Origin of the sequence: Paenibacillus favisporus (genome assembly GCF_040545415.1) — a bacterium.
Classification (GTDB): domain Bacteria; phylum Bacillota; class Bacilli; order Paenibacillales; family Paenibacillaceae; genus Paenibacillus_AQ; species Paenibacillus_AQ favisporus.
On the sequence record NZ_JBEPLV010000001.1, the window covers coordinates 1 to 57671 of the forward strand.

Genomic DNA, 57671 nt, shown 5'->3' on the forward strand with positions numbered 1-57671 from the left:
GTAAGACCCCTTGTAGACGACGAGGTAGATAGGTTGGAGGTGGAAGTGCAGCAATGCATGGAGCTGACCAATACTAATCGGTCGAGGGCTTATCCTATAAATATAAAATGCAGATTCGTTTCGTATCTAGTTTTCAAGTGATCAAACACTTGAACGTTTGGTGGCGATAGCGGAGGGGTTCCACGCGTACCCATCCCGAACACGACCGTTAAGCCCTCCAGCGCCGATGGTACTTGGACCGAAGGGTCCTGGGAGAGTAGGACGTTGCCAAGCGATACATATTCCCTGATAGCTCAGTTGGTAGAGCACTCGACTGTTAATCGAGTTGTCACAGGTTCGAGTCCTGTTCGGGGAGCCACTTGTGGAGAGGTGTCCGAGTTGGCCGAAGGAGCACGATTGGAAATCGTGTAGGCGCCAAAAGCGTCTCGAGGGTTCGAATCCCTCTCTCTCCGCCAGCTTGGATTTTTATAGCGCGGCCCGTTGGTCAAGGGGTTAAGACACCTCCCTTTCACGGAGGTAACATGGGTTCGAATCCCATACGGGTCACTTTCTTTATTAGCATCAGGGATGTGAATCCAAAAAAGGGTTCGTCGGAGCATTACTTCGTTTATATTATGGAGGCTTAGCTCAGCTGGGAGAGCATCTGCCTTACAAGCAGAGGGTCGGGGGTTCGATCCCCTCAGCCTCCACCATGTATGCTTTAAAGAAAATAAATACTTTTAATGACGCGGGGTGGAGCAGTCCGGTAGCTCGTCGGGCTCATAACCCGAAGGTCGTAGGTTCAAATCCTGCCCCCGCAATTATCTCCTTAAGATGGAGATTCCAAAGGCCGTGGAACCGTGGTGTAGAGGCCTAACATGCCTGCCTGTCACGCAGGAGATCGCGGGTTCGAATCCCGTCGGTTCCGCCATTTTAAATTGCTTCAAGGGATCAGAATCCGAATTAACGGGTTCGTCGAAGCATTCGCTTCATTAGCACTGCATCGCAGTCTCGAACGAAGAGAGAGTATCCCGTCGGTTCCGCCATTTTAAATTGCTTCAAGGGATCAGAATCCGAATTAACGGGTTCGTCGAAGCATTCGCTTCGTTAGCACTGCATCGCAGTCTCGAACGAAGAGAGAGTATCCCGTTAGAATCGCCATGATCTTTACTTCAGGGATGAGAATCCTCTTGAATTAAGAGCCATTAGCTCAGTTGGTAGAGCACCTGACTTTTAATCAGGGTGTCGAAGGTTCGAGTCCTTCATGGCTCACCAGTTTTATTTTTGGTTTTGCGGACGTGGCTCAGCGGTAGAGCATCGCCTTGCCAAGGCGAGGGTCGCGGGTTCGATTCCCGTCGTCCGCTCCATTTTTTTTGCCTTTACCGGCGCCCTTAGCTCAGCTGGATAGAGCGTTTGACTACGAATCAAAAGGTCAGGAGTTCGAATCTCTTAGGGCGCGTACTTATGTTTTACCGAGCCGGTGTGGCGGAATTGGCAGACGCGCGCGACTCAAAATCGTGAGGGAAACCGTGGGGGTTCGAGTCCCTTCACCGGCATTTTAACATTTTCAGATGAATAACGGGACGTAGCTCAGCTTGGTAGAGCACCTGGTTTGGGACCAGGGGGTCGCATGTTCAAATCGTGTCGTCCCGATCAGATCAACCACCGAATGAATTTCGGTGGTTTTTTGCTGTATAATTTGGTATTTCCCCGGTCACAATAAAGGAAAAAGATAGAGAATAGAAGGGGATTACCGTGAATGCAGCGCGAATTAAAAAGAAAATACAAAAGCAATGGAGACGTTGGAGACGCAGAGCGTTGACGCTGGGGATCTCTTCGTTAATGCTTGCTTTGGTCTGGCTCGGATCGTATCTTCCGGATCAGGTACAGAGCCTGCTCAGTACGAAACCGCCGGTTGCCATTGAAACGCTTCAGCATTATGAGCAGACGGAAGGTTCCGACGACACTGTAGATAATTCGGAATTCTGGAAGACGTTGAATCAAACGAAGGGTACAAACGAAGTAACCGTTCGCCAAGTTTATATATGCGGTGAGGAGGAACAGGTGCTCGGACAACTGAGCAGCGATGACATCTACTCCCTGATGAATGAGCATCCAACCTGGAAAGGCGAGTTTACTGGGAAGGGACAAATCCGGTTTGAGGAAACCATTTCGGATCTATCCCCGACCTGTAAGGAACAGGCTTACATCAGCCTCGACAAAGATGGGAATCTGACCTTGTTCGAGGGACCGCCGACACACGAAAAGGTCATTAAAACCTTTTTCCAACTGGATATCAACTCGATGGAATCCTCCCTGCCAGACGGAGCCGTGCAACAGCTTTATGACGGCATCCGGGTGCAGGACATTGACGAATACAACAGCGTGCTGTCCACATTCAGCGATTATGCCCGAAAAGGATAAAGACCAGGATGTTCTGATGTTCGATGTCCTTTGCTTTAAACGTAATATCGATAAAAGGAATAGAACGCAAATGAAAAAAGCTTTCCTGCCAGCGATGAGGCGAACGGGAAAGCTTTTTTTTGCATTCATCCTATGGGGACTTAAACGGGCATCGTCCATTTCAATGGATCTGGAAGCCGCCCGGTCTGGATACCCGTTAGGGTGTCATACAGCTTTTGCGAGTATGGGCCGATTTGGCCATCGTTAATAAGGACTTGCCGGTCATTCCAATATAATTCGCCGACAGGGGAAATGACAGCCGCAGTCCCCGTGCCGAACACTTCCTCCAATTCGCCCTTGGCATTGGCCTCAAAAATCTCCTCAATCGATATTTTCCGCTCTTCCACCGGGATGTTCCAGCTGTCGAGCAGCTCCAGAACCGAAGCCCGGGTCACACCTTCCAGAATGCTGCCGTTAATGGCCGGGGTGATCACTTTACCGCCGATTTTGAAAAAGATGTTCATGCTGCCAACCTCTTCAATGTACTTCTTTTCCAGTGCATCGAGCCACAGCACCTGGGAGTAGCCGCCTTTCTTGGCATTGCTTTGGGCTTTGATGCTTGCCGCGTAGTTGCCGGCTGCCTTCGCATGCCCGATTCCGCCCTGCACGGCACGGGTATAGGAGCTTTCCACATTAATTTTTACCGGGGCAAGCCCGCCAGAATAGTAAGCGCCTACAGGCGACAGAATGACGATCAGCTGGTAGGTGTGGGATTCTCTCACGCCGAGGCAAGCTTCCGTAGCAATGATAAAAGGCCGGATGTACAGCGATGTTCCTGGAGCCGTCGGAACCCAAGCACGATCGATGTTAATGAGGGTGCGAATCGCTTCAATGACAAAGTCGCCCGACACTTCAGGAATGCCCAAGCGTTCGTTGGAGCGGTTCAGCCGCGTCATGTTTTTGTCAGGGCGGAACAGAAGAAGCTCGCCGGAAGCAGTTTGGTATGCCTTCAGACCTTCGAATACAGCCTGCCCATAATGGAATACCATCGAAGCCGGATCCGTCTGCAGCGGGGCGTAAGGAACGATCCGCGGATCATGCCATCCCTTCTCCAGCGTATAATCCATCAGAAACATGTGATCTGTAAAATACTTGCCGAAGCCAAGCTCCTCGCTGTCCGGACGTGTTCGCGGCTCGGTGGTTAACTGAATGCTGATCTCTTGTATCATTGCAACGCTCACCTCATCTATAACAATTTATTATTCTCACTATAGGGAATAAAAAATGATTGGTCAATTCAATGTTATCAATTAAAATAATAGTTATTAACTATGGTTAGGGTGAAGGGGGAGGCTTATGGATTTCCGCCTGCTGGAATACTTTCTTGCCGTATGCGAAGAGCTTCATTTTACGAAAGCAGCCGTTCAATTGGGCATCAGCCAACCGACGCTCAGCCAGCAAATCCGCCTGCTCGAGGAGAGGGTGGGCATGCCCCTTTTTCAAAGGATCGGAAAACGGAACTATTTGACGGAAGCGGGGCAAACGCTGAAGGAGCATGCGCTGAACATTTTTCATGAGCTGGAGCAGGCGCAGTCCGAAATCAATGAACTGAAAGGGATGCAGCGGGGGAGGCTGACGATCGGCTGCTCAGGCAACCATCTGCTGACGAGGACGCTGATTTCTTTTCACCAGAAGCAGCCTGGCATTTCGATTTCGGTCGTGGAGCTGGCGACGGAGGAAACGAGGGCCGGTCTGCTGGCTAACAAGCTGGATCTTGGAGTCGTTTTTCTCCCGCTGGAGGACGAGCAGCTGGTCAGCAAAGAGCTCTATACCGAAGAGCTGTGCCTGGCTGTCGCGAAGCAGCATCACCTTGCAGCCACAGAAGTTGTGAAACTGGACCAACTGACAGAGGTGCCGCTAATCCTTTTTCCTGAAAAGTTTCTGGTACGTCAAATGGTGGATAGCTACAGCGCTCAAGCCGGGGTGCAGCTTCAACCGGCGTTTGAGCTGTCGACGATGGACTCCATGCTGCAGATGGTCCGGCTCGGGGTCGGCGCGACCATACTACCCAGGTCCTATCTTGTACAAGGCTCCGATCCTTCGATCCGCACTGTACCGATCGTTGAGCCCGTCCCCCAGAAGAAGGTCGGCATCGTTTACCGGAAGCAGACGTTTCTGAGCACAGCGATGCTTGCTTTTATCAACGAGCTCATCCGGACGTTCACTCCTTCCGGGACGGAGTCTGTGTAGGCCTGTCCCGGATGCAGGCATACCTCTTTTAGTAGAATCATAGACTTGGTATGAAGTTTTACATTATAATGAAGAGAACGAATACATATGTTCGCTTTATACCAAGGGAGAGAAATGACTTGCGAATTTTAGGAATTGACCCGGGGATTGCGATCGTCGGATTCGGATTTATCGATAAAAACGGAAGTAAGGTCACTCCGGTTCAGTATGGATGCATTCAGACGGAAGCCCATACACCTGATGAAGAACGGCTGCTGCACGTCTATGAGGCGATGCTCCAGCTTATTGATAAATATCAGCCGGAAGCGGTAGCTTTCGAGAAATTGTTTTTTAATAGAAACGTCACGACGGCCATGTCCGTCAGTCAGGCGCGCGGCGTTCTGATTTTGGCGGCAACGCAGCGCGGACTGCCGATCGCCGAGTACACCCCAATGCAGGTGAAGCAGGCCATCGTCGGATACGGCAAAGCGGAGAAGAAGCAGGTGCAGGAAATGGTTCGCATGTTCCTGAAGCTGCAGGCGGTGCCCAAGCCGGATGATGTGGCCGACGCGCTGGCCGTGGCGATTTGCCACGCCCATTCGTACACGTTAAATTCCAGAATAAATGAGGTATTGAGAAAATGATCGATTTTTTGAGAGGACCCGTGATCCATCTGGAGAATGAGTACATTGTGCTTGACGTGCAGGGAGTAGGCTACCGGGTATTTTGCCCGAACCCTTTCGTGTTTGCCAAGACGGATGGTCCGGTCACCGTATATACCCACCACCACGTCAGGGAAGACGCCATTCTGCTGTTCGGCTTTCCAACGCGCGAGGAGCAGCAGCTGTTCCGCAAGCTGATCGATGTGTCGGGGATCGGCCCTAAGGTAGCCTTGGGCATTCTCGGCGGGGGCACGCCGGATCATGTCGTGACGGCCATTTATCAGGAGAACATTACGTTCCTGACCAAGCTGCCGGGGATCGGCAAGAAGACCGCACAGCGCATGATTCTGGACCTGAAGGACAAGCTCGACGGTTTTGGCACGGCGGCTATGGCGACAGGTCTGTTTGCGGTTCCTGAACCGGTGGAAGGCGACGGATCGGCTTGGTCCGAAGCGCGCGAAGGCCTTAAGGCGCTCGGTTATACCGACGTCGAGCTGGACCGGGTATGGCACAAGATCAAGGATGACACGGCGTTTGGGGATTCGGTGGACATTTTAATGAAACGGGCGCTCAAGCAGCTCTATGCGGGATAGTTATGGTAAGCGGGCGTTACAAGAGGAGCGATAGCAATGGATGACCGTATCATATCGGCAAACCTGATGATGGAGGACCAGGCGGTAGAGCTTAGCCTGCGTCCTCGTTATCTTGCGGAATATATCGGACAGAACCAGGTGAAGGAAAACCTGAAAATTTATATTGAGGCAGCCAAAATGCGCAATGAAGCGCTGGATCACGTGCTGCTGTACGGGCCTCCGGGCCTCGGAAAAACGACATTGGCCAATATCATTGCCAACGAGCTGGGCGTGAACCTGCGGACGACGTCGGGGCCGGCCATTGAGCGGCCGGGAGACCTGGCGGCACTGCTGACGAATCTCCAGGAAGGGGACGTGCTGTTCATTGACGAAATCCACCGGCTGCACCGGACGGTTGAAGAAGTGCTCTACCCGGCGATGGAAGATTTTGCACTGGACATCATGATCGGTAAAGGGCCCAGTGCACGGTCTGTGCGGTTGGACTTGCCCCCGTTCACCTTGATCGGAGCGACGACACGGGCCGGGCTGCTGTCCGCACCGCTGCGGGACCGCTTTGGCGTCGTCAGCCGCCTCGAGTTTTATACGGTGGACGAGCTCAGCTACATCGTCTCCAGAGGTGCCGACATTCTCGGCATCGAAATAATCGGGGATGCGGCCGACGAGATCGCCCTGCGGTCCAGGGGGACGCCGCGGATCGCGAACCGGCTGCTGCGCCGGGTCCGGGATTTTGCCCAGGTCCGGGGGGACGGCATGATTACGCCGGCCATCGCGGAGGAGTCGCTGAAGATGCTGCAGGTCGATCCGAAAGGACTGGATCAGATCGATTATAAAATGCTTCACGCCATGATCACGAGCTTCCGTGGCGGTCCGGTCGGCCTCGATACGATCGCGGCCACCATCGGCGAAGAGAGCCAGACGATCGAAGACGTATACGAGCCTTACCTGCTGCAGATCGGATTTCTCCAGCGGACGCCGCGGGGAAGAATGGTAACGGCTGCGGGCTATCAGCATTTAGGCTTGCCGATGCCGACTGACCAGTAAGGAAGTAATTGTTACGAGGCTGCCGGACGTGAAATGGTTCGAACACATTTTCAGACAGAAGCGGGAGGAGAATGACGAGTGGGAAATTGGTGGAGAACGAAAGCGGGCCAGTGGGGAAGCAAGGGGATTTTAGCTGCCGTGCTGGCAACGGGAGTCCTGCAGCTGCCGGCCGTGACTGCAGAAGCCGCGGGAACGAGCATGGATCAAATCCGCGTAGGCTTGTTCCTCGACTTGGGAAGTACCTATAAATCAACGACGCCTGTCGTCACACTGTCATCGGGACAGTCATGGTCTGCAGGAATATCGGCTGCTTCGGGGGCTCCGGCTCTTGTGTCCTTTGGGGCTAACGAGACGGCTAAATTCAGCGTGGATGGATTCCGCGTGAAAGTACTCGCTACTTCCGATGCCAAAACGGCGGCGGATGCCTATAAAAAATTGAACGCGTCGGCCGACAAGCCGGTCATCTTTACCGCATCGACGGGTGCCGGAACGGTGTATCAGGTGTATACCGGTATGTATGCAAGCCTGCAGGCGGCTAACGATGCCGCGGCGCGGACAGCGAAAACCGCAGCGGGACAGCTGAACGGACAGACTCCGGTCGTGACCGGCGGCAATCACTTGTCGGCAGGGACCTATGCAACGGAGGCTGAAGCGGCAGCTGCGGCCCAGCAAATCCAGGCAGCCGGCGCCGATGCGTTTGTGGCGGTTCAGCCGGGCGGAGACGGCGGTGGCCGTTATGCGGTATGGGTCGGCGAAGCGGCAGACGCATCCGGCCTGGCGGCGGTACGCAGTGCGGTAAGCGCAAAGCTTCCAGCGGCCACGCTGTCGGAGGTGGATGCATCGCAGCCGGCGCTGATCATCCGCAGTGATGCCGGGAGCAGCCCGGGAAGCACCGCCGCGGTGAAACATATCGTGGTCAGCGGGACCAATGCCAAAGGCTGGATTACCAGCAGCGGTGACCAACTTAAAGTGGCGGAAAGATCGGGGCGTACATACCGGGGCGGCATGGAGATCAGCATGGTGAACGGCCAGCTGGCGCTCGTGAACGAGCTGCCTTTTGAGCAATACCTCTATGCGGTCGTCGGCGGCGAAGTGCCGTCGTCCTGGCCGGAGGAGTCGCTCAAAGCCCAAGCCGTGGCTGCCCGCAGCTATGCTGCTTTCCAGATCAGCAGCAGCAATAATAAGTTCAAGGTGGCGGATGTCGTGGATACGACGCTCAGCCAAGTTTACAACGGAGTTGCCTCCGAAACGCCAAGCGTCATCGGTGCCGTAGACGCCACACAGGGCGAACTGCTGCTGCAAAACGGCAATGTTGTCGAGGCCGTATTCTCTTCCAATGCCGGGGGCGCATCGGCCGACCCGACCGAGGTATGGAACAGCGGTGGAGCTGCGTTCGGTACCGTCGATAGCAAGGAAGACGTAGCCGCGCAAAACGGGGCTAAAACCTGGTACCACGTTCTTCTCAGCAACGGGATTACCGGTTATGTCAGAGAGGACAATGTCAAGGAACTGGGCACGGCGACGGCTGCCGGACTTGCAAAAGTCACGGTGACGGCCAAGAACACCAACGTGCGTCCGCTTCCGCTCATTCAATCGAACGTCGAGCCTGCCGCGCAGATGAACCCCGGCGATACCGCCGTCGTTTTGGAGCAGGTGAAGGAATCGGGAACCTACGACTGGGTTCGGGGACCTTATACTTCGGCCGAGCTGGTCGCAACGCTGAAGGGCAAGACCTCAACGGCTGCACCTTCCACGATCAGCACGCTGGAGGTCACCAAGCGGGGACCGTCCGGACGGGCGATCCAAATTAAGGCCAACGGGCAGATTTTAGATGTGAAATATCCGGACATGTTCCGTTCAGCTTTGAACGGTCTGCCAAGCACATTGTTTGATATTGTACCTACAGGAAGCTATACTGTATTAAGCGCAAACGGGACAACGACGAAGGTTTCCGGCACGTCCGACACGTCGGTCATTTCCGCTTCAGGGACTTCTTCCATCGCTGGAAAAGGCACGATCGTCATGAACGGGGATTCGAAGGCGCGCCGGATCGAAGCAGGTGAAGCGTTTCTGTTTGTGGGCCGCGGCAACGGCCATGGCCTCGGACTCTCCCAGTGGGGAGCCAAAGGAATGGCGGACGCCGGGTATGGGTACCAGGACATTTTGAAACACTATTATCAGAATGTAACTATTGTTAAGGAATGACGAACAGATGAATGTAGACTTATACGATTTTGAGTTGCCAGAAGAATTAATCGCACAGACTCCTTTGCCGGAGCGGACGGCATCCCGCCTGTTAACATTGAACAAGCAGGACGGATCGATCGCCCACCGCACCTTCAAAGATATCGCAGACGAGCTTCAGCCCGGCGACACGCTGGTTCTCAACGATACCCGGGTCATTCCGGCGAGACTGTTCGGCGTGAAAGAAGGGACGGGGGCCAAAGCCGAAGTGCTTCTCTTGAAAAATTTGCAAGGGGACACCTGGGAAGCGCTCGTAAAGCCTGGGAAAAAGCTGAAAAAGGGCAGCGTGATCCGGTTCGGCGACGAGCTTCAGGCGGTCATAGAGGATGAGGGGGAAATGGGTGAGCGGAAGCTGACCTTTACCTATCAAGGGATTTTTCAGGAGATTCTCGACCGGCTGGGTCAAATGCCTCTCCCGCCTTATATCAAGGAGAAGCTGGACGACAAGGAGCGTTACCAGACGGTCTATTCCAAGCATGAGGGTTCCGCTGCGGCTCCGACGGCCGGCCTTCATTTTACCGAAGAGCTGCTGGATCAAATCCGTGCCAAAGGCGTGACGGTCGCTTTCATTACGCTTCATGTCGGTCTTGGCACGTTCCGGCCGATGTCGGTTGAACGCGTAGAGGATCATGTCATGCATGCGGAGTATTACTCGGTGAACCAGGAGACAGCGGATATCCTGAACGAGGCCAGAGCCCGTGGAGGAAGAATCGTTGCCGTAGGAACCACCTCCTGCCGGACGCTCGAGACGATCGGAACGCGCTTTGAAGGCGGCCTGCTTGAAGCCTGCAGCGGCTGGACCGATATTTTTATCTATCCGGGGTATACGTTCAAAGTCGTAAACGCCCTGATCACTAATTTCCACCTGCCGAAGTCGACGCTGGTCATGCTGGTCAGCGCGCTGGCGGGACGCGAGCATATTTTGAACGCATATGCGGAGGCTGTGAAGGAAAGATACCGCTTCTTCAGCTTCGGCGATGCGATGTTTATCTATTAAGACCGGTTGATCGGCATATAAGAGGATGGTATTTAATCATGGCAGCAGCAATTACTTATGAACATATTAAAACGTGCAAGCAATCGGGAGCCCGGCTGGGACGTGTGCATACACCCCACGGCGTGATCGAGACGCCGATCTTTATGCCGGTTGGAACGCTTGCCACGGTCAAGACAATGAGCCCGGAAGAACTGAAGGAAATGAATGCGCAGATCATTTTGAGCAATACGTACCATCTGTTCCTGCGCCCGGGCCATGACATCATCCGCGAAGCCGGGGGACTGCACCGCTTCATGAACTGGGACCGTCCGATTCTGACGGACAGCGGCGGATTTCAGGTGTTCAGCTTGAGCGAGATGCGTAAAATTACCGAAGAAGGCGTGCATTTCCGGTCCCACTTGAACGGAGACAAGCTGTTTCTGTCGCCGGAAGTGGCCATGGAAATCCAGAACGCGCTTGGCTCGGACATTATGATGGCTTTTGACGAGTGTCCGCCGTATCCGGCCGAGTACGACTACGTTAAGAAATCCCTGGAACGCACGACCCGCTGGGCCGAGCGCTGCCTGAACAGTCATGCCAGACCTCATGATCAGGGGCTCTTTGCCATCGTTCAAGGCGGCATGTATGAAGACTTGCGCAAACAGAGCGCACGTGATTTGACTTCCATGGATTTCCCGGGGTATGCTATTGGTGGACTCAGCGTAGGAGAGTCCAAGCAGCTGATGTACGAAGTGCTGGATTACACCGTTCCGCTGCTTCCGGACAACAAGCCCCGCTATTTGATGGGCGTAGGGTCGCCGGATGCACTGATCGAGGGCTCCATCCGGGGCGTGGACATGTTTGACTGCGTCCTGCCGACACGGATCGCCCGGAACGGAACGACCATGACCAGCCAGGGACGGCTAGTCGTTCGCAATGCGCAATACGCCAGAGATTTTGGCCCGCTTGACCCAGCATGTGACTGCTATACTTGCCGGAACTATTCAAGAGCCTATCTGCGGCATTTGATCAAAGCGGATGAAACCTTCGGACTCCGTTTGACCACTTACCACAACCTGCATTTCCTCATCAATCTGATGAAGCAGGTGCGCCAGGCCATTATGGAGGACAGGCTGCTTGATTTTCGCGATGAGTTTTTTGAACAATATGGGCTTTATGACAATGATAAAGGGTTTTAAGCTTCAACAGCAGTATTGTATTTGAAAGGGGGGAAAAGCATATGTTCAACCAATCACAAACTATTGAATTAGCAGCTGGTGCTAACGGCTCCGGAGGAGGCGGCCTTGTCGGCTTGATTTTGCCGCTCGTCCTGATGTTCGCGATTTTCTACTTCCTGTTGATCCGTCCGCAGCAGAAGAAACAGAAGACCCGTACTTCCATGCTGAGCGCATTGAAGAAGGGGGATAAGGTCGTAACGATCGGCGGCTTGCACGGAACGATTATGGAAATTACGGACGATATCGTGGTCCTGCGGGTGAACGACGTGACGAAGCTGACCTTCGATCGCGGTTCCATCAGCCACGCGATTAGCTCGAGCTCCGGCGAATCCGAGAAATCGTCCTAAGACGATCCGGGTACTATACGGGGAGAGCGTTCATAAGCCACATTTCCAGTAAGACCAGGCACATCACATAACGATGGCAGCAGAGGGAGCTCTGCTGCTGTCGCCGATGTTCATACTTACGGATGACAAAAAGGCTGCACAGCTTGTCTACGGACAAGGGTGCAGCCTTTTTGTATTAGAGATCGGATACGATAGGCTTTACTTTTTGCTGCTTCGGGTGCGCAAGCCTCCGTCCCCAGTAGATCCCAGTGGAAGCGGCAAGCAGACCGAGCAGGGTACCGGCGACCGAATCCGTCAGCCAATGGATGCCGAGGTAGAAGATGCTGAAAATGATGATGACGGCGCTGACCAGCGTCATGAGGGCCAGTCGGCGATTCCCTGAACGGATCCCGAGCACCAGCATGGTGATGGAAATCGAAGTGTGGAGGCTTGGAAAGCAGTTGTTAATACCGGATAGCGGCCGGTACGCCTGCTCGAATTTCGGAAAAACCTCCAGCATGTAGAACGACGCGCCGGATGGCGGAAAGGACCAAACCTCGTTCACGGGAAAGAAGAGGTAAAACGGGATGGCCACCGCATAATTGATGAAGACAGCTATGCAGGCAGCCATGAGAAAGGCTTTGTTCCCGTCGGCCGCAAAGATTCCAAGCATAGCGATCAGTAAGGATTGGAACACCACTACGTAAAAAAATACCGATACGGGCGTAATGTAAGGGCTGTGAAAAAACTGCTGCAGATGCTGTACGAAATGCCCCTCGATCCCGAATACCCACGGGGTGAAGTCTTGCTTTATATGCATGGCTGCTTCGATTTGCAGTTCGTACCTGTTGAACAGGAGGATTGCAGCCATCAAAGCGAATAGACCCAAAAATTTGCGATTGATCCCAAACTCCCGGATCAGCAGCCATCCGGCCCTCAGAGGGTTGCGCAGGGTGCCCAGCCAGATCAGCCCGATCGCCATAACAAGCGTTGCTGCCGAAATATAATTCATAGAGTCATACAACACGTCGGGGACGTCCTCCTCTTGCTTTAAGTGCACTTAGTGTAGCACATGCGAGGAGTTTAATGGTTACGATTTGTTTTTTAAATTCACCCCGAACATGCCCCCGATGGCTCCCGAAGCAATAACGGCTGCGATCAACAGCAAATCTCCAAGCCGAAGGCTGCTGTCAAGGGCCAAAAATCCGATCATGATGATCATGAGACCGTACAAAATGCCGGTTAATCCGCCGTGGTACCAACCCCGTCTGCCTGAACGCTTCCCGGATACAAGACCTCCAAATGCTGCGGCGACAGCATGAACCACGTAAATGTAGCGGGACAGGCTTTGTTCTTTCATGCCGCTTGACCACAACAGGAAAGAAAGAATAAGCGCCCCGACCATCATCCAGAAAAAGGAATAATACAGTCCCGACAAAGTGGGATTGGAGATCCGAAAAGAGAACAGGCGACGGATCAAATGCATAAGAGAACCCCCTTCATAGTTCCACAATTTAATGTAAATTTATGTGACGGCTTGCCCCAGTAGTACAAGTAATTTTCCAATAATTTATCGCACCGGCTTCTGAATGTCCGTGTTCCCGAAAGGTCAAAATATCCTTAATTGGCATGATGAATGGCACAGAAAGGAGCGGGTGGCCGTGATATCCGATATACTGATTCCTATTTTCCGAACCGTCCTGATGTACTTTGTCATCTACCTGACCCTCCGGATCATGGGCAAGCGGGAGATCGGGAAGCTGTCCATTTTTGACCTGGTCATCTCGATCATGATCGCTGAAATCGGCGTTTTTGTGCTGGAGGATACGGCGCGTCCGATCACGGACGGACTCTTTCCGATGGCTACGCTTGTCTTGATTCAGATCACGATTGCTTTCATCAGCTTGAAGAGCCGGAAAATCCGCCTGTTATTCGAAGGAAAACCGGCCATCCTCGTATCGGGAGGCAAGCTCAATCGTGAAGAAATGAGGAAGCATCGGTATAATCTGGACGATTTGCTTCTTCAATTGCGCGGGCGAAGTATCGAAAACGTGGCGGATGTGGAATTTGCAATTCTGGAAAACTCCGGGCAGTTGACGGTTATTCCTAAATCCAAACGGAATGAAAAAAAAGAAAAGTACGACATGCCCGTTCCCCAGGAGAAGTCAAATCGAAACGGCAAGCTACAAGGCCATGCCGGCAATGCGTTAGCTATTTCACGTTCAGAGGAGACCGCCGGCAAGCCGAAACAGATCTATAGAACCCCATATGCCGATCCGTCCCGGGTCCCGGCGAGAAACCGCAGCAAAAAAATTCTGGTTCCCAGCGGAAAATTTACCTATGGCATATTGCCGATCCCGCTCATCATGGACGGAAAAGTACAGGACGACAATTTGGAGCGGCTGAACAAAAACCGCTTCTGGCTGAAAAATCAGATCCGACAGCAGGGAATCAAAGAGTTTAAAGACGTGTTTCTCTGCTCCATCGACCATAAAGGCCGGCTTTATATCGACCGCAAATAAGACGGAACTTTCCGTGCTGCGGATCAGGCGGCAGGTGTCTTGGGGTTTCTTGGATTTCTAGGTTTGAACCATTTTTCAAGGTAGGGCATGCGGGACAGATCTCGCAGGGACACCAGCTTTAAAGCAAACACGGCGGCCACAAAAGCGATCATGCCAATAGACATGGCTGCCAAAAAGCGGATCCAAACGATTCCTCCCAGTGGCAGATGGAGATAGCCGTATTGGGTAATGCCCGTCATGATGATCATGGCTCCCGCCAGCTTCAGCAGATCGAACATCCGGAAACGGTAGGCGAGCAGCCGGCTGACGCTGAACCCGTGCAGGAACGTGACCACGATGCTGTTGATGATAATCGCGATAACGGCCCCGTAAATGCCGTACTCCGGCTGGGAGGACAGGTACCAGATCAGGAACAGCTTGAGGACGGCTCCGATCAAGGTGTTGAACAGGGCGCGGCTTGGCCGGTCTAGCGCCTGTAGGGTGGCCTGAAGCGGTGCCTGAACGTACAGAAACAGCGCAAATGGCGCCATCGTGCGCAGCATGTTGGAGATGTCCACATTGTTGTACAGCAGCAGGCACAGCGGCTCTGCAAGGACATACATAATGACGGCAAAGGGGGCGCCGGTGACGAGCGCGAGCCGGATCGTCTGGTTTAACCGTTTGTGGATCGTAAGCTTGTCTTTGCGGGCGGCGGCTTCGGACAGCGAAGGTACGAGCGAGACCGCGAGGGACGAGGTCAGTACGCCCGGAAGCAGCAGCAGCGGGATGACCATGCCTTGCAGCGCGCCATACTGGGCGGTTGCTACAGCAGTGACGACACCGGCGAGCGCTAGGCTCTGGGCTGTAATAATCGATTCAAGCAGGTAAGAAAAGGAGCCGACTAAACGCCCGGCGGTGACCGGTACGGTGATGCCAAGCAGGCGTGGAAACAATCCGCGGCTGACCTGGCTGCCGGAACTGTCTTCAAGGCCGGCTTTTTTGTGCTGCTTTGCTTTCTCTCTCCGGGCTTGCCTGGACGACAGCCAGTTCTCGTCCCGGTGGTACTGCCACAGCAGGGCGAGCAGCCCGAAAAATTCCCCGGCCATCACGCCAAGCATGGCTCCGGCAGCCGCATAAGCTATTCCTTTTGGCAACAGCAGGTAGGCGAACCACAGCGTGCACACGATCCGAAAAACAGTCTCGATAATCGAAGAGGTCGCGGACGGAATCATGTTCTGCCTTCCCTGGAAATAGCCGCGGTAGACGGACGAGATGGCCACGATAACGAGCATGGGCGTCATGCTGACAAAGGTGTAGTACACGCGGGAATCCGTAATAATTGTTGTCGTGATCCAAGGGGCCAGCCACAGGCATAAAGCCATAAACAGCACGCTGAGACCCACCGTCAACCCAAGGCTGACCCGCAGGACATACTTTGAATTTTGCGGTTTGCCTTCGGTTTCCGCTTCCGACACCAGCTTGGCGATCGCCAGCGGGACACCCCCTGTGATCAGCGTCATAATCACCAGGAAAAAAGGATAACCCAGCTGATAAATCCCCACCCCTTCGGCGCCGATGATCCGGGGCAGGGCGATGCGCGGTATAAACCCGAGAATGCGGTTCACGATGCCGGCGGCAAGCAAAATCATCGTGCCTTGGATAAAGGTTTGCTTTTTGATGCCTGGATTTTTAGGATGTTTGTTCAATTGTCCACTCCCTCTTCCCGTGTCGAAGCTGTGCTGCCACTTTTGGTAATGTCAGACCTTGTTTAATGGATATGCTGAACCTGTCCCAACTCATTCATCCTTTCCGGTAACATTTGGACAAAAGAAGGAATCGAAGGCGATGGGGTCGAATACAGAACAAATCAGTGCTACAATGGACTGTAGGACATCCAGAACAGATCGTGCGTGGAAAGAGGCAATCGAGAGGAGGCCGTAGAGTGAGCTCTGAGGAAATGAACGACAGGCAGCTGGAGGAAGCGATTGAATCGCTCTGCCGCAGCAAGGCGGAGGAATTCAGACTCGTCGGCTACGAGCATGTAACCAGCAAGGACATTTGGAACTGCGTCAGCGTCAAATACGAGAAGGAAGGGATTCCTCCGCTCTACATGCTGGTCAACGATATACTCTCTTTGAAAGTGATGACGTTTATGAATTTTATGACCATATCCGCATATAAAGGATCCACTTTCGATTGAAAGGGATCTTTTTTTCTGCTTGTGTCAAATGGGATGAGGGATACTGTAAAATCGGAAAACGACAAATATTGATAAATTGACTGCCTTTTGGCGCATGGCTATAATAGGAATATTGAGAACGAAAGGGGAACTAGGAACGGCATGAAAAGAATTGTCACTTTCATCATCGTCGTGCTCGTATCGATTGCGGTCATGGCTGGGACAAGCCCTGCGCTGCTCGACAACGTACGACTCGGTCTCGATCTTAAAGGGGGCTTTGAGATTCTGTATGAGGCCCAGCCGCTGGAGCAGGGGCAGAAGATTACGAGAGAGTCCCTCATACGGACGGCGGAAAGCTTGGAGAAACGCGCCAACGCACTCGGAACGAGCGAGCCTGAAGTGACCACCGAGGGCACAAACCGGATCCGTCTGAAAATCGCAGGCGTGACGAACGAAGCCGATGTCCGTAAGAAAATGAAGGAGCCGGCGTCGCTGACCTTCCGCAGTGCGGATGGATGTAAGACTCCTGAAGCGGGGAAAGACGGCACGGTAGATCCGAAGGATCTCTATTGTAAAATTGAACTCGTCGGAAGCGATTTCGTGGAAAACGGTGCACAGGTGGGTTATAGCAACCTGAACGAGCCGCAAATCGATATCAAAGTAAAGGATAAAAAGAAATTTGCCGATGTGACCAAGCGTTTGCTTGGCAAAGAGCTTGCCATTTTCCTGGATGATACCCTTTTATCCGCTCCAACCGTACGACAGGAGCTGACGGACGGTAAAGCATCGATTTCAGGCAATTATACGATTGACGAAGCTAACCAGATCCGCGATACGATCAACCTCGGGGCGCTGCCTTTGAAGCTGACGGAGAAGTATTCTCAGAGCGTGGGCGCAACGCTGGGCATGCAGTCTTTGCATAAAACGATCGAAGCGGGCATCATCGCTTCCGTCCTGATTCTGATCTTCATGATCGGCATGTACCGCCTGCCGGGTATCATCGCCAGCTTTGGACTGATTGCCCACACCTGGCTGCTCATTCTCGTCTTCGTCTGGGCCGACTTTACGCTGACCTTGCCGGGGATCGCGGCGTTTATTCTCGGTATCGGGATGGCGGTTGACGCCAACATCATTACGAATGAACGGATCAGGGAAGAAATGCGGAACGGCAAGAGCGTCATGTCTGCGGTCAAAGCAGGGAACAAGTCGTCCTTCCGTACGATTCTCGATTCCAACATTACGACCATTATCGTCGGAGCGGTTATGTTTGCCTTCGGTACAGGCGCCGTCAAAGGCTTTGCGCTGGTACTGATCGTGGAAATCGTACTCAGTATTCTCACGAATGTGTACTTCACCCATTACCTGCTCAGCCTTTTGGTTAAAGCCGGCGTGCTGAAGAAGCCGAAGCAGTTCGGGGTAAAGGAGAGTGATATTCGTGCACTTTAAAAAAGATTACGATTTTATGAAGATGAGCAAGTACGCGTTCATCTTCTCCATCGTCCTGACGATTGCGGGAATCATCACCCTTTCCGCTTTTGGATTAAACTACGGCGTTGATTTCCAAGCAGGCTCCAATGTGGACGTCAAGCTGTCGAAGAACGTGACGAAGGCTGAAATTGAGCCGCTGCTGGACAAGATCCACCTCAGCGACGGTGCAACGGTTTCTCCTGGGGACAAGCGGGTCAACATCCGTTTTACCAAAGAGCTTAACGAAGACCAGAGTGAACAGCTCAAGGCGGCGATCCAGGAGCTGGATAAAACAGCATCGTTCGAAATCAACACGGTCGATACGGAAATGGCCAAGGAGCTCGGGCGGAATGCCATTTACTCGGTTCTGATTTCCTGTATCGGGATTATCATCTATGTAAGTATCCGGTTTGAATGGCGGTTCGCCCTGGCGGCCATCGTGGCGCTGCTGCATGACGCCTTCATGGTCGTGGCCGTCTTCTCGATCTTCCGATTGGAAGTCAGCCTGACGTTTATCGTGGCGGTATTGACCATCATCGGTTACTCCATTAATGATACGATCGTTATTTTCGACCGGATCCGCGAAAATCTGCGGTTCGGCAAGCAGAAGACCAAAGACGATTTGAAAGCTATTATGAACAAGAGCGTGAGCCAGATGCTCATGCGCTCCTTGTATACGGCGCTGACGGTGTTTATTGCGGCCTTCTTCCTGTTCCTGTTTGGCGGGGAATCGATCAAGATGTTCTCGTTGGCGATGGTTATCGGGCTGTTGTTCGGGGCGTATTCTTCGATCTTTATCGCCAGTCCGCTGTGGCTCGTATTCAAAAGCAAACAAAAGACCAGTGCCAAGCCAGCCAAACCTTCCAAGGCGTAACCTTGTGAAGCGAATGTTATGAAGGAAAGCCGCGTCTGATTGGGCGCGGCTTTTCCGCTGGAACTTATCTGACTTTATCTAAACTTATTGTCGTGAATGTCATATCTTTTTCAAACAAGATCAGAATCGGTATTCAGATTGCCGGGGGGAGGCTTTCATGAGTATAGAGCGTTCAAATCCATCGGGTACCGTCGCCTGGACGGGAATTGCCGGTGAACTGTTACTTGCCTTGTTCAAAGGCGTGGTCGGATATTTTACAGGGAGCAAGGCACTGCTGGGAGATGCGCTGTATTCCGCATCGGACGCAGCCGGCGCACTGGCCCGGCGCATTCCATGGCGGACGTCGTCAAAGCTTCGGAGTGCGCAGCAGGCTGATCTGCGGGCTGGAAGAACAGAGCCGATTCTGGCGATTTTGTTTTCGGTTCTTGTGCTGATGGGCGGATTGCAAATTGCCGTAGCGGCGGTCCGGGACCTGGCTTCAGGCCGTGTGCAGACACCTGGGCAGTTTACGCTGATTGCGATACTCGTCTCGCTTGCGGTCAAAGAAGCGCTCTTTCAGTTCCAGTACCGCCAATCCAAGAAGCAGGGTGACGGCATGCATACGATGTACGCCGACAACCACCGCTTCAGCTTGTATTCGTCCATCACGGTATTGATCGGCGTCATTCTGACGATGACCGGCAGCGCCTTTCATTGGTCCATGCTGCAGTATATGGATTCCATCTCGGCTCTGATCGTCGCGGCGCTGCTGCTGCGCAGAGGCTACCGGCTCATCGTCAGCTCCGTGTACGGACAGCTGGTGCAGGAGACAGAGCAGGAGGACGCGATTAATTTTATCGATACGGTGCAGCGGGTTCACGGCGTCATTACGGTGGATGACCTGAAAGCATCGGAGCAGGGACATTACATTACGATCGATTTGAAGATCAGCGTCAATCCGCGGATTACCGTCCAGGAAGGCGCCGAGATCGCCGACCGGGTCAAGAAGCTTCTGATGCACCGTTTTTTGCATGTCAGCATCGTAAATATCCAGGTCGTCCCTTATGATCCCGGTTATCCGTACAAGTCGAACCATCATCTGACGGATAATGAGCAGCCGACACTGCTCCAATAGCTTGCTCATGACGTATACGAACAGAAGACGGGGCGGGGAAAGAAAGGTGAAGACGATTGTTTGATTCAAAATATGAATGGCGGACTTCCGAAACGGATCCGGAGAAGGCGGGACGGCTGGCACAGGAGCTGTCGGTTTCTCCTCTTGTAGGCTCGCTCCTGGCGGCCAGAGGAATTAACAGTGCAGAGGAAGCCGCCATGTTTTTAAACGGAAGCCTGGACGCATTGCATGATCCGTTCCTGCTGCTCGGCATGAAGGAGGCTATTCCACGGATTCAAAAAGCGGTCGAGACCGGTGAACATATATTAATCTACGGGGACTACGACGCTGACGGCGTGTCCAGTACTTCGCTCATGATTCATTTCATGCGCTATCTTGGAGCGTCCTACGACATCTATATTCCGCACCGCTCCAATGAGGGGTACGGACTGCACAACCATGCGCTGGATTGGGCGCATCAGCAGGGGGTCAGCCTGATCATCACAGTTGATACCGGCATCAGCGCCGTCGAGCAGATCGCGTATGCCAACTCGCTCGGGATGGATGTGATCGTCACCGACCACCACGAGCCTCCGGAAGTGCTGCCCGACGCCTATGCGCTGATCAATCCGAAGCAGCCGAACTGCCCGTACCCGTTTAAAGGCCTGGCCGGCGTCGGGGTGGCTTACAAGCTGACCCAGGCGATGCTCGGCCAGCCGCCGGTGGAATGGACGGAAATTGTGGCCATCGGTACCATTGCGGACTTAATGCCGCTGAGCGGCGAGAACCGCATCCTGGTCAGCCGCGGCTTAGAGCAGATGCGCAGCTCTGCGTTTCCGGGGATCCGCGCCCTCATGGAAGTTGGGGGCATTACGATGCGGAATGTTACATCGATCAATGTCGCCTTCGGCATGGCCCCGCGCATTAATGCCAGCGGCAGGCTGGATCATGCAGGATCGGCCGTAGCCTTGCTGACGACGGAAGACGAGGATGAAGCATTAAGATTGTCCCATGGGCTGGATGAACTCAATAAGGAGCGGCAGCAGGTGGTCGACGATATCGTCCAGGAGGCGACCAGCCAGCTGCTGGCCAAGACCGATGGAAGTCGGGTGCCCGACGTGATCGTGCTGGCAGGAGAAGGCTGGAATGTGGGCGTCGTTGGCATTGTCGCTTCCAAAATTTTGGAACGGTATTACCGCCCGGTCATCATATTGGGTATAGATCCGGATACCGGCATGTGCAAAGGGTCAGCCCGCTCTATTCCGGGGCTCGACATCTATGAGGCGCTGACCTCCTGCAAATCGCTGATGGACCATTACGGCGGCCATCCGTCCGCTGCGGGCATGAGCCTGCACAGGGATCAGCTGGACGCCTTCGAGCAGGCGCTGAACGAGTATGCCGCTGGGGTTCTGACCGAATCCGATTTTATTCCCGTCGCGGCATCAGACGGAGAATGGCGGCTGTCGGACGTTCCCTTGTCGGTCATCGATGAGATGGAAATGCTGTCGCCCTTCGGCATGGCCAATCCTGTGCCCAAGTTTATTTTTAGAGGCTGCAGGCTGCTCGAGACCCGGAAGATGGGGCGTGACAGCAAGCACCTCAAGCTGGTCGTTCAGCAGGACGGCGTCCGCCTGGAAGTGGTCGCGTTCGGCAAAGGCGAGCTGGCCGAAGTGTTGACGGAAGGCGCGGAGCTCGATCTGCTCGGCGAAATGAGCGTCAATGAATGGAACGGTTCGCGCAGACCGCAGCTGATGCTGCAGGATCTGAAGCTTACGCAACCGCAGGTGTTCGACCTGCGCGGATCCAAGGATCCTTGGCAGGAGATCGACCGGGTCAGCCAGCTGATCGGATCGCACTTCAGACTGGGGCCGACGCAGGTGGCGGCGGTGCTGGAACGGGAGATTCTGGATCCGGCAAAAATCCGTTTGAATGAATCCACCCTTTGGGTATATGATAAGAATGCTGGAATTTTGGCGTATCATCCGAACGAGGAGCGGTCCGGCCAGGACGATGTGACGACGCTGTTCATGCTGAACGCGCCGGAGACGCCGGAGCAGCTGGATGCGGTTCTGTTTTCATTTCCGAAACTGTCCAACGTATTTCTGCTTCATCAGGTACATAAGAGAGAGAGACTCGCTGTGCCGGACAGGGATCAGTTCAAGAAGCTCTATATATTGTTGTCAAGAATCGCAGCCGAGCCCGTCCAAGAAGAGACCGCCTTATCGAGGCTCAGTCAGCAGGCATCGTGCAGCATCCGCATGGTGACGAAGATGATGGATGTGTTCGAGGAGCTTTCTTTTATAGACAGGCAGGAAGGCCTTATCCGTTTTATTCCTAAACCGCCCAAGCGTGATTTGGCTTCATCCCGCCATTTCCTTGCGCTAGGGAACTTGGCGGAAATGGAACAGCATCTGCTGTATGCCAGCACGCCGCAGGTCACAAGCTGGTTCATTTCCCGCATGCAGGGAGCTTCGTGACCGGGGACGATCGGTCGAAATGAATGCTTACGAGGTTCCGTATCATTTCGTGACCTCAAGCAACGCTTACGGAGTCCGTTTTACTTCGTAAAACCAAGTAACGCTTACGAAGTTAGTTTTACTTCGTAAAACTCTAGAAGGAGAGATTATGTTGAATTACAAAGAATATATCCGGGTGATTCCGGACTTCCCGGTGGCTGGAATCAGTTTTAAAGATATTACGACCCTGCTTCAAAACGGGGAAATGTACAAAAAGGCCATCGATGACATCAAGGCCATGGTGTCTCATCTGCAGATCGATGTCATTGCCGGTCCGGAAGCCCGGGGCTTCGTCGTCGGGGCGCCGCTTGCATACGCGCTGGGCGTCGGATTCGCGCCGATCCGCAAGAGCGGCAAGCTGCCTTACGAAACGATTGAAGTCGGTTATGATCTCGAATATGGCAAGGATAAGCTGGCCATGCACACCGACGCGATCAAGAAAGGCCAAAACGTTCTGATCGCTGACGATCTGCTTGCCACGGGCGGAACCATCTCCACATCCGTAAATCTGGTTAACCAACTGGGCGGCAACGTGGTTGGGGCGGCGTTCATGATTGAGCTTGAAGCTTTGAAGGGACGCGACAAGCTGCCTGGCGTGGAAGTATTCTCCCTCATGTCCTACGAAGATTAAAAACTGGGAGTTCGTTTCCCGGGAAATAAACGAAGAGCTGTCTGAAGTCGATATGACTTTCAGGCGGCTCTTTTTTTGCTGTTGTGATTGGATTGCCGGCGCCCTTGTGCACTCAGTATATAGTTGCGTCTACTTACAATAGGAGCGGGGGCAGTATGCGCACATAAAGTAGCAACGTTGATTTCGTCTCATCAGGCTTGGCGCAGGTTCGCAGTGGAGCGGCAGAGTTTGCCGCTGCAATAATATTGAGCTTTTTTTGAAAAGTGGCTGCATTATGAACGGAACTTGATTAGGGAAAATAACTCCACTTTTTTTAATAAATATGAAAAATATCTTTTTTATTTTTAGGCGGTTTGCTATAATCTGCCTAAAGCAGGAAACACATGCTTGGAATCATCTTTTATGATCAAAGGGGAGGCCATTGCTAATGAGGAAACAGGGAAGAGGTAGAAGTAGAGGTTTTGTTCTGACTTTGCTGTCTGTCATGCTGTTGTCGGTCGTACTCAGCGCTTGTGGAGGAGGGAATAAGGCGGATGCTCCGCCATCGCAATCCTCCGAACCGCAGCCGTCCACCGAGACGAAGAGCAGCGATCCGGTCAAGCTGGAGTTTTGGACCATCGCGCTGCAGCCTACATTCACGGACTACTTCAATAAGCTCATTGCCGATTACCAGAGCAGTCATCCGGGCGTCACGATCGATTGGAAAGACTATCCTTATGACGCGGTGACTAACAAGCTGCTGACCAGCATCGCCAGCGGCAACAGCCCGGACGTCGTGAACCTGAACACCGAATTTGCCAGCCAAATGGGCTCCAAAGGAGCCGTGCTCGATTTGAACGGATTCCTGACGGATGAAGAGAAGGGAGCTTATTTCGACGGCATCTTCAACTCCACCGTTATCGACGGCAAGGCTTATGCCCTACCTTGGTATACAGGCACCGAGGTACTCTTTATGAACACGAAAATCGTGAAGGAAGCCGGCCTGGATCCGGCGAATCCGCCGAAAACGATGGAGGAGCTGGCCGATTGGGCGCGCCAAGTGAAGGCGAAAACCGGTAAGCTCGGATATTCGCAGCAGTTCGCCTCGAAGCTGCTTCCGGTCAACGGTATTCCGATTCTGAATGATGACAAAACGGCCGCAGCCTTTAACACCCCTGAGATGACCAGCATGATCGAAACGATTCAGAAAAACATCGCCGACGGCGTCATCATGAAAGAAGACGTTCCGTTCACGAAGCAGATCCAGTATTACTCTGGGGAGCAGGTGGCCTTCGAACTGGCCGGTCCGACTTTTATCAACTTCCTGAAGACTTCGGCTCCGGACGTGTATAAGAACACGATTGCCGTACCGCTGCCGACCGGAAAAGCCGATGTCCGCTTGTCCAACTCCATGAACCTGGTCGTTCCGGCCAAGTCGAAGCATCAGAAGGAAGCGGTCGAGTTTGCGGTCTTCGTAACGAATGCCGAAAATCAGACGTCGTTCTCCAAAGCGGCCAACACGCTGCCGTCCACCAAGGAATCGATCAAGGATCCGTTCTTTACGGAAACCGACAAGTCGCTGGAGGCGGAAGCCAAGATCGCTTCGGCCAACAGCTTGGATAAGGCGGTCGACTACATGGTCGGCGTGCCGAACGCAGGGGATATCAACTCCGCCATCGCCCGCGGTCTGCAGAAAATTTTCCTGAACGGGGCTGATGTCAAAGCGACGGTGGATGCAATGGAACAGGAAGTCAACGGGGTGCTTAAGAAGTAAGGGACCTTTTGACGGAAGGCGTGCGGGGGGACTGGGTTCCCCCCGTACATTCTAGTTAGGTGGTGATCACAGAGTGTACAAATGGATGCGGTCGGAGTCATTCACGGCATGGGCTTTTATGGCCCCGGGACTTCTGGTTGTCGCTGTATTCGTATTTTGGCCTATTATTTACGGTATCCCGCTGTCCTTCACGGACTACTCGGTTATTTCCGAAACGCATTATGTCGGTGTCGATAACTTTGTGAACGCGTTTAAAGACCACAATTTCATCATTTCGCTGTGGAATTCGCTGCTGTACGTGATCGTCGTTCCGATCATCCAGATTTTGTCCATCCTGATGGCGATTCTGGTTAACGGGAAAATTCCAGGCGTGAAGTTCTTCCGAACCGCTTATTATATTCCGGTCGTGACCTCCATGGTCGCCGTGGCGCTGATCTGGAGCTGGCTTCTGAGCAACAACGGGGTCGTCAATTTTCTTTTGATTAAAGTAGGAATCATCAGCGACCAGGTATCCTGGCTCGCCACCAGCAATACAGCACTGTTCGTGCTTATGTTCATTACGATGTGGAAGGGCCTGGGCTATTACATGATGCTGTACCTGGCCGGACTCCAGGGCATTCCTTCGGATCTGTACGAGGCGGCGAGGGTGGATGGAGCGAGCAGGCTGCGCCTGATCCTGAACATCACGATTCCGCTGCTGAGACCCCACATTTTATTCTGTACCCTGATCTCTTTGATGGGGGCGATCCGCGTCTTTGACGAGGTCTATATTTTGACCAAAGGCGGACCGGGTACATCAACGCTGACATCGAGCGTCTATATTTTCCAAAAAGGTCTGGAACAGTTCAACTTCGGGTACGCCTCGGCGCTGGGGCTCATCGTCAGCGTCATTATCGCCATATTCAGCGTGCTCGTGTTCCGATTTAACCGGAAAGGCGGTGTCAATCCATACTGATGATAGCGAATCGTGGGATGAAGCAAGTGAAGACAGGGGTTCGGCTGACGATCGTCTATATTTTGCTGGTCGCGCTGGCTCTGTTTATGATGGGACCGTTTCTCTGGCTGCTCAGCGTGTCTTTGATGCCGGGGAAAAACGTGTTCGCCAACCCGCCGGCCATCCTGCCGACGTTCATTGACTTCGATAATTACGTGAAGGTTTGGCAGTTCATGAACTTTCCTAAGTATATCTATAATACGGTCGTGATTACGGTGCTCGGGGTTGTGACGAACGTCGTTCTCTCCAGCCTGACCGCGTATCCGCTGGCGACCTTTCGCTTCAAAGGAAGAGATCTTGTGTTTACCTTACTGGTGGCCACGATGATTATCCCGTCTTCGACAGCGATGATCGTGCATTATCTGACGATTCAGTCTCTGCATTTAACCGGGTCCTTTCTGGGGGTCGTACTGCCTTCGGCCGTGTCGGTGTTCAACATCTTTTTGATGCGCCAGACGTTTCTCGGGATTCCTTCGGACGTGCGGGATTCGGGAAAAATGGACGGTGCCTCCGAGTTCCGGATCTGGTGGCAGCTGATTCTGCCCTTGGTGAAGCCGGCGATTGCGGTCATTTCACTGCTGGAAATGATGGCGTTCTGGAACAACTTCCTGTGGCCGATCGTCGTGCTGGACGATCCGCAGAAGTATCCGCTCGCCGCGGCGCTGACCTACCTGAACGGCCAGTTTTCCTACAATTTCGGATGGATCGCAGCGGGAACGATGATCTCGGTGCTGCCGATTATTATCGTGTTCCTGTTTACCCAGCGTTACTACATGGAAGGCATGGCAGGCGCGATCAAAGGGTAAGAGGAGGCTAATTTATGCTAGGAAAGGAAGCTTGCAGACATGGAGAAGAGTCACAAACTGGTGTTCGTCCCTCTAGACGAACGTCCCTGCAACTATGAATTCCCGTATATGCTGGCGCAGGGAACCGAGTTTGAGATGGTCCGGCCGCCGATGGACATGATGGGTCTCAAAAAGCGCCCGGGCGATACCGAAAGGTTGTGGGCCTGGCTGGAGAAGGAGGCCGCTGACGCCGACGGGGCCATTATCGCCATAGACACGCTGCTGTACGGCGGCATCATCCCGTCCCGCCTGCATTACCTGAAGCAGTTGGAGCTTGCGAACCGGGTGGACCGGCTGCGGCGGCTGAAGGCACGGAATCCGAACTTGCGGCTCTTTGCCTTTCAGCTGATCATGCGCTGTCCGCAGTATTCGATCGCCGATGAGGAGCCGGATTACTACGGCGACTGGGGCCGGGAAATCTTCCGCAAAGGCTTTATCAGCCACCGGCAGGAGCTGGGGCTGGCCACGGCGGAAGAGAGCATGGAACTGGCCGAGATCGATACCCGGCTGCCCGCTGATGTGCTGCAGGATTACCTGGACCGCAGGGCGGTGAACATCGAGGCGATCGGCCGCGTGCTGGATGTGATTGCAGACGGCGGCATTGATTTTATGATTTTCCCTCAAGACGATTCGGCGCCATACGGTTATACGGCCAAGGATCAGCAGAAGGTCAGAGCGCAAATCTCTGAGCTCGATGTGGAGCTGCGGGCATACATGTATCCCGGCGCCGATGAGGTCGGATGCACCCTGCTGGCTCGCATGGTCAACGAAATCAAGGGAAGCACGCCGCTCATTTATCCGCGCCTTGCGGCGGTTCAGGGCAGCTTTGTCACACCGCTGTACGAGGACCGGTACTTCTATGAGACGCTGAAGTATCAAATTATGGCGGCGGGCGGCTTAATCGGTTCCGGCTGCAATGAGTCGGATTTGGTGCTGCTCGTGAATACGCCAGGAGAAACGATGGTCGAAGCCGTGTCCCAGGAGCACCCGTTCTTCGGTTACGACATCAACCGGAACATTATCGAGCTGGTGGAGTACGGAGATTATGTGATGCGGGTTCACGGCAAGCCGGCGGCTGTCGCGGACGTCGGCTATGCGAACGGCGGCGATTTGAAACTGGTGAAGCTGCTGCGGCAAAAAGGGATGCTGTTTAATCTGGCGGGTTATGCCGGATGGAATACGAGCTCCAATTCGCTGGGAACGGTCATTTCACAATCCATGCTGTACCTGCATTATGGCAGGACGCAGGAGCATCTTGACTTTCTGGCGCTGCGGTATGCCGAGGATGTCTGCTATTGCGCAGGTGTCCGGATGGAGCTGAACGCCGGTCTGGTTGAGCAGCTGGGGCTTAGCGTGTTCGAACTGGACGGCCAGCGAGGTGAAGTGTCCAGGCTGGTCAAGGAACGCCTTGGAGAAATGCTGGATCAGCGCATTAACAGCGATCAAGGGGTGGTGGAGATCACGGATTGCTTCATGCCCTGGAACCGTACTTTCGAAGTGGGACTACAAGCGCGTTTTCATGTGAAACCGCCGATATATAGATAATAGTGGCTTTGATAAGTCACATAAAAAGATGAGAGAGGGTGGACATACTGGAGCCAATACTGCAATCTCTGCGATACTGCCTGATCGCATCCTGCCAGGCGCTGCCGGATGAGCCGCTGCACGGTGCGCACATTATGGCCCGCATGGCCAAGGCCGCCGAAGAAGGCGGAGCGTCGGCGATCCGGGCCAACGGGGCGGACGACGTCCGGGCGATCAAGGCCGCGGTTTCGATCCCGGTCATCGGGATCATCAAGCGGGAGTATGCGGGATCGGACGTTTATATTACGCCTACGCTCAAGGAGGTGGAGGAGCTGCTTGAGGCTGGTGCGGACATGATCGCTTTTGACGCCACGAGACGTAGTCGGCCCGGCGGAGCCCGGCTGGAGGATCTGATCCGGCGGATGAAGCAGGCGGGAGTAGCCAGCATGGCGGATGTTTCGACACTGGATGAGGCCGTTCATGCCGCTTCCCTCGGCGTCAGCTGCGTATCGACGACGCTGTCGGGATATACGGATTATTCGCCGCAGCTCGAAGGTCCCGACCTGGAGCTGGTTGAAGAAGCGGCGGCCCGGCTGAGCATTCCGCTCATTGCCGAAGGCCGGATTCACGAGCCTTACCAGGTCGAGGAGGCGCTCAAGCTCGGCGCGCACGCCGTCGTGGTGGGCGGGGCCATTTCCAGACCGCAGCAGATCACGCGGCGCTTCTCGAACGCGGCCCGGAAGGCAGCCCAGTCGCTGAGAGCATGAGAAGGACGGGCGTCCACTGAATATGACTGGTTAATAAGGAAAGGAGCGTGGATAACGTTGATTCAAGAGCTGGTGGCTGATGTCATTATCATCGGCGGAGGACTCGGCGGAACGTCAGCCGCCCTGGCGGCGGCCAAAGCCGGGATGAAGGTGGTTGTGACCGAGGAGACCGATTGGCTCGGAGGGCAGCTGACCTCGCAGGCGGTTCCTCCCGATGAGCACCGCTGGATCGAAAGCTTCGGCTGCACGGCATCCTACCGGGAGTTCAGAAACCGGGTCAGGGATTATTACAAACGCAACTACCCACTCAACGAGCAGGCGTTAAATGATCCGGAGCTCAATCCGGGGAACGCCTGGGTCAGCAGGGTGGCGCATGAGCCGAAGGTTGCCCTGCAGGTGCTGGAGGATATGCTGGCCCCATACGTGAACACCCGCCGGATCCAGGTGCTGCTTAATTCGCGCCCTGTTCACTGCGAGACGGCGGGCGATCAGGTGGCGTCGGTAACGGTGGAGAAGACAGCTTGTCAAACCAGGTATAAGCTGAGAGGCGCGTATTTTCTGGACGCTACTGAAACCGGAGAGCTTCTTCCCCTGGCCGGTGCGGAATATGTGAGCGGAGCTGAGGCGCGAAGCGAAACGAACGAGCCGCACGCGCTGGAGGTAGCCGATCCGCTCGATATGCAGTCCATCACCCATGTGGCTGCTGTGGAATACATCCCAGACGGAAACTTTACGATCCCAAAGCCGGACAGCTATGACTTTTGGCATGAATACAAGCCCTCATTTTCTACTTATCCGATCTTAAGCTGGTATGCGAACGAAGCCGAGGATACGTCCAAATTGCGGCGGTTTACGATGTTTCCGAACGACCAGGGGATTATGTCGCTGTGGGATTACCGGCGGATCGTGGACCCCTCCCTGTGGCGCGTGCCGTTGAGCGACGGCGAGGTGACGCTGCTTAACTGGCCTATGAATGATTATTATCTGGGGCCTGTGATCGGCGTATCGGAACAGGAGCGCAAGCGTCATCTGGAGGCGGCCCGCGGGCTTACGCTGTCGCTTGTGTACTGGATGCAGACCGAAGCTCCCCGGCTTGACGGGGGATACGGGTATCCAGGCATCCGGCTGCGCGGCGACGTACTCGGCACGGAAGACGGCTTGGCGAAGTCCCCTTATATCCGGGAGTCGCGGCGGATCCGCGCGCAATACACGATCACCGAGCATGATGTCAGCCAAGAGCTTCGCGGCGCGAAGGGAATCAAGCGGTATGAGGACAGCGTCGGCGTCGGAAGCTATTATTTGGACCTGCATCCGACGACGGTGAACCAGCGGGCTTTCTTTATTCCGAACTATCCTTATGAAATTCCGCTCGGATCGCTGATTCCGGTGCGGATGACCAACCTGCTTCCGGCATGCAAAAATATCGGCATGACGCAGATCGCCAATGGCTGCTACCGGCTGCATCCGACGGAATGGAACATCGGCGAATCCGCGGGACTGTTGGCCGCTTACTCGGTGATGCACGACATTCCTCCGCGTGAAGTAAGGGCCTCGGCTGTGCATTTATGCGATTACCAGGCGATGCTGGAGCGATATGGGGTTCAGCTTCACTGGCCGGAAGGGACATTGGAAACGTAGATGCCCTGTTTTACGCCATAAATATACGAAAAAGCCGGACGGCATCTTTCGGATGCTTGTCCGGCTTTCTTGCGTATACTTTTCATATTAGAGTTGGCGGTTATACTGTTGTTCTGATTCACTGAGAGACAGCCGATTCAATGTGACACCATCCGATTTACTGTCTTCCGATCTCTTGTCACTCAATCCGGAATTTTCTCTACCAGTTCCTGCTCCTTGCCGCCCGGTTCATTGGACAGCCCGGTGACCTCAATCAGCTTGAAGAACAGGCTGAGCACGATGCCCACGACCGTGGCGAGCGCCATGCCTTTAAATTGAACGGGGCCAAGGTTGAGCTGCACGCCGCTGATGCCGACGACCAGAACCAGCGTCGCCAGGATCATGTTGGTCGGCTTGGAGAAGTCAACCTTCTGCTCGACGAAGATCCGGAGACCGGAAGCGGCGATGACCCCGAACAGCAGCAGGGATACACCGCCCATGACCGGCGTCGGAATGTTCGCGATGACCGAGGAGACCGTGCCCGAGAAGGACAGCAGGATCGCGATGACGGCCGCGCCGCCGATGACGAAGACCGAATACACTTTGGTCAGCGCCATGACGCCGATATTTTCCCCGTACGTCGTGTTCGGCGTAGAGCCGACAAAGCCGGAAAGGATAGTCGAAATGCCGTTGCCCAGCAGCGAGCGGTTCAGTCCCGGATCCTTCGACAAGTCTTTGCCCACGATGTTGCTCGTTACTAGAAGGTGGCCGATGTGCTCGACGATGACGACCAGGGATACCGGGATGATGGTCATGATGGCGGCCCAGTCCCAGCTTGGCGTGGTGACCGTCGGCATCGTAAGGAAGTGGGCGCTGGCGATCGCGTCCTTATTAACCATGCCTGGCATAAAGAAGGACAGGACGTATCCGACGACGATACCGATCAGAATGTGGATGATCTTCGGAAATCCGCGGAACAGGACCGCGCCGATGACGGTTACGCCGAGTGTCGTCATGGATAAAATAATGCTGTTCATGTCGTAGGTCATCGCGCCGGAAGCCGCGTCTGCTTTCGGAAGCAGTCCGGCCATGCCAGCTGCGGTCGGCACCAGCTCCAGTCCGATCGTGGCGACGATTGCGCCCATGGCGGCCGGCGGGAACACGACGTCGATCCAGCTCGTACCCGCGAACTGGACGATCAGGCCCACGATGACGAAGATGATACCCGTTATGATGAAGGCGCCCAGGGCCAGCGGGTAATTTTCCTTCGGATTGTCGCCGAGCACGATCAGCACCGGAGAAATGAAAGCAAAGCTGGAGCCCAGATACGCCGGAATCTTGGCCCGGCAGATCAGGATGTACAGCAGGGTGCCGATCCCGTTCATCAGCAGGATCATGCCCGGATCGACGCCGAACAGGTTCGGCACGAGCACCGTGCTTCCGAACATGGCGAAGAGGTGCTGCAGGCTGAGCAGAAAGCCCGGTCCCAGTGGAAGCCTTTCATTGACTTGAATTTCGCGTTGCAATTCGTTCACTCCCATACTTGATTTCGTCCATATCAATAAATTCATTCAATCTAATTTATCTGGAATTATGACATTTTTCAATCTTTTTTTTCACTCCCGGGGCGCAATTTGGCCAAAAAACTTGTTTGTTGTTCCCAGGCTTCCTGTTCCTGGCAGGAAATGTTGACGTAACGCCGTTCAAGCGTCATAATTATATAAAATCATTACATGACAGAACCTGCAAAGATGGATTATGACGCGGGTTCTATTTTATATAGAAGGGAAACGGAAACGACTAGAATGGGCATAGAGCGATTACTTGAAAAGGCTGGAGCCTATATAAAAGAGCCGGATTTGGACCGCATCAGGGAAGCCTATGAATTTGCGGAACAGGCCCATCACGGTCAGGTGCGCAAATCAGGCGAGCCTTATATCCTGCATCCGCTTGCGGTTGCAGATATTGTCGTGAACTTGATGATGGATACGACCTCCATCGTCGCCGCGCTTCTTCATGACGTGGTCGAGGACACGACCGTATCGCTCGAGGATATCCGTACCCGATTTGGCGCTACCTGTGCCATGCTTGTCGATGGACTGACCAAGCTGGAGCGAATCCAGTTCCGTTCCAAGGAAGAACAGCAGAACGAGAATTACCGTAAAATGTTTATCGCGATGGCGCAGGATATTCGTGTCATCGTCATTAAGCTGGCTGACCGCCTGCACAACATGCGTACATTGAAATACCAGTCCGAGGATAGTCAGCGGCGGATCGCTTATGAGACGCTCGAAATCTTTTGTCCGATTGCCGACCGTCTCGGTATTTCAGCGATCAAGAGCGAAATGGAGGATTTGTCGCTCCGTTACCTCAATCCGCAGCAGTATTACCGCATCGCCAACCTGATCCACAAGAAGAAGGCTGAGCGTGAGCAGTTCGTCGAAAACGTCATCGTCCGGATCCGCGAAAAGCTGGAGGAGATGGGCATTGAGGGCGATTTGTCGGGACGGCCGAAGCATATCTACAGCGTCTTTAATAAAATGACGACCAAAAACAAGCAGTTCAACGAAATCTACGATTTGCTCGCGATCCGTATTATTGTGGATAACATTAAGGACTGTTATGCCACCCTGGGAATTATCCATACGCTGTGGAAGCCGATGCCGGGCCGGTTCAAGGACTATATCGCCATGCCGAAGGCCAACATGTACCAGTCGCTGCATACGACTGTAGTCGGGCCTAACGGCGAGCCGACCGAGGTTCAGATCCGGACCTGGGAAATGCACCGGACCGCCGAGTACGGAATCGCGGCACACTGGGCATATAAAGAAGGTACAACGGCCGTCGGCGGCAACTTTGAGAATAAAATGACCTTTTTCCGCGAGATTCTGGAGCTGCAGCATGAAGCCAAGGACGCTTCGGAATTTGTGGAATCGCTCAAAATGGACTTTTTCTCGGATCTTGTTTTTGTGTTTACGCCAAAAGGCGAGGTCATTGAACTGCCTTCCGGCTCGGTGCCGCTGGATTTTGCTTACCGGATTCATACGGAGGTCGGAAACCGGACCATCGGGGCCAAGGTGAACGGGCGGATCGTACCGCTGGATCACCGTCTCAAAACCGGGGATATTGTCGAGATTTTGACGTCCAAGCATTCTTACGGACCGAGCGGCGACTGGCTGAAGATCGCCCAATCCTCGCATGCGCGGAGCAAGATCAAGCAGTGGTTCAAGAAGGAAAAACGGGAAGAGAACGTGGAGAAGGGCCGCGAAATGGTCGAGCGCGAGCTGAAGGGCCGCGGCCTGGACATCTCTGAATGGATGACGGACGAGAAGCTGCTGGAAGTGGCGAAGAAGTTTTCGTTCAACGATATCGAAGACATGCTGTCGGGCGTCGGCTTTGGCGGCATTACCGCAGCGCAGATTTGTACCCGCCTGACGGAGCGGCTCCGCAAGGAGCAGGAGGAAGCCAGCTTGCTGGAGCTCACGACCGAGAAGAAGGAAATCAAGCCGGCCGAGAAGAGATCGCGCCCGACCAACGGCGTTCGGGTCAAAGGAATCGACAACCTGCTCGTGCGGTTCGCCCGCTGCTGTAATCCGGTGCCCGGGGACGATATCGTCGGTTACGTCACCCGCGGCCGCGGCGTATCGGTGCATCGCGCGGACTGTCCGAACATTCCGGCGTCGGGCGACGGTGAAGAAGCCGCACGCGTGATCGAAGTCGAGTGGGAAACCGAGATCGAGGCGAATTACAGCGTCGATATCGAAATTACGGGACATGACCGGAATGGGCTCCTGAACGAGGTGCTTCAGGCGGTATCGGAGAGCAAAACGAACATTTCCGCGGTGACCGGGCGCTCGGACAAAAACAAAATGGCCCTCATCCACATGACGATTCTGATCCGCAACACCGATCATTTGCAGTCGGTCGTGGAACGGATCAAGCGCGTCAAGGATGTGTACACTGTACACCGGATCATTCAGTAAGGATTATTCAGTAAGGGCCTGGGAATGCACGTCGCACACCTGAGTATTCATTGATAGCTCAAGGTGCCCGGGGGAGCGGAACAAGCGAAGGAGCGTAGAGAGACAGCATGAAAGTGGTTGTACAGCGCTGTAAGGAAGCGCAGGTTACGGTAGATGGGGAGGTCACGGGGGCGATCGGCCAGGGGCTGATGGTGCTCGTCGGCGTGACCCATGAGGACACGGACAAAGACGCGAAATATTTGGCTGATAAGGTTGCCGGACTGCGCATTTTTGAAGATGATGAGGGGAAAATGAACTACAGCGTCATGGAAGTTGGCGGGGGCATACTGTCCGTGTCGCAGTTCACCCTGTACGGCGACTGCCGCAAAGGCAAACGCCCGAACTTCATGGCCGCGGCCAAGCCGGATATCGCGGAAGGTTTGTACGAACAATTCAACCGCGAGCTCAGAGACAAAGGGCTTGAGGTCGCCACCGGCCGGTTCGGGGCGATGATGGACGTCACCTTTACCAACTGGGGGCCGGTCACGCTGATTATCGACAGCAAAGGGGCATAGAAACGGTAAATATCGGGCAAAATAGGGATGAGCATCCGCCATTTATATACACATAAGGAGTTCATCCAATATGCGCCAATCCGTTCAGACCCAAACGCTGCAGTCGCTGCCGCTTGCGCCGGTCGCCTCGCTGCATGAGGCCGCCAAGACGATGCAGGCCGTACGGGAAATCCCTTTTCCCTTATGGACCTTGTACACGAAGGGAATCGGCCGGCAGCAGACCATCCGGTAGTCGGCCCATGATTGTTTCAAGTAAATAGAACCGAGCAGAACCCTCTTTTGTTGCGAAAGAGGGTTCTTTTCTATAGAAAAGAGCCCTTTTGCTGTTATTTGAGGTGATCCGCTCCAAGTTTATTACGAATATCCACCCCCCATTTTGACTTGCCTGGCTCGCAATCCGAAAATTCCGCCTCTTCTCCTTTCTTTCCTTGCGAATGGATCCGCGAGCATGTTATAAACGTGCGCGTTTCGGGTAATAACAAGGCGTGGACCACTTATCCATGAAAGGAGAACGATATTCCATGAGCAAGGTTGCATTTTTGCTAGCGAACGCATTTGAAGATTCGGAAATGAAAGTCCCATATGATGAAGTCAACAAAGCGGGCCATGACACGGATATTATCGGCCTCCAGCAGGGTGAGAAGCTGACCGGTAAAAACGGCGAAGCCTCGTATACGGCGGACAAAGCTATCGCGGACGCGAAGGCGGCCGATTACGACGCCGTCGTTATTCCCGGAGGCTCTTCTCCGGAGAACCTGCGGCTGAACAAGGATGTGCTGAACTTCGTGAAGGAGATCAACAGCGCCGGCAAGCCGATCGCCGCGATTTGCCACGGCCCGCAAATTTTAATCAGTGCCGGTCTGCTGAAAGGCAGAACGATCACCTCGTACCCGCCGCTGCAGGATGACATGGTGAACGCCGGCGCGGAATTCAAGCATGAGGAGGTCGTTCTGGACGGCAACTTCATCACTTCACGGACTCCCAAAGACGAACCGGCCTTTGTCCGGGAACTGCTGAACGTGCTGTAAGGCTCCGGGAGTGCCTTGGAAGCTTTCGTTTTGTGATTCATGATTTTAAATAGAGATGGAGGTAATGTATCATGACGAAGCAAATTCAAGCGTACTTCAAAACCGAGGATGACGCGGAAAGCGCAAAAACGAAGCTGATTGGCTTCCAAACGGAGCACCTTGAGGTAAGCCGGCTTGGAGAGGGCATCGGCAGTGACCGCCGCATCCTGCTACCAATCGCCCCCGTCAATTTTAGCGGCAGCTCCAATGCTGCAGGAACGTCAGGTGCGGTAGGCGTGCCTACCGCTTACCCGGCTGCAGGCATCCCCGTGGTGGACGACCGAGATCCGGACGAGCTGTCCGAGGAGGACCGCGAACGCCGTGCGGACGAGGGAGGCGACCTGCTCTCGGGAGCGGTGGACGTGTCCCTGAACGATGAGGACTACCGGGACCTGGAGTACGTCCTTGCTGCCAAAGTGCCTGACGATACTTATCAGGACGTTGTCAATAAACTGCGGGCAAGCGGCGGTTATGTGGAAATTTTCGACTGATTTCCTCAGAAGTCGATGCAAAGAAAGCGCTTAGTAAAGCGCTTTCTTTTATGTAATATAACTGTAATATTAGATTCATATTTCCTTAATATTGGCTGTCTATAATAACAGCATGACCCCCTTTTTTAATATATTACCTTATTGAACCTACAATATGATTGTAGGTTTTTTCTTTGCAGAAATGTATGTAAATTGACAGCTGCATCCATTTTGTGACAGAGGCTCTTGACTTTAGTGCAGCGGTTCATTACAATCTAAAAATAATCTAAAATCGATTTGATGACGGGACCAAGTAGTCCGTGCCCCACCATGCAGAGAGGAATCCCTTAGGCTGAGAGGATTCTATGGATGACCGGATGAATGACTTCCCCGAGAACAGGCGGCGAAAGTGGCTTGCGGCGCAGGATGTGCGCTGTTCCAGATCATGAGTAGACGTGCTGCGCTGAACGGGCGTTAATCGTTTGGAGCGGATACATAAGAAGTATCCGGAATGTGGGTGGTACCACGGGAATCAATGAATAACGATCTCTCGTCCCTGTTGGCTTGTTCAAGCGCAGGGGTGAGGGATTTTTTTGTTAGCTACAAATGATCTATGAAAAGAGGGGTTGCTATGGCTTACCAAAAACCGACGGGCACGCAGGATTTGCTGCCGGGCACGGTGGAGAAATGGCAGTTTGTCGAAGAAAAAGCCAGAGATTTGTGCCGGCGGTTCAATTACCGCGAAATCCGCACGCCGATGTTCGAGCAGACCGAACTGTTTGAGCGCGGCGTTGGCGAAACGACGGATATCGTCGAAAAAGAGATGTACACGTTCAAGGACAAGGGCGACCGCAGCATGACGCTGCGCCCGGAAGGCACTGCCGGCGTGGTCCGCTCCTACGTCGAAAACAAGCTGTACGGTGAACCCGATGTCACCAAGCTTTACTACATCGGCCCGATGTTCCGCTACGAGCGTCCTCAGGCGGGACGTTACCGCCAGTTCCATCAGTTTGGGATCGAGGCGTTCGGTGCATTGGATCCGGCTATCGATGCGGAAGTCGTCTCGCTCGGATACCAGTTCTGCAAAGACCTCGGCCTGCAGGGCGTGACCGTGGAGATCAACTCCGTGGGCAATCCCGCCAGCCGGGCGGCGTACCGCGAGAAGCTGCTCGCGTTTCTGACGCCGATGAAAGACACGCTGTGCAAGGACTGCCAGTCGCGGATGGAGCGCAACCCGATGCGGGTGCTGGACTGCAAGATCGACCAGGACAAATTCATCGATGCGCCATCGATTCTGGACAGCCTGGACGAGGAGTGCACCACGCACTTCGAGCAGGTGAAGGCATACCTCACCGCGATGGAGGTCGACTTCAAGGTCAACCACCGGCTGGTGCGCGGCCTTGACTATTACACCCACACCGCTTTCGAATACAAGGCGCAGGGTATCGGCGCGATCGATACGATCGGCGGCGGCGGGCGCTATAACGGCCTCGTCGGCGAAATCGGCGGTCCGGACCAGCCGGGCATCGGCTTCGGCATCGGCCTGGAGCGGATCCTGCTGATCCTCGACAAGCAGGAGATCGACCTTCAAGCGGTGAAGCCGCTGGACGTCTACCTGGTGGCGCTCGGCGAAGCGGCCGACCGCGAAATCACCAAGCAGCTGTACCTGCTGCGCAAGGAAGGCTTTGCCGCAGAGCGTGACTACCTGGGCCGCAAAATGAAAGCACAGATGAAGTCCGCTGACCGCCTGAAGGCGCGTTATACCGCGATTCTCGGGGACGACGAGCTCTCGCGCGGGGAAATCGCCCTGAAGTCGATGGAAACCGGCGAGCAGCAGACGGTGAAGCTCAGCGAACTGCATTTGGCATTACGTAAATCCGCCGATAAGGCTGAATAAATATACCAATTAAAAGGGGAATGACAAAACATGCATAGGACCCATCAATGCGGTAGCCTGACCACCGCGAACATTGGAGAAACGGTAACATTAAACGGCTGGGTGCAAACCCGCCGTGACCTCGGGGGCGTCTTGTTTATCGACCTGCGCGACCGCAGCGGCATCGTGCAGATCGTATTCAATCCGGCATACTCCGGCGAGGCCCTGGCCATCGCCGACCGAGTGCGCAGCGAATACGTGCTGTCCGTCACAGGTAAAGTTGTGCAGCGCGACGCAGAAACGGTCAACCCGAACCTGCCGACCGGTCAAATTGAAGTGCAGATTACCGAGATCGAAGTGCTGAACGGCGCCAAAACGCCTCCGTTCTTCATCGAAGACGGTGTGGAAGTTGATGAGTCGCTTCGCCTCAAATACCGTTACCTGGACCTTCGCCGTCCGGAAATGCAAAAAACGCTGCTGCTCCGCTCCAAAGCATCGAAGATCTTCCGTGACTTCCTGGACGGAGAAGGCTTCATTGAAGTCGAAACGCCGATCTTGACAAAAAGCTCTCCGGAAGGCGCACGCGACTATCTCGTACCGAGCCGGGTGCATGAAGGCGAGTTCTTCGCTTTGCCGCAGTCCCCTCAGCAGTATAAGCAGCTTCTGATGGTAGGCGGCATCGAGCGTTATTTCCAAATCGCCCGCTGCTTCCGGGACGAAGACCTGCGCGCCGACCGGCAGCCGGAGTTCACGCAGGTGGACATCGAAACGTCCTTTATGAACCAGGACGAGCTTCTGGGCATGATGGAGCAGCTGATGGCCCGCCTGTTCAAAGAAACGGTTAACGTAGACATTCCTTTGCCTTTCCAGCGCCTGACTTATGCCGAAGCGATGGATAAATACGGCTCTGACAAACCGGATCTCCGGTTTGGGCTGGAATTGATCCAAGTCAGCGACCTGGTAGCTTCCAGCGGCGTCAAGGTGTTTGCTTCCGTCGTCGAAAAAGGCGGAGAAGTCAAAGTGCTGAATGCCAAAGGCTGCGGCACGTGGAGCCGTAAAGAAATCGACGATCTGGGTCCGTTCGCGGCCCGTTACGGCGCCAAAGGCTTGGCCTGGATTCAAGTCAAGGAAGGCGAGTTCAAAGGGCCGATCGTGAAGTTCTTTACACCTGAAGAGATCGAAGCGCTGAGAGAGCGCACCGGAGCCGAAGAAGGCGACCTGCTGCTCTTCTCCGCTGACAATAAAAAAGTCGTAGCTGACGTGCTTGGCGCGCTTCGCCTGAAAATCGGCAAACAGCTCGGCCTGATCAACGAAAATGAGTTCAAATTTGCCTGGGTGGTTGACTTCCCGCTGCTCGAGTGGGATGAGGAAGAGAAACGTTACGTTGCTCTGCACCATCCGTTCACCCGTCCGCGCGACGAAGACCAGCATCTGTTTGAAACCGATCCGGGCAGCATTCTGGCCCAAGCTTACGACATCGTGCTGAACGGTTACGAAGTCGGCGGCGGTTCCATGCGGATCTACAAGCGCGACATGCAGGAGAAAATGTTCGCGGCCCTCGGCTTGTCGCCTGAGGATGCCAAAGACAAATTCGGCCACCTGCTGGATGCCTTTGAATACGGCACGCCACCTCACGGCGGCATCGCATTTGGCCTGGACCGGCTTGTGATGCTGCTCTCCGGACGCAGCAACCTGCGCGAAACGATCGCCTTCCCGAAAACGGCCAGTGCGACCGATCTGCTCATGGATGCACCGTCGCCGGTCGACCAAGGGCAGCTTGAACAGCTTCACATCAAGCTCGTGAAAAAGCCGGGAGAAGAAAAGAAAGTTCATTCTTAAGTTAAGGGAGGCCACCTGACGATATGCTTAATCAATTTTCACGTACGGAGCTGGCCATCGGGCCGGAAGGCCTGGAAGTCATGAAAAATAGCACGGTGGCGGTCCTCGGCATCGGCGGGGTGGGGTCCATTGCGGTGGAAGCCCTGGCCCGCACCGGGGTCGGCCGCATTATTTTGATCGATAAAGACGTGGTTGACATTACCAATATCAACCGCCAGATCCATGCATTGACGACGACCATCGGCCAGAAGAAGGCAGATCTGATGGTAGAACGAGTCAAATTAATCAATCCGGACATCGATGCGATCGCATTGAACATGTTTTATACCGAAGAAACCTATCAGGAGCTGTTTAAGTATGAGCTGGATTACGTGCTGGACGCATCGGATACCGTATCCTACAAAATCCATCTCATCAAAGAGTGCCTGAACCGCAAAATCCCGATCATTTCCAGCATGGGCGCGGCCAATAAAATGGACCCGACCAAATTCCAGGTTGCGGATATTTCCAAGACGACGATGGATCCGATCGCCCGGGTCATCCGGACAAAACTGCGCAAAGACGGCATCAAAAAAGGCGTCAAGGTCGTGTTCTCGACCGAAGAGCCGATCAAGCCGCGCGTAGACGTGACGGAAAAAATCGTTCCGGAGAACGCACCGGAGATCCGTAAGGCAAAGCAGCCGCCGGCCAGCAACGCCTACGTACCTCCTGTCGTCGGCCTCATCATGGTGAGCGTTGCCGTGAAGGACCTGCTGGCCAAAGCAGAAATTCAGGTATAACGAAATCCCGGAGCCGACCGGGCAGACGCTCGCGAAATAACGGGCATAACTGAAGCAAGTGATGGCGCGCGAGGCCGTATAACGGCGCTCGCGCCTTTTATTTTACAAATATGGTATAAATAAAATAGGTTGGACACCGTTTGTCGAACAGGAGGACTATTGTTGAAATCTAGTTTTTGGCACCGCAGCCTGGGGCTGCTGCCGGGAGACAGCTGGAAGAAAGAATGGATTGCGGGTGCTGTTTCGTATTTTTCCGTCGTATATATTGTGATGGTTAATGCGAATATTTTGCACGACGCGGGGATGCCGCTGAAGGCCGCCATGGTGGGAACGCTGCTGACGTCGGTTGTGGGCTGCCTCCTGATGGCCTTTGGCGGCAAGTCGCCGATTGTGGTCGTACCGGGCATGGGCATCAACGCCTTCTTCACGTACACCCTGGTGCATTCCATGAAGCTGTCCTGGCAGGAAGCGCTGATGGTCGTCGCGGTCACGGGCGTATTATTTTCGATCGTTTCCTTTACGTCCTTGTACCGGATCGTGAGCGAGGCCATCCCGCACAACCTGAAGCACGGCATCACGGTAGGGATCGGGCTGTTTCTGACGTTTATCGGGCTGCAGAAAAGCCAAATCGTGATCGCCCACCAGACGACTTTTGTCACCATCGGACATTTCAGCGACCCGGCCGTCATCGTGTCCTGCTTTACGCTGCTGCTTGCCCTGATTTTGTTTATCCGTGGCGTGCAGGGAGGGCTTCTCATCAGCATTCTGCTGGGAACGGGACTGGCTTATTTGCTCGGTGCCGTCAAGCCGGTACAGCTCGAATCCGGACATACCTTCCGCCAGTACGGGGAGCTGTTCGGCCATCTGTCAGCGGCAGGGATCGGCAGCCTGGTGTTCTGGATCGCCGTCTTTCTGCTGCTTCTGATCGTCGTCTTTGAAAATATCGGCCTCATCGCGGCGCAAACCCAGATGATCGGCCGGCCGGAACATTTTAAAGGCAGCCTCCGAGCGCTGTCGATATCGAACATCTTCGCCGGAATATTCGGGAGCAGTCCCGTGGTGGCGGCTGCGGAAACCTCAGCCGGGATTGCCGCCGGGGGGAGAACCGGGCTGTCGGCGCTCGTATCCGGCCTGCTGTTCGGAGCGACCTTTTTCTTCATCCCGCTTCTGAGCTACATACCGGACAGTGCTATCGCGCCCGTACTGATCGTGATCGGCGGGCTGATGGTCCAGAACGTCAAAGAGATGGAGTTTACGGATTTGACCGAAGCGTTTCCAGCGTTTCTCATTATGGTCATGATCCCTTTTACGTACAGCATTGTGGACGGCATGGCTTTCGGCTTTATCGCTTACCCGGTGGTAAAGCTGGCCCAGGGCAGAGGCCGGGAGGTTTCGCCTGTGCTGTACGGCATTGCCGCGCTGTTTGTGGCGAACTTCGTGCTGCATGCATTCCTCTAAGGCGTAAATCGCGGAAGTGGAGGCGCGTGAAAGGGGACCCGTTTAAGGGCGGGTGGATCTTTCCGGTTTGGGGTAATGGATAAGGACAGTTAGCAGCTGTCCTGAACCGTTTTTTCAGTGAATTATTTAGGAGGATTTCAAGAGATGACACTTATTCAATCGTTTACCGAAGGGCAGGAAATTACGGGCTTCTATCTGCTGAAATCGCTGCAGGTCAAACAGACGAACGCCACGCCGCCCAAGGATTATTTGGATATGATCTTATCGGATACGAGCGGGGAAATCCCGGCGAAACTGTGGGACACCTCCTCGACGGACAAGGAGACGTTCTTTGCACCTATGCTCGTTAAAGTGCGCGGCATCGTCCAGCTGTACCGGGAGCGGCTGCAATTTAAAGTAACGCAGATTCGGCCGGCCAAGGATGAGGACGGGTACAGCATTACTGATTTCGTACGGTCGGCTCCCGTTCAGCCGGCGGACTTGGTCTATACGATCAAGGCGGCGGCGGCAAGCGTCCAGGATCCGGAGCTCCGCAAAATTATCGAGCACTGCTACGGCAAGGTTGGGGATAAGCTCATGCATTATCCGGCTGCCAAAGGCATGCACCATGCTTTTTACGCCGGCCTGGCCTACCATGTCGTGCGGATGCTGGAGCTGGCCGAGTTCGTGTGCATGCAGCGGCCGTTTTTGAATCGGGATCTGCTCGTGGCGGGCATTATTTTGCACGATATTGCCAAGACGGAAGAACTGACGGCGGAGCTGGGCATCGTCAGCGAGTACAGCTTCACCGGTAAGCTGATCGGCCACATTCCGCTTGCGGTCAGCTGGATCACGGAGGCGGCGGTGCTTCACGGCATGGACCTGAACGCGGAGAAAATCGTGCTGCTGCAGCACGTTATTCTGGCCCATCACAACTTAGCCGAGTGGGGCAGTCCGGTGCAGCCGCAAATACCGGAGGCGCTTGCCCTGCATCTCATCGACCAGATGGATGCCAAGCTGCAAGCCGCCGAGGACGCCATCGATACGATGTCCATGACGGATGAATGGACCACGCCGGTACGGGCGCTGGAGAACAAGGCGTTCTACCGTTCGAAATACGGCAAGGCTTAATGTTGTGAGCATTTTCGTCTGATTTCCGGACTTTATACGATATACGATTCTGAATTCATCAATAATGGGGAATGTTAAAACAGTCAGTGTGCGTTGACCCGCCCTGGCTGTTTTTTGATCTTTAACGGCAAATAACGCATTGGGCAGCCGGATCTTACATCGCGTGAGAAGCGGCTGAGCGGAGGGCGATTGCTTGCAGGAATCAGATTGCGATTTTTCCGGTTTATGGTAAAATCTTCACCAATACAAATGGCTATTGAGATCCATGATGAAATAAAGGAGCATGCCCTTGCGAAATGTAACGGTGGGAATGATTATACGAAGGCTGCTAATTTTTGCTTTTGCCGCGCTGCTGCTGTTCCAGCTGGTTGACTGGCTCCCATGGAGAGACGGCAACCGGTTTTTGATCGCGGGCTTGAAAAACGACGGCCGGGTTACGGCGTATCCGGTGAACCGGAAACTGAACATGGATGACGATACATTTACATTAAAGGAACTGTACATCACCTCCAAGCGAACCGCGATCCACTACGCCTTCCGCAAAAAGGTGAGGGACGGGTGGTCCTTCCCGACGGCTTCCGTGAAGCTGATGGACGCGTCAGGAAACGAACTGATCCAGCATGGGGCGAGCAGCACCGGAGTGCCATGGGGAGAGAACGGATGGATCTATTTTGACCCGCTGCCTGCGGGGACGAAGAAGCTGACCCTCCGCTATGATTGGTATGACCGGCAGAGTGAGCTGCCGATTCTCCTGGAGAAGGAGGAGAGCACCAAATGAAGATCAGCAGGCTGTGCGGAGTGCTGGAGTGGTGTGCGGTCCTGATTTTGTTCATCATCCTGCTGTGGGTATCCGGACTGGATCGTGGTAGCTTTACGGCGCAGGGCGCCCATGAGCTTTCCGAGCGAAGCTATCATTACGGGCCGTCCAAGGTCGTGAGGAAGGTTCAGGTGGATCAGAATACGGTGGTGTTCCTGGGCACCTACAAGCAGTGGTTTTCTGCCGATACGGTCACCTGGAGCCATTTTAAATGGCACCCCAGCGGAGGTGTTGCCGGTGTGCCCAAAAACTCGGAAAAACCGCTGGCCTACAGCTGGGATGTTAAGAGCACCGGGTCGGATGGCGGGATGGCCAAATTTTACGGTTATGTCAACGATCCCGACATCGTTACCGTGGAACTGGGTGTGGTGATGGAGGACCGCGGCAGCAATACAGCGACGTACGGATCGGAGCGGCAGCGCATATCGGATGACCGCATGTTCCTGTTTGTGTGGAAAACGGAGGGACGGGATTTCTCATGGCAATCCATCAAAGGACTGGACCGGGAGGGAAAGGTCAGGTACGAGCATAAGCTGCAGTAACGCCGCAAAAGTCGCAGCACGGGGAACATAGTCCGTCTTTATTCCTTTCCCCGGTCCCCGGGAATCTGAAATCCCTATGGTAAAATGCGTCCGGGTTATGATATACTGAATATCCTTTTTAAGCGCGGCTTATGGATAAACCTTAAGCATTGGCTTACAAGAGCAGGAGCGGTTAACCCGCTCCTTAATACTTTTAGGAGGTAACTGAAATTGGAGACCGATTTTCAAAGTGCCTATCAAGAGGAAGAGAGTAGGCTGAATGCGACGATCGCCGAGATCGACCGCCAGCTAGAGAGGCTGCGCGGCATTCCGGTATACACCGGGCATGATTTTACGGAACAGGTGCTGGAAGCGGGCCGGGAAGAGAAGCGCCAGGCCCTGGCCAAAAGCCTGCAGGAGCCTTATTTCGGCAGACTGGACTTCCAGGAAGGAAGCGGGGAGCGCAAGCCGCTCTACATCGGAAAAATCGGCGTGGACCAAGCGGAGGTCGGCGACCAGCCGATGGTCATTGACTGGCGGGCGCCGGTGGCCAGCCTGTTCTATTCGTTTACGGGCGGGGAAGAAACGGCTTCGTACGAAGCGCCTGAGGGTATCATCGAAGGGCTGGTGTATTTGAAGCGGAACGTAGTGATCCGCAAGCAGATTTTGGAGAGGGTGGCCGATACATACAACAGCGAGAGCGACCAGCCCGCCGTATCCGACGAGTTTCTCGTTTACCGGCTGGGCGAGAACAAGGACAACCGCCTGCGGGACATCGTGTCGACGATCCAGGCGGAGCAGGACCGGATCATCCGGGCCGCGCGGAACACGGCGCTCATCATCCAGGGGGTGGCGGGAAGCGGTAAAACAACCGTGGCGCTGCACCGCCTGGCTTTTCTGTTGTACCAGTACAAGGACCAGGTGTCGGCGGACAAAATGATCATTTTTGCCCCGAACCACATGTTCCTGGATTACATCTCCGACGTGCTGCCTGAGCTCGGGGTCGGGGATATCCAGCAGAGCACGTTTGCGGACTGGGCACTCCAGCTGCTGGGGCTTGACCTTCCACTGGCCGATAACGAAGAAACGCTACGGTATTGGTTCGAGACGCCGGGGGGCATGCCGGAAATCACCGATAACGTGCCGGGACGGTTCAAGGGGTCGATTGTGTTCATGCAGATGATCCGTGACTGCTTGTCATCCATGGAATCGAGTTCAGTGCCTCCCGGCGATTTTATGCCGTGGGAAGGGGCAACCTTGGCTAGAGAGACAATTCTGCATTGGTTCAATGAGGAATATAAGCCGTACCCGCTGGCGAAGCGAAAAGAAAGGGTCATGGCCAGAATCCACCGCTGGATCGAAATGGAGCTGAAAAAGTCGCCTTCGGCGGCAGCGCTCAAGGACCGGAAGAAGAAGGCGGCGCAGCGTGAAAAGTCGTATGCGAACAAATGGCCGAAATACGAGCCGCTGCTGCTGTACAAGCAGATGTTCAAAGCCGTCAAAACCGCCGGCGGCTGGCCCGAGGAAGCGCTGAGCGGCATCCCTGCCGCGGTGCTGAAGTCTACCCAGTCCGACTTGAAAAAGGACATCATTCGGGAAGAGGATCTTCCGGCTCTCCTTTATATGCACTACCTGCTGAACGACATTACGGGGGGGCAGCGCTTTGACCATATCGTCATCGATGAAGCGCAGGATTTCTCCCCGTTTCAGGTGGCGGTGCTGGACTTGTTCGTGCGGGGACACTCCTTTACGATCCTGGGCGACTTATCGCAAGGGATCCATGCCTACCGCGGCGTCCACAGCTGGGAGGAGATGAGCTCGCTGTTTGCTCCGGAAAGCACCGCCTACTTTGCCCTGACCCGAAGCTACCGCTCGACGATGGAAATTATCGAATTCGCCAACGGCATCCTGGAAAATGGTGTGAAGAGCGATCTGCTCGCCGTGCCTGTTTTCCGCAGCGGCAATCCGGTGCGCATTCTTCCGTATCAAACGGGAGAAGCGGGGAGGGTCCGCTCCCTTCAGGAAGGGCTGCAGCAGCTGGCCGGCGGCGATTACCGGACGGTAGCCATTCTCACGCGGACGCTGGCCGACGCCGCCTGGCTGCATGAGCAGCTGGCCCCTGGAATACCCGACCTGCATTTGATTGATGGCGGCAAAAAGGCGTACGAAGGCGGTTTATCGGTTCTACCCGTGTATTTGTCCAAAGGTCTGGAATTCGACGCGGTCATTGTGGCCGATGCGGATCTTGCCCATTACGGCGATCAGGCCTGGGATGCCAAGCTGATGTACGTCGGCTGTACGCGCGCGCTGCACGAGCTGTGGATTATGCATGAGGATGCGGTGCCGCAATATTTGAACAACCCGCAGGAGGATATCGTCACAAGCGGGTGGAAATAGCATCGAACGAGACCGTTCCTTTCTCAAGGGACGGTCTTCTTTTTTTGATGCCGGTTTGCAGCCCAATTTTCAAAATACGATTGACAGTACCTGGGAGGGAAGATATACTGAAGACAAATGAATGAATGATTCATTCATAAATCGTGAGTAAAGGCGGTCGATCGAATATGAATCATACGGTAGGGTTGAGCAGTAACCGGACGCTAGAAGGCAAATATATCGTGATCACAGGAGCCACCAGCGGCATTGGTTACGCGGCGGCAAAGGCATTGGTACTGAAAGGGGCGAAGCTGGGCATCGTGGCCCGCAGCCGCAGTAAAGCTGCTGAATTGTCGGCAGAGCTGGGTAAGTTGACAAACGGGGAAGCCCAGGTAGACTGCTTCATTGCGGATATGTCATCCCAGCAGGATATCCGCCGTGCAGCGGCCGAAATATTGAACCGCGTTCCACGGATCGACCGCCTAATCAACAACGCGGGAACGATGTTTGTCAAGAAGAAGCTGTCCGAGGACGGCCTGGAAATGACCTGGGCGGTGAACCATCTGGGCCCGTTTCTCCTGACCAGCCTGCTGCTGGATCGGCTGATAGCGAGCGGCGATGCCCGGATTATTACGACTTCCTCTCATGGTCATAAAATGGCGAGAAGGGGCATTGACTTCAACGATTTGAACGGTGACCGCCTGTACAGCGGATCAAAGGCGCTTCTGGGAGGTGCGAACCTCCGCTATGGGCAGAGCAAGCTGGCGAACATTTTGTTCACCGCCGAGCTGGCCAGACGGCTCAAAGGTACGGGAGTTACGGCCCACTGTTTTGATCCCGGTCTGGTGGCGACCAACTTCAACCAGGATAACGGAGGGCTGGCCCGACTGACGATGGCCTGTATGAAGCCTTTTTCCCGAACGCCTGAACAAGGGGCGCAGACGCTCGTATGGCTCGCGGAATCATCGGAGCTTCTGCTGAAGAGCGGCGGTTATTACGCGGACATGAAGCTGCAGACCCCTTCTGATGCTGCGCGGGATGAAGCCGGCGCCAGCCGTCTTTGGCAGGTGAGTGAAGAGCAGACCGGACTCCTTGCCGGACCGGGCTTACGGAGGATACAATAAAAGCAGGTATGATTGACAAAAAGGAGGGCGCCAACGTGGCACCGCTGAACGAGCAGCAATTGGAACAAATTCATGATGAACGCAGGGAACAGATCAAGAAGGCGGCGCTCAAGGTGTTCGCCCGGCACGGAATCAACGGAACGAAAATGAGTATGATTGCCGCCGAAGCGGGAATCAGCCAAGGGCTGTCTTACCGCTACTTCAGCTCCAAAGAAGAGCTGTTTACCGAACTCGTGCAGGAGGCGATGGAGGAGGCGCAGCACTCGATGAAGGAGCTGGGGCGTATGCCGGGAAGCCCTGCCGAGCAAATCCGCGTCCTGACGGAAGCTATGCTGGAGGGCGATAATAAGGATGCCTTTCTGCTGATCCACCAGGCCCAAACCTCCAGCGATGTTCCGGAGCGGGCGAAGGAAATGATCGGGCGGTATTCGCCTGAGGATACGATCGAGCAGCTGGTCCCGATTCTGGTCAAAGGCCAGGAAGCAGGCGAATTTCGCGAAGGAGACCCCCGCCGACTGCTGTTTCTCTACCTGTCTGCGCTGACGGGCTTAATGCTGCAGGAGGTACCGGGACAACCGGATTATTGGCGGCAGGAGAGCGGCCTTCTGATGGGAATTCTTCTCCGGTAGCCCGGTGCAGAAGCGGTGATGGGGAACATCCTATCCTCATTGAAGAGGTAAAGAATATTTATATCCGTTCTTTCACTTGCTGGAATTCCCAAAATATGAGTTAATAAAGGTGTCGGACGGCCGACGATTCTGTATGAAAGGAGGCTGATGCAATTTGATCACACAATACGAGGTGGTCTTCGCGTAAGCGAAGCCCCGCAGTATCGGGGGGCCGATCGGCTCCCCTTATACCGTTTTATTAAAATATATGGGTACATAATTCGAAAGGAGGCGAAAACAGCATGATCCAAGCATTTAGCGGGTTTGAAACAACCGTCGGAACTGGACATCTGTTGAAGTTTAAGGAGGACGTTTATCGTGAATTACAAAAACGGGAGGGATGTGCTTCCCCCTAGTTTGCTGAAGGAACTTCAGAAACATATTGAGGGCGAGCTGATTTACATCCCGAAGAGAAGCAACGAACGCGTCGGATGGGGTGTAAACAGCGGGACACGGCAAATGATCGAACGCAGAAACGAGGAGATCTTTGCTCTTCATTGCCAAGGTCATTCAATCGAATACTTGAAACAGGCTTTCCACCTGTCTCAGGAGAGCATCCGTAAGGTGATTTTTAAGAAACGGTCGGAACATGCCGCGGATGCCTCGAAACAAAAAGTGTCGGCACGCCAGTAGGCTATAACACCTCCCCATCTATGCGTAATATAGATTGGAGGAGAAATATATGATGGAACACCACTATGTACAAGAGAAATTGATGGAATACAAATACGCGGATCTGCACAGACGAAGGAGCCGGTTGCTGCGTGCAACGGAAAAACCTGTGGAAAGCACGGTACAGCTGCACGGCGGATGGAACAATCCATGGCCAGGTATGCTCTCGCGTTTGTTCCGCTCCAAAATGCGGCAGCAGTAAAGAGTGCGCGCAGCGTTAAATCCTCTTTTTCATATGCTCGAAATGGCTCAGCAGGCGGGCCGTTTCTAAAGAAACCGTTCGGATGCTGAACGGTTTTTTGCTGTTTAAGATTATAGAATTTATAAATTTCAGCGAAGCTGAACCATTCTATAATCGCAAGAAAAACTTCAGCTAAACGCGGTCTGTCTTCTTTGGAAGTACGTCGATAGACGTTTTTCTTATGCCCGGGAGTCTGGCTCTTTCCTTCTTTTGGTTGCGGCTACAAAGCAATGGCATCCAGGCTTATTGGTAAGGTACAATAAAAAGGGGCGTATTCAAGCGGTTACAAAAAACATGATGACATGCTGCACCCAGATATCCGTGAACCGCGAGGTGATTGCAATGAGTCCGAAAGGTTTGACGGTCAGGGAGATGCTGAAGCTGCCGGTGATGGAGCATGCGCAGCTGATCAGCGGGGAACGCGGCCTTGACCGTATCGTACAGTATATAGATATTTGGGAGGTTCCCGATATCGGAAATTGGCTGCGGGAAGGCGAGATGGTGCTGACGACAGGCTATTCGACCCGGAACGACCCTTCGCTGCTGGTCGAAATGATCGAACAGCTCGCCAAAGTGAACGGGGCGGGGGTGGCCATTAAGCCGGAACGCTTTATTCCCCATATCCCGCAGGAAATGATCGATAAAAGCAACCATTACGATATTCCGATCATTCAGCTTCCTATCGGGATGGCTTACATTGACATAACGTATCATGTTATGGATCAAATTTTAAACCGGCAGGCCGTGCTGCTGAGGCGGGCCGAAGAGGTCAATAAGGCGCTGACCCGGCTGGTATTGAACAATAAAGGCATTCAGGTCGTCGCTGACAACGTCTCGGAGTTGATTGATTCGCCGATATGGATCATCGGTAAGGCCGGAGAGGTGCTGGCGTCTTCGCCGGAAGGGTACCCTTACCGGTCTTCGGGGAAGCATCACCAGTGGGAGGTTAGCGTCGACAACAAAATGCTGGGTAAATTTGTGGTGGAGAAGCGGGAGCTGAATGAGCTGGATCTCATGCTGATTGAGCAGGCAAGGCTCGTTTTCTCACTTGAGCTGATGAGGAACAAAATCGCCAAGGACACGGAAAACCGGCTGCGGGGCACGTTTTTCGAGGAGCTGATTTTGAACACGGTGTCCGATGAACGGGTGACGGCCTCCAGGGGGCGGCAGCTCGGTCTTTCTCCCGAATGGCTGTGGGAAGTGGCTGTCGTAGAGGCAGATGAGCCCTTTTACAATGAGGACAGCTCTGTCGTCACCAATATTCAGGCGTTCATTCGCAAGGAGTCCGCCGCGCGGAAAGTCCGGTCCCAGCTCCAAATCCATGGGGGAAGGATCGTGTTGTTTCTGCCCTCCGCCAAGCCTGCGGGACAGGACCGCCGGATCGTGGACAAGGATGTGCCGCTTCTATGGTGCGATGCCCTTTCCGGGCAGCTGGGCGCTTGGGAAGGAGTGCGGATGGGCATCGGCCGTCCGGGCTCCCTGGTCGAGGCGCACCGAAGCTATGGCGAAGCCCGAACGGCGGTGTCGATCGGATACCGGCTGAACCAGGAGCGCCGGATGTTCACCTACACGGAAGTGGAGATGATCCACCTGCTGCAGGAATCGACCGACCCTGCCCGCCTGAACCGGTTCGTTGAGGAAAAGGTAGGCGTGCTCGCTGAACATGACAGGACCCACGGCACAAATTACGTCAGGACGCTCTATCATTATATGGCGACAGGCGGCAGCCTGAACGAAACGTCGTTGCGGATGTTTATTCACCGCAATTCGGTAAATTACCGGATGGACCGGATTAAATCGATTCTCGGCCTGGATTTGAACAATCCAAGGTGCCGTTTCGAATTGTACTTATGTACGACATTTTATTTATTAAATCATTAGCGGATCAAAGCGCCCCTTTGTGCCATGAGCACAAAGGGGCGCTTTCAGTTTTGGTGGATGAGTACATTGTTCCATCGGGGTGAAAGGCATAAAATCTAATGTAATATAATTTAACATCAATAGTTTAAAGGAATGAAGGGGTGATCGACTTGATAGGATTAATTCGTGTATTTACGGCGAAAGATAATGAAGTGCTGCAAGCGCATGGAAACATGATTCAAGAGCAATTTGAAGTCCCTGTCATGAGCAGAAGCATACCTGATCAACCGCTGGGCATTTACGATGATGCGTCGGAGGAAGCAGCCCTTCCGAAAATCGTGGAGCTGGGCATCCAGATGGAGCAGGAAGGCTGCCGCCTGCTGATTGTCAGCTGCGCCGCCGATCCGGGCGTCCGGGAATTGCGCAGCCGCGTGTCGATCCCCGTCATCGGGGCCGGAAGCTCGGCTGCTCTGGTCGCTCTCTCGCTCGGTGAGCCCGTCGGATTAATGGGGATCACCGAAGGGATTCCACCGGTCATGAAAGTACTGCTGGATGAGCTGATCGTAGGATACTCCCGGCCTGAAGGCGTGACCAATACGACGGATCTGATGACGGAAGCGGGACGGCAGAAAGCGCTGGAAGGAGCACGGTCCCTGGTGGAGAAAGGCGCAAAAGCGATTGTATTCGCTTGCACTGGTTTCTCTACTATTCATTTTGCCGATGTGATCCGGAAAGAGCTGCAGGTTCCCGTCGTTGATATCGTCGAAGCGGAAGGCCTGATGGCCGCCAACTATTATAAGCAGATTATTTCCGCTTCCTGATCGCTCGAATTTGCCAGTACTGTATTACCCTGATGCGAGGCGGTGGAATCTCTCTTCTCACAAGGAGTGGGTAGCAGATACTTTTCCTTAACCTCTGTGTGGGCATCCGGGCCCAGCAACACCGCTTGTGGCGTGGCATAAAACATATCCTTCAAATGCGGCCTGCAATATAAATTGAACTAAAGAAATGAGAGTTAAAGTGCCAAGTGAAATTCATATATATTGGAGGCGTTATCATGAGCGAAGTAAAACACGAAGCAGAACAAGCAGGCGGCAAAGAGAAGCACCCCAGCATATTTGAGCCCTTTGGCTTGATACTCAACATCGTTACCGCCATCCTGGGTGCCATCGTCGGGATACAAATCGTTACCACGCTTGGTGTTACGCCGAATACGGCTATTATCGGAGCGCTCGTGGCGATGCTGATCGCGAGGATTCCGATTGCGGTCTTTAAAAAATACAAGTCGGTACACCGGCAAAATATGGTGCAGACTTCGATATCCTCGGCCACGTTCGGAGCGGCCAACAGTTTGTTTATTCCGATCGGCATTCCGTTCGTGATGGGGGAGACGAAGCTGATCGTACCGATGCTGATCGGCGCAGCGATGGCCATGTTCGTGGATGCGGCGCTGCTGTACAAGCTGTTCGATTCGAAGCTGTTCCCCGCGTCAGGGACATGGGCTCCGGGCGTAGCGACAGCCGAATCGATCATAGCCGGCGATAAGGGCGGCAAGCGCGCCGGACTGCTCGGCGTCGGTACGGTACTCGGGCTCATCGGTTCTTATTTCCACATTTCGATGTCGGCCTTCGGCGTCGCCTTTATCGGCAACATCTGGGCGCTCAGCATGTTCGGCATCGGCCTTCTGATCCGGCAGTATTCCATTCCGTGGTTCAACATTAACGTGGAGGCTCTCTATATCGCCCATGGCGTCATGATCGGCGCAGGGATCGTCGCTCTCGTTCAAGCCGCGATTCTGATTTTCAAGCGGCCGAAAAAATCGGAACGGGAAGCTGATGATTCGAAGTATACCCGTACGGAGGGTGAAGCGAGACGCTCCCTGGGACTGGGCTTTGTGGCTTACCTCATCATCGCACTTATTATCGCCATCATCGGCGGCCTGATGACGAAGATGTCCCTCGGCATGCTGATCGGCTTCCTGTTCTTTGCGGCCTTTGCCGCGTTTGTGCACGAAATTATCGTCGGCATCGCGGCCATGCATTCCGGCTGGTTCCCTGCCTTTGCCGTCGCGTTCATTACGCTTTTGTTCGGCATGCTGATCGGCTTCCCGCCGGTGGCGCTGGCCCTTTTGGCCGGATTCAGTGCCGCTACGGGCCCGGCGTTTGCGGACATGGGATACGACCTGAAGACAGGCTACATTCTGCGTGGCAACGGGAAGGACCCCGAATTTGAAAAGCGGGGCAGAAAGCAGCAGTACATGACAGGCATGATCGCCTTCGGCGTAGCCGTTATCGTTGTTGCCCTGACGTATAACTCGTACTTCTCGCAAAAGCTCGTTCCGCCGATCGATACGGTTTACGTATCGACGATTCAAGCGGGAACCTCGGGCGACGTGGCGATGAAGCTGCTGCTGTGGGCTATTCCGGGCGCCATTCTGCAGCTCATCGGCGGCGCCAAGCGCCAGATCGGCGTCATGTTCGCGACAGGCCTCCTCATTGCGACGCCGAACGCCTGCTGGGCGGTCCTTGCGGGTCTCTTGATCCGGATTGTCGTCCTGAAAGTGAAAGGCAAGGAAGCCGAGACACCAATGAGTATCCTGGCGGCCGGATTTATAGCAGGGGATGCGCTGTACAGCTTCTTTAACTCGATATTCAAAATCAGAAAGTAGGTGCATACACCAATGGCACGTATACCTTTGGATGAAAACATGATGGAGAGCGCCGTTTATGGCGGCGCGGTCCTGGGCGGCGGCGGTGGCGGCTGGATCGAGGAAGGCCTGCAAATCGGCCGGCTCGCGCTCGAGCTGGGGCAGCCGGAGCTGCGCACCATCGACGAATTCGCCGATAACGACACGCTCGTGACCGTATCGCTGGTCGGTGCACCGGGGGCAAAGGATAAGTATCTGAAGCCCATTCACTACTCCAAAGCGCTGGACATGCTGGCCGGCTTGCTCGGCAAGCCGATCTCGGCCATTCACACCAACGAGAACGGGGCCGGCACAACGGTCAACGGATGGCTGCAGTCAGTCATTACCGGTATTCCGCTGGTCGACTTCGCCTGCAACGGCAGAGCGCATCCGACAGGCACGATGGGCGCGCTGAATCTAACGGAGGTGGAAGATTACGTGTCCCACCAAACGGCCATCGGCGGTAAAGGTGATAACTACCTGGAGTTCAGCGTCTCCGGCTCCCTCGGCAAAGCGGCGTCGATGGTCCGCAAGGCCTCGGTTGAAGCGGGCGGCCTGGTCGCAGTGGCGAGAAATCCGGTGACCGCAGCCTATGCGAAGCAAAACGGCGCTCCGGGAGCCATCTCGCAGGCGATCGAAGTCGGCCGGGCGCTGCTCGGTGCCAAGGGCGAAGCAGCTATTGAAGCGGTCGTCGCCAAGCTGGGCGGCCGGATCGTGGCGGCTGGAGAAGTGACGGATTTCCAGATCGAGACGACCGGCGGATTCGATGTCGGGACCGTGCAGATCGACGGGTTCGAAATGACGTTCTGGAATGAATACATGACACTGGAAAAGGACGGGGAACGCTTCGCGACATTCCCGGACCTGATCATGACCCTGGACGCCAAGACGGCTAGACCGGTCGTGACTGCTGCTCTGGAGAAGGGACAGCAGCTCGCCGTGATCGTCGTGCCGAAGGAGAAGCTGCTCCTCAGCACCACGATGCGCAACAAGAAGCTGATGCTGCCGGTGGAAGACATTATCAAGAAGCCGGTTCTGGATTATTTGTTCTAAATCGTTACGGATGGTTCGAAAGTTACAGAGAGACACCCGCACAACAGACAGAAGATGGAGGTATCGGTCATATGACACTCAAGCAAACGATGATTTCGCTGGATGCAATGGATGATGGCTATGTAACGGGAGAGAAGGTCAAAGCGCTGTTCGCCGATTATGCGGAGATTTCCGCCCACGTACAAAAAGTAACCGGCGAAAAGGGAAGCACCGATTTTATTAAAATCGTCATTCCGGGAACCGAGGGCAAGTCCAAGGGCGGGTCCGTTCCGACCCTCGGCATCGTTGGACGCCTTGGCGGCATCGGCGCCCGTCCAAGCCGGATCGGGCTCGTCTCCGACGCTGACGGGGCAGTAGCTGCGGTCGCTTCAGCGCTTAAGCTCGCGGATATGCAGGTCAAGGGTGACCGCCTCAAAGGCGACGTCATCGTGACGACGCATATTTGTCCCGACGCCCCGACCCGTCCGCATGAGCCGGTAGATTTTATGGATTCGCCGGTCGATATCGGTGCGATGAACGCCCACGAGGTGCTGCCGGAAATGGACGCGGTCCTCTCGATCGACACGACGAAGGGCAACCGGGTCATCAATCATAAAGGCTTCGCCATTTCGCCGACCGTCAAGGAAGGTTACATTTTGCGGGTGAGCGAGGACCTGCTGCGCATTATGGAAATGACGACGGGACTGCTGCCGGTGACGTTCCCGATCACGATGCAGGATATTACACCTTACGGCAACGACTTGTATCACATCAACTCGATCCTGCAGCCTGCCGTGGCCACCTCGGCACCGGTCGTCGGGGTAGCCGTAACGGCCCAGTCGGTCGTTCCGGGATGCGGCACGGGAGCGAGCCACGAGATCGACATCGCCGCCGCGGTCCGCTTTGCGGTGGAAGTCGCCAAAGAGGTCACGAACGGAACCTGCGCGTTTTATAATCCGGATGAATATGACCGGATCGTCAAGCTGTACGGTTCGATGAAAGTGCTGCAGACGGCGGGGAATGCCTGAGTCAGCACGGAAGAGGGAAGAGGCCAAACGGCTGTCTTCCCTTTTTCAGCAGGGAGATCCCCGCTTGGGGACGATTCAATCATTACGTAACCAGGGGATCACGAACAATGTGGAATGGGGAAGCTTCATTCGATATCGATCATGGTGAAGGAGGATTAGCGGTATGACGAAACTGGGGGTAATTACGATCGGGCAAGCGCCGCGGAAGGACGTTACGCCAATTCTGGAGGAGCATTTGCCAAGCCGGGTGGACATCGTTCAGGCCGGCGTGCTGGACGGAATGACCAAGGAAGAAATCGACGCAAAGCTGAAGCCGGAGGAAGGGGACCATACGCTCACATCGCGGTTAACGACAGGGCAGTCGGTCGTGATGGGAAGAAGCAAAATGCAGCCGCTCCTTCAGCAGAAAATTTATGCCATGGAAGAGCAGGGCATCCGGCAGATTTTGCTGCTGTGCACAGGCGTATTTCCGGGACTCGCCACCCAATCTTCCTATTTGATCGAGCCGGATCATATCATTCCCCCGGCGGTGAAAGCGATGGTCGGCCCAAGACGATTGGGCGTCATCGTTCCGCTGGAGGAGCAGAAGGGCAGCATGAACTCGAAGTTTGAGCTTCATGGACTGCATCCGGTGTTTGCCGTTGCTTCGCCGTACATTGTTGAGGAAGGGAATTTCGAAGCGGCCGCACGCGCGCTGAAGGACCAGACGGATCTGATCCTGCTGGACTGCATGGGATATACGGAGGAAGCGCGCCGTATCGTGGCCGAAGCCTCCGGCTTGCCGGTCATTCTGTCGAATGCTATTATGGCTAAAATCGTATCGGAAATGATTTGAGCCGGTCGAGCCCTATTTTTTATATGGAAGGAAGCTGTTTCACAATGAATGAAAAGATCGTTGAAATCAGTATGAACACGTTGGCCGATTGCCTTGGCTTGAAATCCGGAGAAACTTTTCTGGTCGTTACCGATGAGAGCCGGAAGGAGCTGGCCGAAGCGCTGCATGAAGCCGGAAAGCGCCTCGGAGCCGAGTCGATGCTGGCTGTCATGAAGGAGCGCGC

Annotated in this window: 51 protein-coding genes, 11 tRNA genes and 2 rRNA genes (1 of these 64 running past the window's edge); 59 read left to right on the forward strand and 5 right to left on the reverse strand. The window is 54.4% G+C overall.

Features of this window, described 5'->3' with window-relative positions; all coding sequences use genetic code 11:
* From ABID47_RS00005 to ABID47_RS00070, 14 genes are all read left to right on the forward strand, one after another.
* Positions 1–97, forward strand: a 23S ribosomal RNA gene (locus ABID47_RS00005); the annotation flags it as partial.
* A gap of 59 nt (positions 98–156) precedes the next feature.
* Positions 157–273 (forward strand): 5S ribosomal RNA (gene rrf, locus ABID47_RS00010).
* Positions 274–282: 9 nt separating this feature from the next.
* Positions 283–358 (forward strand) — tRNA-Asn (locus ABID47_RS00015).
* A 5-nt stretch (positions 359–363) separates the two neighbouring features.
* Positions 364–455, forward strand: a tRNA-Ser gene (locus ABID47_RS00020).
* A 19-nt stretch (positions 456–474) separates the two neighbouring features.
* Positions 475–546, forward strand: a tRNA-Glu gene (locus ABID47_RS00025).
* 70 nt (positions 547–616) lie between these two features.
* Positions 617–692 (forward strand) — tRNA-Val (locus tag ABID47_RS00030).
* Positions 693–726: 34 nt separating this feature from the next.
* Positions 727–800, forward strand: a tRNA-Met gene (locus ABID47_RS00035).
* A gap of 33 nt (positions 801–833) precedes the next feature.
* Positions 834–910: transfer RNA gene (locus tag ABID47_RS00040), tRNA-Asp, on the forward strand.
* Positions 911–1178: 268 nt separating this feature from the next.
* Positions 1179–1254, forward strand: a tRNA-Lys gene (locus ABID47_RS00045).
* Positions 1255–1271: 17 nt separating this feature from the next.
* Positions 1272–1346, forward strand: a tRNA-Gly gene (locus ABID47_RS00050).
* A gap of 18 nt (positions 1347–1364) precedes the next feature.
* A tRNA-Arg gene (locus ABID47_RS00055) sits at positions 1365–1438 on the forward strand.
* A gap of 17 nt (positions 1439–1455) precedes the next feature.
* Positions 1456–1535, forward strand: a tRNA-Leu gene (locus ABID47_RS00060).
* A 23-nt stretch (positions 1536–1558) separates the two neighbouring features.
* Positions 1559–1632, forward strand: a tRNA-Pro gene (locus tag ABID47_RS00065).
* Positions 1633–1734: 102 nt separating this feature from the next.
* Positions 1735–2403 carry a BofC C-terminal domain-containing protein gene (locus ABID47_RS00070; protein WP_076176974.1) on the forward strand — a complete coding sequence of 223 codons (669 nt, stop codon included), beginning with the start codon at positions 1735–1737 and terminating at the stop codon, positions 2401–2403.
* A gap of 140 nt (positions 2404–2543) precedes the next feature.
* Here ABID47_RS00070 and ABID47_RS00075 read toward each other — a convergent pair whose 3' ends face one another.
* Positions 2544–3611: a branched-chain amino acid aminotransferase gene (locus ABID47_RS00075; protein ID WP_354494370.1), complete on the reverse strand. Its 1068-nt coding sequence runs from the start codon at positions 3609–3611 to the stop codon at positions 2544–2546.
* A 127-nt stretch (positions 3612–3738) separates the two neighbouring features.
* Here ABID47_RS00075 and ABID47_RS00080 point away from each other — a divergent pair, with 127 nt between their 5' ends.
* The 8 genes from ABID47_RS00080 to yajC all read left to right on the forward strand — a co-directional run bounded on the left by ABID47_RS00080 (position 3739) and on the right by yajC (position 11712).
* Entirely contained in the window at positions 3739–4632 is an 894-nt protein-coding gene (locus ABID47_RS00080; RefSeq protein ID WP_354494372.1) for a LysR family transcriptional regulator, read from the forward strand.
* 119 nt (positions 4633–4751) lie between these two features.
* Positions 4752–5255, forward strand: a complete 504-nt coding sequence (gene ruvC, locus ABID47_RS00085; RefSeq protein WP_076176977.1) for a crossover junction endodeoxyribonuclease RuvC — start codon at positions 4752–4754, stop codon at positions 5253–5255.
* Positions 5252–5866 (forward strand): Holliday junction branch migration protein RuvA, encoded by a 615-nt coding sequence (gene ruvA, locus ABID47_RS00090; protein ID WP_354494375.1) that lies wholly within the window; start codon positions 5252–5254, stop codon positions 5864–5866. The genes ruvC and ruvA overlap by 4 nt, the downstream gene beginning before the upstream one ends.
* 36 nt (positions 5867–5902) lie before the next feature.
* Positions 5903–6907 (forward strand): Holliday junction branch migration DNA helicase RuvB, encoded by a 1005-nt coding sequence (gene ruvB / locus ABID47_RS00095; protein WP_076176979.1) that lies wholly within the window; start codon positions 5903–5905, stop codon positions 6905–6907.
* Between the two features lie 78 nt (positions 6908–6985).
* Positions 6986–9112: a SpoIID/LytB domain-containing protein gene (locus ABID47_RS00100; RefSeq protein ID WP_354494377.1), complete on the forward strand. Its 2127-nt coding sequence runs from the start codon at positions 6986–6988 to the stop codon at positions 9110–9112.
* A 7-nt stretch (positions 9113–9119) separates the two neighbouring features.
* On the forward strand, positions 9120–10148 hold the full coding sequence (gene queA / locus ABID47_RS00105; protein ID WP_354494379.1) for a tRNA preQ1(34) S-adenosylmethionine ribosyltransferase-isomerase QueA: 1029 nt from the start codon (positions 9120–9122) through the stop codon (positions 10146–10148).
* A 38-nt stretch (positions 10149–10186) separates the two neighbouring features.
* Positions 10187–11326, forward strand: a complete 1140-nt coding sequence (tgt, locus tag ABID47_RS00110) for a tRNA guanosine(34) transglycosylase Tgt (protein ID WP_076176982.1) — start codon at positions 10187–10189, stop codon at positions 11324–11326.
* Positions 11327–11367: 41 nt separating this feature from the next.
* Complete coding sequence (gene yajC / locus ABID47_RS00115) at positions 11368–11712, forward strand: preprotein translocase subunit YajC (RefSeq protein ID WP_354494381.1); 345 nt, start codon at positions 11368–11370, stop codon at positions 11710–11712.
* A 175-nt stretch (positions 11713–11887) separates the two neighbouring features.
* On the opposite strand, the gene ABID47_RS00120 is transcribed toward yajC, so the two are convergent.
* Together ABID47_RS00120 and ABID47_RS00125 are read right to left on the reverse strand one after the other, a co-directional pair.
* Positions 11888–12718, reverse strand: a complete 831-nt coding sequence (locus ABID47_RS00120; RefSeq protein WP_354494383.1) for a phosphatase PAP2 family protein — start codon at positions 12716–12718, stop codon at positions 11888–11890.
* A 63-nt stretch (positions 12719–12781) separates the two neighbouring features.
* The gene (locus tag ABID47_RS00125; protein ID WP_354494385.1) at positions 12782–13177 is read right to left on the reverse strand and encodes a TIGR04086 family membrane protein; all 396 of its coding nucleotides are present in this window, start codon (positions 13175–13177) and stop codon (positions 12782–12784) included.
* 217 nt (positions 13178–13394) lie between these two features.
* On the opposite strand from ABID47_RS00125, the gene ABID47_RS00130 reads away from it, so the two are divergent.
* Positions 13395–14213: a DUF421 domain-containing protein gene (locus ABID47_RS00130; protein ID WP_285855308.1), complete on the forward strand. Its 819-nt coding sequence runs from the start codon at positions 13395–13397 to the stop codon at positions 14211–14213.
* A gap of 23 nt (positions 14214–14236) precedes the next feature.
* On the opposite strand, the gene spoVB is transcribed toward ABID47_RS00130, so the two are convergent.
* Positions 14237–15871 carry a stage V sporulation protein B gene (gene spoVB / locus ABID47_RS00135; protein WP_354495645.1) on the reverse strand — a complete coding sequence of 545 codons (1635 nt, stop codon included), beginning with the start codon at positions 15869–15871 and terminating at the stop codon, positions 14237–14239.
* Between the two features lie 278 nt (positions 15872–16149).
* On the opposite strand from spoVB, the gene ABID47_RS00140 reads away from it, so the two are divergent.
* The 12 genes from ABID47_RS00140 to ABID47_RS00195 all read left to right on the forward strand — a co-directional run bounded on the left by ABID47_RS00140 (position 16150) and on the right by ABID47_RS00195 (position 30473).
* A complete protein-coding gene (locus ABID47_RS00140; RefSeq protein ID WP_076177013.1) occupies positions 16150–16392 on the forward strand; it encodes a post-transcriptional regulator in 243 nt (80 codons plus the stop codon).
* Between the two features lie 141 nt (positions 16393–16533).
* Complete coding sequence (secD, locus tag ABID47_RS00145) at positions 16534–17817, forward strand: protein translocase subunit SecD (RefSeq protein ID WP_354494387.1); 1284 nt, start codon at positions 16534–16536, stop codon at positions 17815–17817.
* Positions 17807–18712, forward strand: a complete 906-nt coding sequence (gene secF, locus ABID47_RS00150; RefSeq protein ID WP_354494389.1) for a protein translocase subunit SecF — start codon at positions 17807–17809, stop codon at positions 18710–18712. The genes secD and secF overlap by 11 nt, the downstream gene beginning before the upstream one ends.
* Before the next feature lie 157 nt (positions 18713–18869).
* Positions 18870–19826 (forward strand): cation diffusion facilitator family transporter, encoded by a 957-nt coding sequence (locus tag ABID47_RS00155; protein ID WP_116229353.1) that lies wholly within the window; start codon positions 18870–18872, stop codon positions 19824–19826.
* A 56-nt stretch (positions 19827–19882) separates the two neighbouring features.
* A complete protein-coding gene (gene recJ / locus ABID47_RS00160; protein WP_354494392.1) occupies positions 19883–22282 on the forward strand; it encodes a single-stranded-DNA-specific exonuclease RecJ in 2400 nt (799 codons plus the stop codon).
* A gap of 151 nt (positions 22283–22433) precedes the next feature.
* Entirely contained in the window at positions 22434–22952 is a 519-nt protein-coding gene (locus ABID47_RS00165) for an adenine phosphoribosyltransferase (RefSeq protein ID WP_354495647.1), read from the forward strand.
* 427 nt (positions 22953–23379) lie between these two features.
* On the forward strand, positions 23380–24705 hold the full coding sequence (locus tag ABID47_RS00170) for an ABC transporter substrate-binding protein (protein ID WP_076176989.1): 1326 nt from the start codon (positions 23380–23382) through the stop codon (positions 24703–24705).
* Between the two features lie 73 nt (positions 24706–24778).
* On the forward strand, positions 24779–25660 hold the full coding sequence (locus ABID47_RS00175) for a carbohydrate ABC transporter permease (RefSeq protein WP_145142792.1): 882 nt from the start codon (positions 24779–24781) through the stop codon (positions 25658–25660).
* A gap of 86 nt (positions 25661–25746) precedes the next feature.
* The gene (locus ABID47_RS00180) at positions 25747–26505 is read left to right on the forward strand and encodes a carbohydrate ABC transporter permease (RefSeq protein ID WP_373319006.1); all 759 of its coding nucleotides are present in this window, start codon (positions 25747–25749) and stop codon (positions 26503–26505) included.
* A 39-nt stretch (positions 26506–26544) separates the two neighbouring features.
* On the forward strand, positions 26545–28089 hold the full coding sequence (locus tag ABID47_RS00185; RefSeq protein ID WP_354494395.1) for a DUF4127 family protein: 1545 nt from the start codon (positions 26545–26547) through the stop codon (positions 28087–28089).
* Positions 28090–28133: 44 nt separating this feature from the next.
* Entirely contained in the window at positions 28134–28835 is a 702-nt protein-coding gene (locus tag ABID47_RS00190) for an N-acetylmannosamine-6-phosphate 2-epimerase (protein ID WP_354495649.1), read from the forward strand.
* Positions 28836–28892: 57 nt separating this feature from the next.
* Entirely contained in the window at positions 28893–30473 is a 1581-nt protein-coding gene (locus ABID47_RS00195) for an FAD-dependent oxidoreductase (protein ID WP_354494397.1), read from the forward strand.
* A gap of 182 nt (positions 30474–30655) precedes the next feature.
* Here ABID47_RS00195 and uraA read toward each other — a convergent pair whose 3' ends face one another.
* Entirely contained in the window at positions 30656–31978 is a 1323-nt protein-coding gene (uraA, locus tag ABID47_RS00200) for a uracil permease (RefSeq protein WP_354494399.1), read from the reverse strand.
* A gap of 279 nt (positions 31979–32257) precedes the next feature.
* Here uraA and ABID47_RS00205 point away from each other — a divergent pair, with 279 nt between their 5' ends.
* From ABID47_RS00205 to ABID47_RS00320, 24 genes are all read left to right on the forward strand, one after another.
* A complete protein-coding gene (locus ABID47_RS00205; RefSeq protein ID WP_354494401.1) occupies positions 32258–34435 on the forward strand; it encodes a RelA/SpoT family protein in 2178 nt (725 codons plus the stop codon).
* A gap of 107 nt (positions 34436–34542) precedes the next feature.
* Complete coding sequence (dtd, locus tag ABID47_RS00210) at positions 34543–34989, forward strand: D-aminoacyl-tRNA deacylase (protein ID WP_105441533.1); 447 nt, start codon at positions 34543–34545, stop codon at positions 34987–34989.
* A gap of 70 nt (positions 34990–35059) precedes the next feature.
* On the forward strand, positions 35060–35221 hold the full coding sequence (locus ABID47_RS00215; protein ID WP_163879807.1) for a hypothetical protein: 162 nt from the start codon (positions 35060–35062) through the stop codon (positions 35219–35221).
* Between the two features lie 289 nt (positions 35222–35510).
* Positions 35511–36017, forward strand: a complete 507-nt coding sequence (locus ABID47_RS00220; protein WP_354494404.1) for a type 1 glutamine amidotransferase domain-containing protein — start codon at positions 35511–35513, stop codon at positions 36015–36017.
* Positions 36018–36088: 71 nt separating this feature from the next.
* A complete protein-coding gene (locus ABID47_RS00225; protein WP_354494406.1) occupies positions 36089–36547 on the forward strand; it encodes a hypothetical protein in 459 nt (152 codons plus the stop codon).
* Positions 36548–37157: 610 nt separating this feature from the next.
* Positions 37158–38423, forward strand: a complete 1266-nt coding sequence (gene hisS, locus ABID47_RS00230; RefSeq protein WP_116229363.1) for a histidine--tRNA ligase — start codon at positions 37158–37160, stop codon at positions 38421–38423.
* 30 nt (positions 38424–38453) lie between these two features.
* On the forward strand, positions 38454–40241 hold the full coding sequence (gene aspS, locus ABID47_RS00235) for an aspartate--tRNA ligase (protein WP_145157724.1): 1788 nt from the start codon (positions 38454–38456) through the stop codon (positions 40239–40241).
* Between the two features lie 23 nt (positions 40242–40264).
* Positions 40265–41020 carry a tRNA threonylcarbamoyladenosine dehydratase gene (locus tag ABID47_RS00240; protein WP_116229365.1) on the forward strand — a complete coding sequence of 252 codons (756 nt, stop codon included), beginning with the start codon at positions 40265–40267 and terminating at the stop codon, positions 41018–41020.
* Between the two features lie 162 nt (positions 41021–41182).
* Positions 41183–42478: an NCS2 family permease gene (locus tag ABID47_RS00245; RefSeq protein ID WP_145142813.1), complete on the forward strand. Its 1296-nt coding sequence runs from the start codon at positions 41183–41185 to the stop codon at positions 42476–42478.
* 144 nt (positions 42479–42622) lie between these two features.
* On the forward strand, positions 42623–43588 hold the full coding sequence (locus tag ABID47_RS00250; protein WP_076177002.1) for a 3'-5' exoribonuclease YhaM family protein: 966 nt from the start codon (positions 42623–42625) through the stop codon (positions 43586–43588).
* Between the two features lie 289 nt (positions 43589–43877).
* Entirely contained in the window at positions 43878–44366 is a 489-nt protein-coding gene (locus ABID47_RS00255; RefSeq protein WP_354494410.1) for a DUF5643 domain-containing protein, read from the forward strand.
* On the forward strand, positions 44363–44947 hold the full coding sequence (locus tag ABID47_RS00260) for a DUF5044 domain-containing protein (protein WP_354494412.1): 585 nt from the start codon (positions 44363–44365) through the stop codon (positions 44945–44947). The genes ABID47_RS00255 and ABID47_RS00260 overlap by 4 nt, the downstream gene beginning before the upstream one ends.
* Before the next feature lie 210 nt (positions 44948–45157).
* A complete protein-coding gene (locus ABID47_RS00265) occupies positions 45158–47323 on the forward strand; it encodes a HelD family protein (RefSeq protein WP_354494414.1) in 2166 nt (721 codons plus the stop codon).
* Between the two features lie 167 nt (positions 47324–47490).
* Positions 47491–48426 carry an SDR family oxidoreductase gene (locus ABID47_RS00270; protein WP_354494416.1) on the forward strand — a complete coding sequence of 312 codons (936 nt, stop codon included), beginning with the start codon at positions 47491–47493 and terminating at the stop codon, positions 48424–48426.
* 35 nt (positions 48427–48461) lie between these two features.
* Positions 48462–49055: a TetR/AcrR family transcriptional regulator gene (locus tag ABID47_RS00275; protein ID WP_354494418.1), complete on the forward strand. Its 594-nt coding sequence runs from the start codon at positions 48462–48464 to the stop codon at positions 49053–49055.
* A gap of 357 nt (positions 49056–49412) precedes the next feature.
* Positions 49413–49727, forward strand: a complete 315-nt coding sequence (locus ABID47_RS00280) for a CD3324 family protein (protein ID WP_076177008.1) — start codon at positions 49413–49415, stop codon at positions 49725–49727.
* A 49-nt stretch (positions 49728–49776) separates the two neighbouring features.
* Positions 49777–49968 (forward strand): hypothetical protein, encoded by a 192-nt coding sequence (locus ABID47_RS00285; RefSeq protein WP_152398563.1) that lies wholly within the window; start codon positions 49777–49779, stop codon positions 49966–49968.
* A gap of 381 nt (positions 49969–50349) precedes the next feature.
* A complete protein-coding gene (locus ABID47_RS00290; protein WP_354494421.1) occupies positions 50350–51888 on the forward strand; it encodes a PucR family transcriptional regulator in 1539 nt (512 codons plus the stop codon).
* Positions 51889–52037: 149 nt separating this feature from the next.
* Entirely contained in the window at positions 52038–52688 is a 651-nt protein-coding gene (locus ABID47_RS00295) for an aspartate/glutamate racemase family protein (RefSeq protein ID WP_076169626.1), read from the forward strand.
* A gap of 236 nt (positions 52689–52924) precedes the next feature.
* Positions 52925–54535, forward strand: coding sequence for an OPT/YSL family transporter (locus ABID47_RS00300; RefSeq protein ID WP_354494423.1), 1611 nt, complete (start codon positions 52925–52927; stop codon positions 54533–54535).
* 12 nt (positions 54536–54547) lie between these two features.
* A complete protein-coding gene (locus tag ABID47_RS00305; RefSeq protein ID WP_354494425.1) occupies positions 54548–55606 on the forward strand; it encodes a DUF917 domain-containing protein in 1059 nt (352 codons plus the stop codon).
* Between the two features lie 71 nt (positions 55607–55677).
* Positions 55678–56613 carry a DUF1177 domain-containing protein gene (locus ABID47_RS00310; RefSeq protein ID WP_105444399.1) on the forward strand — a complete coding sequence of 312 codons (936 nt, stop codon included), beginning with the start codon at positions 55678–55680 and terminating at the stop codon, positions 56611–56613.
* A 163-nt stretch (positions 56614–56776) separates the two neighbouring features.
* A complete protein-coding gene (locus ABID47_RS00315) occupies positions 56777–57448 on the forward strand; it encodes an AroM family protein (RefSeq protein ID WP_354494428.1) in 672 nt (223 codons plus the stop codon).
* Positions 57449–57492: 44 nt separating this feature from the next.
* Positions 57493–57671: the 5' portion of an aminopeptidase gene (locus ABID47_RS00320; RefSeq protein WP_354494430.1), read on the forward strand. It continues 772 nt past the right edge of the window; the window shows 179 of its 951 coding nt (coding positions 1–179); it begins with the start codon at positions 57493–57495; the stop codon falls past the right edge of the window.

Bases quoted from the DNA above. Each gene is read 5' to 3' on its own strand.
- ruvB (WP_076176979.1), top strand. From the start codon at position 5,903: ATGGATGACCGTATCATATCGGCAAACCTGATGATGGAGGACCAGGCG.
- ABID47_RS00170 (WP_076176989.1), top strand. From the start codon at position 23,380: ATGAGGAAACAGGGAAGAGGTAGAAGTAGAGGTTTTGTTCTGACTTTG.
- dtd (WP_105441533.1), top strand. From the start codon at position 34,543: ATGAAAGTGGTTGTACAGCGCTGTAAGGAAGCGCAGGTTACGGTAGAT.
- ABID47_RS00155 (WP_116229353.1), top strand. From the start codon at position 18,870: ATGAGTATAGAGCGTTCAAATCCATCGGGTACCGTCGCCTGGACGGGA.
- tgt (WP_076176982.1), top strand. From the start codon at position 10,187: ATGGCAGCAGCAATTACTTATGAACATATTAAAACGTGCAAGCAATCG.
- ruvA (WP_354494375.1), top strand. From the start codon at position 5,252: ATGATCGATTTTTTGAGAGGACCCGTGATCCATCTGGAGAATGAGTAC.
- ABID47_RS00125 (WP_354494385.1), bottom strand. From the start codon at position 13,177: ATGCATTTGATCCGTCGCCTGTTCTCTTTTCGGATCTCCAATCCCACT.
- queA (WP_354494379.1), top strand. From the start codon at position 9,120: ATGAATGTAGACTTATACGATTTTGAGTTGCCAGAAGAATTAATCGCA.
- ABID47_RS00305 (WP_354494425.1), top strand. From the start codon at position 54,548: ATGGCACGTATACCTTTGGATGAAAACATGATGGAGAGCGCCGTTTAT.
- ABID47_RS00315 (WP_354494428.1), top strand. From the start codon at position 56,777: ATGACGAAACTGGGGGTAATTACGATCGGGCAAGCGCCGCGGAAGGAC.
- ABID47_RS00075 (WP_354494370.1), bottom strand. From the start codon at position 3,611: ATGATACAAGAGATCAGCATTCAGTTAACCACCGAGCCGCGAACACGT.
- ABID47_RS00225 (WP_354494406.1), top strand. From the start codon at position 36,089: ATGACGAAGCAAATTCAAGCGTACTTCAAAACCGAGGATGACGCGGAA.
- ABID47_RS00240 (WP_116229365.1), top strand. From the start codon at position 40,265: ATGCTTAATCAATTTTCACGTACGGAGCTGGCCATCGGGCCGGAAGGC.
- ABID47_RS00310 (WP_105444399.1), top strand. From the start codon at position 55,678: ATGACACTCAAGCAAACGATGATTTCGCTGGATGCAATGGATGATGGC.
- ABID47_RS00250 (WP_076177002.1), top strand. From the start codon at position 42,623: ATGACACTTATTCAATCGTTTACCGAAGGGCAGGAAATTACGGGCTTC.
- ABID47_RS00270 (WP_354494416.1), top strand. From the start codon at position 47,491: ATGAATCATACGGTAGGGTTGAGCAGTAACCGGACGCTAGAAGGCAAA.
- ABID47_RS00130 (WP_285855308.1), top strand. From the start codon at position 13,395: ATGTACTTTGTCATCTACCTGACCCTCCGGATCATGGGCAAGCGGGAG.
- ABID47_RS00205 (WP_354494401.1), top strand. From the start codon at position 32,258: ATGGGCATAGAGCGATTACTTGAAAAGGCTGGAGCCTATATAAAAGAG.
- ABID47_RS00180 (WP_373319006.1), top strand. From the start codon at position 25,747: ATGATGGGACCGTTTCTCTGGCTGCTCAGCGTGTCTTTGATGCCGGGG.
- ABID47_RS00080 (WP_354494372.1), top strand. From the start codon at position 3,739: ATGGATTTCCGCCTGCTGGAATACTTTCTTGCCGTATGCGAAGAGCTT.
- ABID47_RS00260 (WP_354494412.1), top strand. From the start codon at position 44,363: ATGAAGATCAGCAGGCTGTGCGGAGTGCTGGAGTGGTGTGCGGTCCTG.
- ABID47_RS00300 (WP_354494423.1), top strand. From the start codon at position 52,925: ATGAGCGAAGTAAAACACGAAGCAGAACAAGCAGGCGGCAAAGAGAAG.
- yajC (WP_354494381.1), top strand. From the start codon at position 11,368: ATGTTCAACCAATCACAAACTATTGAATTAGCAGCTGGTGCTAACGGC.
- aspS (WP_145157724.1), top strand. From the start codon at position 38,454: ATGCATAGGACCCATCAATGCGGTAGCCTGACCACCGCGAACATTGGA.
- ABID47_RS00285 (WP_152398563.1), top strand. From the start codon at position 49,777: ATGATGGAACACCACTATGTACAAGAGAAATTGATGGAATACAAATAC.
- ABID47_RS00290 (WP_354494421.1), top strand. From the start codon at position 50,350: ATGAGTCCGAAAGGTTTGACGGTCAGGGAGATGCTGAAGCTGCCGGTG.
- hisS (WP_116229363.1), top strand. From the start codon at position 37,158: ATGGCTTACCAAAAACCGACGGGCACGCAGGATTTGCTGCCGGGCACG.
- ABID47_RS00185 (WP_354494395.1), top strand. From the start codon at position 26,545: ATGGAGAAGAGTCACAAACTGGTGTTCGTCCCTCTAGACGAACGTCCC.
- ABID47_RS00215 (WP_163879807.1), top strand. From the start codon at position 35,060: ATGCGCCAATCCGTTCAGACCCAAACGCTGCAGTCGCTGCCGCTTGCG.
- ABID47_RS00220 (WP_354494404.1), top strand. From the start codon at position 35,511: ATGAGCAAGGTTGCATTTTTGCTAGCGAACGCATTTGAAGATTCGGAA.
- secD (WP_354494387.1), top strand. From the start codon at position 16,534: ATGAAAAGAATTGTCACTTTCATCATCGTCGTGCTCGTATCGATTGCG.
- ABID47_RS00140 (WP_076177013.1), top strand. From the start codon at position 16,150: ATGAACGACAGGCAGCTGGAGGAAGCGATTGAATCGCTCTGCCGCAGC.